The sequence below is a fragment of the Candidatus Rokuibacteriota bacterium genome (assembly GCA_030647435.1).
GTDB lineage: Bacteria > Methylomirabilota > Methylomirabilia > Rokubacteriales > CSP1-6 > AR37.
Genome location: JAUSJX010000167.1, coordinates 1 through 57,671 on the forward strand (window position 1 = coordinate 1; position 57,671 = coordinate 57,671).

The following is a 57,671-nucleotide window of genomic DNA, read 5'->3' on the forward strand; positions in this document are numbered from 1 at the left end:
CTCCGTCATCCCTGGCCTCCCAGCGCGGCGCGCACCTTCTCGCCGACCTTCATGATCTGCTCGCGCTGCCCCGGCACCAGCTTCCAGTCGAACCCCTTGCCGTCGTTCGTCCACCGCGGGATCAGGTGCAGGTGCAGATGCGGGACCGACTGGAACGCGGCGGCGCCGTTGGCCTGCAGCATGTTGAGCCCGTCGGGGCTGAGCGCTTTCCGCAGCGCCCCGGCGACCTTCTTCGCGGTGGCGACGGCGGCCTTGATGTCCTCCACCTCCGCGTCGTAGAGCGTCGCCGCATGCGCCTTGGTGACGACGAGGCAGTGCCCCCGGGTGAGCGGGTTGATGTCCATGAAGGCGAGCGTCCGCTCGTCGTCGTAGACCTTCGCGGACGGAATCTTCCCGTCCCGGATCATGCAGAAGACGCAGTCGGCCATGGCTAGACCTCCAGCGTCCAGCCGTGTGGATCCGGCGCAGTGCCGTACTGGATGCCGACGATGGCGTCGTAGAGCTTCTGGGTGGTCGGCCCGATCGTCCCGCCGCCGACGACCATGCGGTGGCCCTTGTAGGAGAGCTCGCCAACCGGCGAGATCACGGCCGCCGTGCCCGTCCCGAAGACCTCCTCGAGCGTGCCCGCCTTGTGGGCCGTCACAACCTCGTCGATGGAAATCTGGCGCTCGCTGACCTCGGCGCCCCAGTCGCGGAGCAGCGTGAGCGCCGAGTCGCGCGTCACGCCCGGCAGAATGGTCCCGCCGAGCGCGGGCGTGATCACCTCGCCGGCGATCTTGACCATGATGTTCATGGTCCCGACCTCGTCGATGTACTTGCGGTGCACGCCGTCCAGCCACAGGACCTGCGTGAAGCCCTCGTGCTTCGCCTCTTCGCCCGCCATAAGGCTCGCGGCGTAGTTGGCGCCGGTCTTGGCGCTGCCCAGACCGCCCTCGACGGCGCGCACGTGCTTCTCCTCGACGCGGATCTTCACCGGCGCCATGCCCTCGGGGTAGTAGGCGCCCACCGGCGAGAGGATGACGAAGTAGATGTACGACTTCGCCGGGCGCACCCCGAGGAAAGCCTCGCTCGCGATGATGGTCGGACGGACGTACAGCGAGGTGCCGACCGTCTTCGGCACCCAGTCGCGCTCGATCCCGACCAGGGTCACGAGCGAGCGAAGCGCCAGCTCCGGATCGAGAGGCGGGATGCACATCTGCGCCGCAGAATGGTTCATGCGCTGCACGTGCTTCTGCGGCCTGAAGAGCCGCACCTTGCCGTCCGCCCCGCGAAAGGCCTTGAGCCCGTCGAAGATCGCCTGGGCGTAGTGCAGCACCGCCGCGGCCGGATCGAGCGGGATCGGACCGTACGGCTCGATCCGCGGGTCGTACCACCCCTTTTTCTCCTGGAAGTCGGCGACGAACATGTGATCGGTAAAGAGGGTCCCAAAGCCCAGATCCGAGTCCTTCGGCTTGGGCTTGTGCGTCGTCGCTTTGACGATCCTGATCGCGTCGGACATGGTGCCGCCCCCCTAAAAGATGATCGGTTCCCGGTAGAGGCCAAAAACCTGGCGGTAGACGTCGGAGATCTCGCCGAGCGAGACGTAGTCTTTGACGGCGTCCACCAGCACGGGCATGACGTTCCGGCCGCCCCGACACGCGTCGGCCAGCTGCTTGAGGCGCTTCTCGACCCTGGCCGTGTCGCGCGAGGCCTTGGTGGCCCTGACGCTCTCGACCTGCTCGCGCTCGATGGCCTCGTCGAGCTTGAGGAACTCGACCGGCTTCTCGTCGGCCATGACGTACTTGTTGACGCCGACCACGACCTTCCGGCCGCGGTCGTCCATGATCTGGTACCGGTAGGCCGCGTCCGCGATCTCCCGCTGCGGATATCCCGAATCGATCGCCCGGACGATCCCTCCCATCTCGTCGATCTTCCGGATGTAGCCCATCGCCTGCTCTTCCATCTGGTCCGTCAGTCGCTCGAGAAAGTAGGCGCCGCCGAGCGGATCGATCGTGAGCGGCGCGCCCGTCTCCTCGGCGATGATCTGCTGGGTGCGCAGCGCCACGGTCACGGCCTCCTCGGTGGGCAGAGCCAGCACCTCGTCGAAGGAGTTGGTGTGCAGCGACTGCGCGCCTCCGAGGACCGCCGCCAGCGCCTGGATCGCAACGCGCGCGATGTTGTTGAGCGGCTGCTGGGCCGTGGCCGACACCCCGGCCGTCTGCGTGTGGGTCCGGAGCCGCATGGACTCGGCCTTCTTCGCCCCGAACCGCTCTCGCATCACCGTCGCCCAGATGCGGCGCGCCGCCCGCAGCTTTGCGATCTCTTCGAAGAAGTCGTTGTGGATGTCGAAGAAGAACGACAGGCGCGGCGCGAAGCTGTCCACGTCGAGCCCCCGCGCGACACACGCCTCCACGTACCCGAAGCCGTCGGCGAGCGTGAAGGCGAGCTCCTGGACGGCCGTCGAGCCCGCCTCGCGGATGTGGTAGCCCGAGATCGAGACCGGATTGAACTTCGGCACGTGCTGCGAGCAGAACTCGATCGTATCCACCACGATGCGCACCGCCGACTCCGGCGGCGAGATCCACTCCTTCTGCGCGATGAACTCCTTGAGCATGTCGTTCTGCATGGTGCCGCCGATCTGTTCCCACGACACGCCCTGCTTGTCGGCCAGCGCCAGGTACATGGCGAGGGCCACGGAGGCCGTGCAGTTGATGGTCATCGACGTCGTGACCCGGTCGAGCGGGATGTCGCGGAAGAGCTCTTCGAAATCGGCGAGCGTCGAGACCGAGACGCCCTCGCGCCCCACTTCGCCGCGGGCGCGCGCATGATCGGCGTCGTAGCCCATGAGGGCGGGCATGTCGAAGGCGGTGCTGAGGCCCGTCTGCCCCTGCTCGAGGAGGTACTTGAACCGGACGTTGGTGTCCTTGGGCCTCCCGAAGCCCGCGAACATCCGCATGGTCCAGAGCTTGCCGCGATACATGGACGGGTACGGCCCGCGAGTGTAGGGGAACTCGCCCGGGTACCCGAGCTTGTCCTCGTACCGCCAGCCCTGGAGGTCCTCCGGCGTGTAGAGCGGCTGGATGGGGATGCCGGAGAGCGACTCGTATGGCACAACCCTCTCCGGCGAGCCGTCGACGAACGGCCCGTAGGTCTCCTTCTCCCAGCGCTCCCTGCCCTCGGCCATCATCTCCTCCTTACTCAGTCCCGAAGTTCAACTGCCCGCCGCGCCCGAGAGCAGGTGTCGGGCGATGACGAGCTTTTGGATCTGCGAGGTGCCCTCGTAGATTTGGGTGACCTTCGCGTCCCGGAAGTGCCGCTCGACCTGGTACTCCTTGATGAAGCCGTAGCCGCCGTGGACCTGCACGGCGTCCGTCGTGACACGCATGGCCATCTCGGACGCGAAGAGCTTGGCCATCGCCGCTTGGGGCCCGAAGGGGTCACCCCTGTCCTTGAGGAACGCCGCGCGCAGCGTGAGCAGGCGCGCCGCCTCGATGGCCGTCGCCATGTCGGCCAGCATCCACTGGATCATCTGGTGCTGGCCGATCGGCACGCCGAAGCTCTTGCGCTCGCGCGCGTAGCCGAGCGCGGCCTCGTACGCCGCCGCGGCGATGCCGACGGCCTGCGCGGCGATGCCGATGCGGCCGCCGTCGATCGTCGTCATGGCGATCTTGAACCCCTGCCCCTCCTCGCCGAGCCGGCAGGACGCAGGCACGCGGCAGCCCTCGAAGAGAAGCTCGGCCGTGTCGGAGGCGCGGATGCCGAGCTTGTCCTCGGTCTTGACGACGGTGAAGCCCGGCGTGCCTTTCTCGACGAGGAAGGCGCTGATCCCGCGGGGGCCCTTGGCTCGGTCCGTCTGGGCGAAGACGAGGGCGGCGGCGGCCTCCTTCCCGTTGGTGACGAAGATCTTCCGGCCGTCCAGGACGTACGCGTCGCCGTCGCGGCGGGCGAGCGTGCTCTGGTTGGTGGCGTCGGAGCCCGCCTCAGGCTCGGTCAACGAGAAGCAGCCGAGCTTCTGCCCGGAGGCGAACGGGGCCAGGAAGCGACGCTTCTGATCCTCCGAGCCGAACTTGGCGACGGGGTCGCAGTAGAGCGAGTTGTTCACCGACATGATGACGCCGTGCGACGCACAGGCGCGCGAGACTTCTTCGAGCGCCACCGCGTAGGCGACGGTGTCGCCGCCGCTCCCGCCCCAGGCCTCGGCCACGGCGATGCCCATGAGGCCGAGCTCGCCCATGCGCCGCACGGTCTCCCGCGGAAAGCGCGCCTCGCGGTCGATGGCTGGGGCGATGGGGCGGACTTCCTTCTCGGCGAAGTTCCGGGCCACCGCCTGGATCATCTTCTGCTCGTCAGTGAGCTCTACGTCCACCCTGTACCCCGATCTCTGTTCGATCGCCCTCTTCTAACTCAGCACTCGACTCGCCGGGATTTCACCCAGCCCTCGCCTCGCGCCTGCGCCGCTCGGCTCGAACTGCCATGCCTGCGGCCCTCTGGCTACTTTCCCAGGAGCTTCTTGAATTCCTGCTCCAGCAAGGGCGCCACCTCGAAGAGGTCGCCCACGATGCCGTAGTCGGCGATCTTGAAGATCGGCGCCTCCGGGTCCTTGTTGATGGCGCAGATCACCTTGGACGTCCGCATCCCCGCCAGGTGCTGGATGGCGCCCGAGATGCCGAAGCCCAGGTAGAGCTTCGGCGAGATGGTGCGCCCCGTCTGGCCGATCTGGAAGCGGTGCGGCCGCCACCCGGCGTCCACCGCCGCGCGTGAGGCGCCGACGGCCGCGCCGATCGCCTTCGCGAGCGATTCCAGGATGACGAAGTTCTCCGGCCCCTTGAGCCCGCGACCGCCGGAGACCACGATCTCGGCCTCGGCCAGCTCCGGCAGCCCCGTGGAGGAGTCCTCGCGGCGCTCCACCAGGCTCATGACGGCGGCGGGCAGCGTGACCGCGGGCTTCTCCACCGAGGGCGCCGCCCCCGGCTGCGAACCGGCCGGCTTGAAGACGTTGGGCCTGAGCGTCGCGAGCCACGGCGTCTTCACCCACGTCATCTTCGAAAGCAGCTTGCCCGCGTAGACCGGCCGCGTCGCGATCAGCTTGCCGTCCTCGAGCGCCAGCGCCGTGGAATCGGCGGAGAGCCCCGCGCCGAGGCGGGCGGCCAGCCGCGCCATGACCTCGCGCTGCCGCGCCGTCACCGCGCCGAAGAAGACCTGAGGCGATTCCTTCCGGCAGAGCTCCGCCAGCACCGGGGCCCACACTTCCCCGCGGTACGGAGCGAACGCGGGATTCTCGAGGAGCAGGACGCGCTTCGCGCCCCACTGCCCGAGCTGCGCGATGCCGGCGTCGGTGGCCTTGTCCGTCAGCCACACCGCCTCGGCCTGAGCGCCCATCTGCGACGCGAGGCGCGATGCTTCGCCCAGCACCTCGGCCATGACCTTCTTCGGATTGCCCTGCCTGTCGTCCTCGACCAGAGACCAGAAAGAGCCCGCCATGAGATTCGTTTCTCCCGTTGAGTGTTCTAGATGGCCTTCGCGTCTTCGCGAAGGGCGCGGACGAGTTCCTTGGCGGCCTCGGCCGCCTCGCCGGGGATGATGCGCCCCGGGGGTCTCGGCGGCAGCGCCTCGAGCTTGATGACCGACAGCGCCGGCGCCTCGGCCGTCAGGCCGAGATCGGCCGCCTTGATGTCCTTGACCTCCTTCTTCTTGGCTCCCATGATGCCCTTCAACGTTGGATACCGCGGCTCGTTCAGGCCCTTCTGGGCCGACACCACGGCCGGCAGCGGCAGGTCGAACAGCTCGAGCCCCCCCTCGACCTGGCGGCCGACGCGGATGGCCTTGCCCGCCTCGTCCACCGACTCCTCCATGATCCAGGACGCGCAGGGCCAACCGAGCAGCTCGGCGACGGCCGCGCCCACCGCGCCCATGTCGTCGTCGATGGCCTGGCGCCCGAAGAGCGCCAATGCCGGCGCCTCCTGCTTGATCACGGCCGCGAGCGCGCGCGCCGTCATCAGCGTGTCGGCCTGCTCCCACACGGGATCGTTCAGGTGAATAGCGCGGTCGGCGCCCATGGCGAGGCACGAGCGCAGCGCCTCCTTGACGCGGTCGGGGCCGAGGGAAACGGCGACGACCTCGCCCTGCCCGCGCTTCTCCTTGATCCGAAGCCCCTCCTCGAGCGCGTACTCGTCATAGGGGGAGACGATCCAGGTGATGCCGGTCGTATCGATGGCCTTGGGGTCCGGCCCGATCTTGACCTGGGTCGCCGTGTCCGGCACCTGCTTGATCATCACGAGAATCTTCATGCCGTGGCACTCCTGTCATAGTGGAGTTGGCGCGTGATCCGGAAGCGGTCGCCGGGAATGAACACCCGGTCGTACACGATGGGCCGCGATTCGGCGTCGGTCGAGACGCGGTCGGAGCGGAAGCAGGGCACGCCGGGCGCGCAGCCGAGCTCGCGCGCCGCGCGGGCCGGCAGCGTCTCGGCGGAGACGGTCTCACGCGCGCCGGTGATCTCGATGCCGAGTTTAAAGGCCAGCACCTGGCGGAGCGGCGTGACCGCGAGGTCGGCCTTCGCCACCTCCTCGCCGAGCGCCGCGGGCAGGTGCGAGACCTGGAAGCTCGTGGGGTGTCCGTCCACCAGCCTCAACCGCTCGAGCACGAAGACGCGGGCGCCGGGTCCGAGCCCGAGCTCGCGCGCGGCCTGCCGGTCGGCCCGGGCGCGCTGGGTGCGGAGGAAGCGCGTGGCGACGTTCTCGCCGACCGCGGTGAGATCGCCGGCGAAGGCCCGGAAGTGGAGGATGTCGTAGTCGACGGACGGCGCCGCCACGAAGGTGCCGAGGCCGTGCCGCCGCCTGATCAGGCCGTCTCGTTCCAGCACCTCGAGCGCCTGGCGGAGGGTCATGAGGGTGACGCCGAAGTCCATCGCCAAGCGGCGCTGGTTGTCGAGCCGCTCGCCAGGGCCGAGCCGGCCCGAGCCGATCTTGTCGCGCAGGGCTTCCGCGATCTGGTGGTACCGGGGCACGCGGCTCCGCACGGCGCCTCCTTAAAAGTCGCGAGTGTTCTAGAACTCTGGCGGCCGCTCGGCTCCCACGTCGAGCTGCGGGACGGGATTCCAGTCAGGCCGGACGGGCAGTTACGGCGACCGGAAGAATTGTACCCGGGGGGCCGGACCCCGGTCAAGGGGCGCCCGAGAGGGCGCTATTCGTTGGCCAGGCGCTGCGAGAGGGCGACCAGGCCCGCCAGCTTGGCGGCGGCCGCTCCCGAATCTATCGACTGCGCGGCCAGCGCCACGCCTTCCTTGAAGTCGCGTGCCTTGCCGCCCACCACGAGGGCCGCCGCCGCGTTCATCAGCACGATGCCGCGGCGCGGCCCGGCTTCGCCCGCCAGCACCTGGCGGATGATCAGGGCGTTCTCCTCGCGATCGCCGCCGTGCAGGTCCTGGATGGACGCCCGCGGCAGCCCGAAGTCCTCGGGGCGCACGGTCGAGCTCCGGACCACGCCCTCGTGCACCTCGGAGATGTGGCTCGGGCCGGTGTTGGAGATCTCGTCGAGCCCGTCGGCGCCGTGGACGACGAAGGCTCTCACGGTGCCGAGCTCGGCCAGGACGCGGGCAAGCGGCTCCGTCAGCGCGTCCGAATAGACCCCGATGATCTGGGCGTTGGCGCCGGCGGGGTTGGTCAGCGGGCCCAGCATGTTGAAGACGGTGCGGATGCCCATCTCGCGGCGCGCCGCCATGACGTGCTTCATCGCGGTGTGCAGGAGCGGCGCGTAGAGGAAGCCGATCCCGACCTCGTCCACGCAGCGGCCGACCTTTGCCGGCGGGAGCTCGATGTTGATGCCGAGCGTCTCGACCACGTCGGCCGACCCGCAGAGCGAGGACACTGAGCGGTTGCCGTGCTTGGCGACCTTGAGCCCGGCCCCGGCCACGACAAAAGCGGTGGCGGTGGACACGTTGAACGTCCCGGATGCGTCTCCGCCCGTGCCCGCGGTGTCGATCAGCATCTCGCGGTCGGTGCCCGTCGCCCCCACGACCTCGCCCGCGCGCGTTCGGACCTTGACCGCCTTCTGGCGCATCACCTGGGCGAAGCCGATCAGCTCCTCCACCGTCTCGCCCTTCATCCGGAGCGCGGTGAGAAACGCGGCGATCTGGGCGTTCGTCGCCGCGCCCGACATGATCGCCTCCATGGCCGCCGCCGCCTCGATGCGCGAGAGATCCTTCCGGTCCACGAGGGCGCGCACCGCCTCGGTGATGATGGGGCTGGTCACGGCCGCTCGCCTCCCGGCTCCCCGCGCGGCCGGATCGCGGAGGCGGCATCGATCAGCTCGCCGATGTTGATCGGCTTGGCGAGCACCGAATGCACGCCGCTGGCCTGGAGCTCCTCCGGAGAGACCTCAACCGCGAAGCCGCTGACCAGGATCACGGGCAGGCCCGGCGCCGCGTCGCGCACGGCGCGGGCGAGCTCCCAGCCGGTCATGCCGGGCATGCTCAGATCGGTGAAGACCAGGTCGAGCGGCTCACTCCTCACTCGCGAGAGCCCCTCGGCGCCGCTGCGCGCGACGACGACCGTGTGCCCGGCCGAGCGGAGCACGTCGGCCAGCATGTCGCCCACGGCCTCCTCGTCGTCGACCACGAGGCAGCGCAGCGTCACCCCGGGCGGCACCGCGCCGAGGTCGGGAGCCTGCGGTTTGGGCGTGACGCCGACGGGGAAGAACAGGGTGAACGCCGTTCCCTGCCCCTCCTGGCTGTCGACGGTGATGGTCGCGCCGTGCCGCGAGAGGATGCCGTAGGTCATGGACAGCCCGAGGCCCGTCCCCTTGGGGCCCTTGGTCGTGAAGAACGGGTCGAAGATCTTGCCCCGCACGGCCTCGGGGATTCCGACACCCGTGTCGACGACGCGGAGCTCGATCGACTCGCCCCGGAGCGCGGTCGAGACCGTGAGCGTGCCGCCGCGCGGCATGGCGTCGACCGCGTTGAGGATCAGGTTGGTCATCACCTCCCGCAGCTCGGCCGGGTCGCCGATCGTCGCCGGCAGGTCGGGTGCGAGCTCGGTGGCGGCCTGGATGACGATCCCGCGCCGCGGCGGCTCGAGACGCCAGGAGGATTCGGTCAGCTCGATCGCCTCGCGGACGACCTGGTTGAGGTCCACCGCCACGGCCGGCTGGTCCCGCCGGATGCGCGTGAACTCCTGGAGACGCCGCACCGTCTTGGCCCCGTCCGCCGCCGAGCGCTCGATGATCTGCAGCCACTGGCGCGCGGTCGGGTCCTCGACGCGGTGCAGCAGCAGCTGCGCGCGCCCCAGGATGGCGGCGAGGAGGTTGTTGAAGTCGTGCGCGACGCCCGAGGCCATCTCGCCCAGCGCGCGGAGCTTCTCGCTGCGCACCAGCTGGTCCTGGGCCAGCGCGAGGTCCTCGTAAGCGCGGGTGCGGTCCTGGTAGAGCCGCGCGCTGCGAAGCGCCAGCGCCGCCAGGCCCGCGATGTTGGTGAGCACGCGCTCGTCGGCTTTGGAAAACGACCGGTCGCCGCTGCGCAGGGCCAGGACACCGACCACCTGGGAGCCGGCCAACATGGGCACGCCGATCCAGTGCGGCACGACGTGGTCGGCCTGCGCGGGCTCCATGCCGCGGCGGGCGCATTCCCCGAGGTAGTCGTCCGTCCGGATGGGCCGGCCCGAGGTCGCGACGCTGGCCATGAGGCCTATCCGCTCATGGATGGAGCGCCGCGGCAGCTCGACGTCGCGGACGCCGTCCTGCGTCCGCAGGAGCAGCACCATCTCCGCCGTGGCCTCGTCCACGACGGCCAGGACCATGTGGCGGGTGTCGAGAAGGCGCGCCACCTGGCGGTGGATGGCCTCGACCACGTCCTCCTGGCGCAGCTGGCCCGTGACGGTGCGGGAGAGGTCGTGGAGCACCGACAGCTCGGACAGCAGCGCCTCGCTCTCCTCGAGCCGGAGCCGCGTCTGGCGCGTGAGGTCGGCGTTCTCCAGGAACAGCCCGACCTGGGAGGCCACGCCCTCGATCAGGCGCACCTCCTGCGGCGGGAAGGAACGCCCCGCCTCCCACCAGACGAGGAACACCCCGCCAACAGGCTCGCCGCCGGCTAGGGCGGGCGCGAAGAGAACGGAGTGAGAGCCGATGCCCTCGAAGAGCTGCTGGTCCATGCGGGGATCGTTTTTCACGTCCGCCGACCAAGCCCCCCGCCCCTCGTGCCACAGCTGACTGAGAGCGGGCATGCGCTCGAGCACGAACGGGTGCGCGAGGAAGGATTCCACCAAGGCCTTGGGCACGTGCCAGCCCGCCGCCGGGACCAGCGCGCTCTTGTCGGCCGACTGGGTGTAGACGCCGACCATGTCGGCGCCGAGCGTGCGGCCGACCTCGGCGGCCACTCGGCGCAGGGCCTCCCCTGCGCCCTCAGGCTCCGAGAGCGCCCGACTGACGGCCAGGAGCGTCGTCGCCTCCCGCAGCCGCTCCTGGACGAGCCCGTACAGGCGCTGGTTCTCGAGCGCGAGCGCAACCTGGTTGCCGATGGCCATCCCGAGGTCCTGCTGCCACGGCTCAAACGGGGTGACGCGCTCCATGTAGTCGAGCGCCATCACGCCGATGACCTCGTCCTGCCGGATGAGCGGCACGACCATGTAGGACTTGATGTGGAACGCGTCGACCCACGCCCGCGGGATCAGGTCGGTGTCCGAGGCGTCGGCGACGATCACGGGCCGGCGCATCCCGATGGCCTGGGCGTGGATCGGGACCTCGCGCGGAAGGTCGTCCACCATGGTCTCGAAGGCGGCCCAGAGCGCCGGCTCCCTGCGCCCGTCCGCGAACTGCGACATGAGCGGTATGACGTGGTCGCCCTCCCAGCGCTCGATACTGCAGCGGTCCACGCCGCAGACCTGGGCGATCCGTTGCGCAACCTGTTTGAGCATGCGGCGCGGCTCGAGGGTCGAGTTGAGGATCTCGGCCACCTCGAGGAGCGAGCGCGTTTGCTCGAGGCGCTGGGTGGTCTGGGCGTACAGACCGGCGTTGCGGATGGCCACGGCGGCCTGGGCGACGAAGCTCTCGAGCAGCTCGCGCTCGTCGGGGCCGAGCCGAAGCGGCGCGCGCCCGCACAGCGCCAGGACGCCCAGGAGCTGGTCCTGCAACACGATGGGCACGCCGAGAAAGCTCGTCAGCCCGTGCTCCCGCCACCACGACTCAGCGAGCAGCCGGCCGTCGGCCACCGCATCCGGGATGGACAGGGCTTGGCGCTGCACCGCCACCACCCCGATGGGGCCCTGGCCGAAGGCCATGGTCCGAAGCGGGTACGTCGCTCCCATCGGCTCGTCCGAGAACGCCCGTACCCGCAGCGTCTCGCTCTCCGGCTCGGCGACCCACACGGAGACCACGGGCACGCCCATGAGGTCGGCGGCGGCCCGCGCGATGCCTCCCAGTACCTCGTCCGTGTCGAGCGAGGAGGAGACGAGCTGGCTCAGGCGGGCCAGGGAGCGCAGCCGCTCGGCCTGCTGCGCCGCCTCGCGGTAGAGCCGCGCGTGCTCGATGGCGACCGCGGCCTGCCCGGCGAAGGCCTCGGCGACCTCCTGGTCGCGGCGGCTGAAGGCCCGGCGCGCGCGGAACGTGAGCACCCCGATGATGCGCTCGCCCACGCGGAGCGGCAGCCCCATGTAGTGCGTGTAGCCCAGCCGGTGGTCGGCGGCCAGGTGCTCCGGAATGAGGCCGGGCAGGGCGTCCAGGTGACCGATGATCGGCCGCCCATCGGCGACGACCTTGCCGGACAGGCTCTCGCCCACCTTGATGCGGGGGCGGCGCATGGTCGAGGGCGCGGCGCCCGCCAGCCCCGCCACGACCAGCTCGTCGCCCTCGAGGAGCCGGAAGCCCGCGTTGTCCACGTCGAGCAGCCGCATGGCCTCCTCCGCCACGCCCGTGAGCAGCGTGTCCGTGGGCGCGAGCAGGCCGATCTTCTTGTTCACCTCGAGCAACGCTGAGAGAGACGCGCGGCCGCTCCGCTCGTCGGCGAAGAGCCTGGCGTTTTCGATGGCGACGGCCGCCTGGCCGCCCAGCGCGGTCATCACCTCGATCTCCGCCGCTGAGACCGGGTGCGGCTGCCACCAGTACACGGTCAGGCCCCCATAGGGCTCGCCCTTGATGAAGATGGGCACCGAGAGCACGCCCCGGTAGCCCTCGCGCTCGACCAGGATGCGCGTGTCCGTGGACAGCGGGATCGCGGGGTCGTTGAGGATGTCGGCCGTCCAGACGGGGCTCCGCTCGCGAAGGGCGCGGCCGGCGGTGCCTTCGCCCACGCGCACGCGCAGGCCGCGGAGGAACTCGCTCGAGACGCCCGTGGCCCGCGCGTAGGTCAACAGGCCGGTGTCAGGCTCGGCACGGAAGATCCCGACCGCCGCCGCGCCCGTGAGGCCCTGGCAGCGCTCGACGATGATGTCGAGGATCTGGTCGAGCTCGAGCGAAGACGCGAGGGCCCCACTGACCTCGAACAGCGCCCGATAGCGCGCCGCGCTCTGCTGGGCCTCGGTGAAGAGCTGGGCATTGTCGATGGCGATGGCGGCGTGGCTGGCGAATGAGAGCAGGAGGTCCATGTCGGCCGCCACGAAGGCATGTGGCGTGCGCGTGAAGACGTTCAGGACCCCCACCAGCCGCTCGCGCACGAGGAGCGGGATGACGGCCCCCGAGACGAAGCCCTCGGCCCTGAGCCACGGGAGATCCACGATTTCGGGCGACGCCTCGATCCGGTCGACGACGACAGGCTGGCGTGTGGCGGCGACCCGGCCCGTGACGCCTTCGCCGAAGGCGAGACTGCCGGGCCGCTCCGCCGGCAGGCGCCCGAGCAGGCCCGCCTCGGCGCAGAAGCGGAGCCGGTCTCCCTCGGCGACGGCGAGCCGCGCCGCGCCGTCGGCCACGAGCCCGCGCGCCGCGCCCACGACCGCGGCCAGCACGTCCTCGACCGAGCGGGCGGCAGTGAGGCTGTGCCCGATTCGGGCCAGCGTCTCGAGCCGCCGGCTCTGCTCCTCCATCTGCGCCAGGAGGAGCGCGCGCTCGACGACCTGGCCGATCTGGTGGGCGACGGCCTCGAGGACCTTGACCTCCTCGGGCAGGAACTCGCGCTGCTCCTGCGAGATCAGCGACATCACGCCCCAGGTCCGCCCCTTGACGGGGATGGGCATGGCGAGCTGCGTCCGGTGGGCGCGCACGGCCTGCAGCTGGGTCAGCCAGGGATCGGTGAGCGACGCCGGGTCGAGGTGGGTCACGATCAGCCGCCCCGCGCGGGCCGCCTCGCCCATATAGGAGCCCTCGACCGGCCTCACGCGGAGATGGGCCGCGAACTCGGGCGTGAGACCGCGCTGGGCGATCAGCGTCAGGGTGCCGTCGCCCGTGTCGAGCTGGTGCACGGTGCCCACGTCCATCTGCGCCAGCGCGCGGACGACATCGAGCATCTCCCCGGCGGTGGCGACGACGTCGGCCGAGCGGCCCATGCTGAGCGCCACGGCGTTGAGAGCCTCGAGCTCGCGGTTTCGCCGGGCCAGCTCCGGATCGGGATCGGACGGCTCCGGACCGAGCAGCGGTTCAATCGCCCGCCGGCGTGGCGCCCCGGGCTCGCGGTAGAGCAGGAGCGCCGCCGCGGCGCTGCCGAGCCCGCATATCCCCAGCCCCGTCAACCACCCCACGAGAGCGCGCCGGCGGCCTTCGCCGTCATCGGCGACGAGCAGCCAGAGCCGCCCCGGCCCTGAGACGGCGACCCGGCCGGCGGGGCGGACGAGGAAATCCCGTCCACCGTCGAGGCTGACCTTGCCGGCCACTGTCGCTCCGATCCAGTCCGCCGTCGGCGGACGCTGGAGAGACGAGACGAGCGGACGGCCATTGACGAGGAACAGCATGCCGGGCCGGGCAGAAGCTCCCGCGGCCAGCGGCGCCACGTTCTCGAGCCGGCGGGCGATGACCACGAAACCCGCGGGCCGGGTCTCCCCCGCGCTCCCCGCGGCCGGGCCGACCACGGGGACCGCCGCGACGACATAGGGATGGCTGTTGAGAACCGTCAGCCCAGGCGGCGATGCGCTGATGGCCGCGGGGTCGGGAATGGGCGTTGGCGGCAGTGCGGGCACCTGGAGGAGCGCGCTCCCCGCGACGTCGAGGACCGAGACGAAATCGGCAACCCGCTCGAGGGTGACGGCGGCGAGACGCGGCGAGACGCCTCGGGCCAAAGTCGCCCAGTCGCCCTTGGCGACGCCGTCCACAAGGGCCGGGTCTCGCGCGAGCAGCCGTGCCTCGCGGTGCAGCGCAGCCTGCGTGTCGGCCACGAGCATGGCCGCCGACTCCTGGGCGCGCGCCGCCGCCTGCTCTCGCGCGAGCGAGACATGGCGGAGGGCGACCGCGACGCCGCCCGCGCCCAGCGCGGAGAGCGCCAGTGCGCCGAGCGCGACTCCAAAGAGAAGATCCCGTGTCGAGGAGCGCATGAGGGGAGCCGGGCTTCCTCACACCCGGTCAGACCAGCATATGCAGAACGGCCCACGAGGGCAACTTTCGCGAAACTGCCCCGAGTCTATTGACCCGCAGGCCGCTGAGAAGGGTCCTGATGCGAGGCGGCGCCCGAACGCCGCACGCGAGGCGTACTCCTGTACGTCGAACGTGCGGCCGAGGGCGCCAACGAAGCAGATGGGCCCTTATCGGCGGCCTGGGTTAGAGGCCGAGGTAGGCCTGTTTGATGTGGGGGCTCGCGAGCAGGACCTCGCGCGCGCCTTCGAGCGCGATTCGCCCGTTCTCGAGGACATAGCCGCGGTGGCAGAGCTGGAGCGCGCGCAGGACGTTCTGCTCCACCAGCAGGATGGTCAAGCCTCCCCGGTTGATGCGCTCCAGATCGTCGAAGATCGTTCGCACCACGACGGGGGCCAGACCCAGGCTGGGCTCATCCAGCATCAGAAGACGCGGCTTCGCCATGAGCCCGCGGCCGATGGCGCACATCTGCTGCTCGCCGCCCGACAGCGTGCCCGCCACCTGCCTCTGCCGCTCGGAGAGCCGCGGGAAGAGATCGAAGACCCACGCGAGCGTCTCGGCCCGGCGCCGGCGCGCGTCGACCGACCTGGCGCCCAGCTCGAGGTTCTCTCTGACCGTCATCGTGGGGAAGAGCTGGCGGCCCTCGGGTACGTGCGCGATGCCGCGCGCGACGACGCCCGCGGGACCGAGACCGTCGAGGCGCTCGCCGGCGAACTCGATGCTCCCGCTGCGGAGCGGCAGCAGGCCGGAGACGGCCCGGAGCGTCGTCGTCTTCCCCGCCCCGTTGCCGCCGATGAGCGCCACCGTCTCGCCCTCACGCACCTCGAGCGAGACCTCGTGGACGGCCGTCATATCGCCGTACCCAACCTGGATCCCGTCAAGGCGCAGCAGGGTGGACATACTCCTCCCCGAGGTAGGCTTCGATGACCCGGCGGTCGGCGGCGACGGCTCGCGGCGGACCCTCGGCGATCTTCTCGCCGAACGAGAGCACCACGATGCGGTGCGAGAGCGACATGACGGCGCGCATGTTGTGCTCGATGAGCAGCACGGACACCCCGCCCGCGTTGATGGCGCCGACCAGCCGGACCATGGTGTCGATCTCGGTCGCATTGAGGCCGGCCATGACTTCGTCGAGTAAAAGCAGAGTTGGTTCCGTGGCGAGCGCGCGAGCCAGCTCGAGCCGCTTGCGGTCGGCGAGCGTCAGCCCCGCGGCGGGCTCGCGCAGCCGCGCGCCGAGCCCGACGCGCTCCACGACGGCCCGCGCCGCATCGAGGGCCTCCCCCATGGCGGGATGCCGGGAGAGCGCCGCGATCCTGACATTCTCGACGACGGAGAGCTGCGGGAACGGCCGGACGATCTGGAAGGTGCGCGCCAGCCCGAGCCGGCAGATCTCGTGGGGCTTGAGGCCGTGGAGGCGGCGGCCGCGGAAGCGAACCTCTCCCGAGTCGGACGCAAGGAAGCCCGAAAGCAGGTTGAAGACCGTGGTCTTCCCCGCCCCGTTGGGCCCGATCATCCCGAGCATCTCGCCCTGGGCCATGGACAGGTCGAGGCCGCCGACGGCCTGGAGACCCCCGAAGCGCTTGCTGAGTCCCGAGACCTCGAGCAGGGTCATGCCGACCGCCTCCGCGCGAGCCGCAGGAGCGCCGGGTACGCGCCCTGGGGCAGGAACAGCACCACGGCGATCAGCAGGAGGCCGTAGACGATCAGGTGCGCGCCGTTCCAGCCGCCCTGCGAGAAGTACGTGCGCGAAATCTCGGCGAGGGGGCTCAGGATGAACGAGCCGATGATGGGGCCCAGCACCGTGCCGGCGCCGCCCACGATGGGCCGGATGATGATCTCCACCGACAGCGGGATGCCGAAGACCGCGTTGGGCTGCAGCGAGAAGAGGTAGAAGGCGTAGAACGTCCCGCCCACGCCCGTGAGGAAGGACGACAGCACCATCGCCAGCATCTTGCAGCGGAAGGTGTCCACACCCAAGGCCTCGCAAGCGCCCTCGTCCTGGCGGATGGCCATGAGGTACGAGCCCAGGCGGTGGCGCTCGAGTGCCCACACGAGCGCCGTCGCTCCCAGCATGAGCGCGAGGGCGACGTAGTAGTAGACGCGGTTGTCCTGGAACTGGAACTGCCGCGGGTTGCCCGTGAACGTGATGTAGAGGCCGAGCGCACCGCCGACGGCGTCGACGTTCAACGCCACGACGCGGCAGATCTCGGCGAAGGCGACCGTCAGCAGGACGAAGTAGAAGCCGCGCAGGCCGAACCGGAAGCCCAGATAGCCGATGACCGCCCCGAGCGCCGCGGCCAGCACCCCGCCGATCCACATGCCGATCCAGGGCGTGAGCCCCGCGTGCATGGACAGGAGGGCCGCCGCGTAGCCGCCGACGCCGACGAAGGCCGCGTGCCCCGCGGATAGCTGCCCCGCGTAGCCGCCGACGATGTTCCAGGCCTGGCCGAGGTAGGCGTAGAAGAAGATGAAGATCAGCACGGTGACCACGTAGGAGCTGACGACCCACGGCAGCGCGACGAGGACTGCCACGGCCAGGAGCGCGGCAAGCTTCATGCGGGGGCTCAGGCCGTGGTCTTGCCGAAGAGGCCGGCCGGCCGGAAGAGCAGGATGGCGATCAGGAGCCCGAAGCTGACCAGCTCCTTCATCGAGGGGGAGAGGAACACGGCGCCCATGGATTCGGCGACCGAGACGAGGATGCCGCCGGCAAAGGCGCCCGGGAGGCTGCCCATGCCGCCGATGATGACGATGTTGAACGAGGTCACGGAGAGCCCAAGGCCGCTCGTCGGCTGGAAGGGCAAGATGGGCGACACCAGCGCCCCGGCGGCGCCCACGCAGGCGGCGCCGACGCCGAAGGCGGCGGCGTAGACACGCCGCACGTCCGCCCCGATGACCCGGGCGCCGTACGGGTTGTCGGCGGCGGCGCGCATGGTCCGGCCGAGGTCGGTGCGCGAGAGAAACAGCCACAGCGCAGCCGTGAGCGCCATCGCGACCCCGAAGGTCAGCAGGCGGGCCAGGTCGACGAAGATGGGGCCGAGCCACACGGTGGACTGGCTGAGCGGCGAGCGCACGCGCGTCGGATCGGGACCGAAGGCGACCAGCGCGGCGTTCTCGAGGACGAGGGCGACGCCGAGCATCAGGAGGATCTGCATCTCGTGCGGCGCGTCCACGATGCGGTCGACGAGTCCCCGCTGAACCGCGAACCCGAACAGGAAGAGCGCCGCGCCGCAGACGACGAAGCCCACGTAGGGGTCGATCCCAGCGCGGGAGGCGAGCAGCCAGGCGAGGTACATGCCCCAGACCATCATGTCGCCGTGGGCGAAGTTGACGACGCGCATCACCCCGAAGATCAGGGTGAGCCCGACGGCCATCAGGCTGTAGACACCGCCGAAGAGGAAGCCGCTGAGCAGGCCCTGTCCGATGAGGGTCGGATCCACCCTACTGCCCTCCCGGCCGGGGCCCGCCGGCGGTCAACGCTTGGGACGCGGGAAGACGAACTTCTGGAGCGCGGCCTCCTTGGGCCACACCGCGACGGGCTTCTGGTTGAGGATCTGCACCATGGTCGTGATCGCGTTGGGGTTGTCGCCGATCTCGTTGAAGACGACCGGGCCGGCATACTGCATCAGGCCGCCCGTGTAGTTCGTCTTCTTGATGGCCTCCACGATGGTGTCCGGATCGGCGGACTTCGCGCGCTCGAGGATGTCGGCGATGAGCATCATGCCGTCGTAGGAGTACCCGGAGTTCGTATCGAACGTCTTGCCGCCCGAGCGCTTCAGGTAGTCCTCCGCCACCTTCTGGGTGCGCGGGTTCTTGAAGTTTGCCCACGGCAGGCAGCTCATGACGTACTCCAGGTCTTCCTTCAAGGCGGCGAGCTGGCCGGCCTCGTAGAGACCGGGGCTCCCCGGCCCGACGATCCCCAGGATGTCGAGCCGCTGCTTGCGGATCTCGGGCAGCAGGAGCTGGGCGCTGGCCGGGCGCGTGATGGGCGCGATGACGTCGGGCTTGGCCGCCTTGGCGCGCGAGACCTCCGTCGAGAGATCCTGGGGTGGCTCCGGCCACGGGATCACGTCGACGATGTCCCAGGACGGCTTCGCCGCCGCGTGCGCGGCCTGGAAGCCCTTCGCGTTGTTCTGGCCGAACAGGTCGTTGGCGTACATCAGGACGACCCGCTTGGGCGAGACCCCGGCTTCCTTGAAGATCTCGCCGAAGTACTGGACGGCCTTCCGGCCGAAGGACGACCCGGTTGGAAAGTTGCGGTAGACGTACTGGACCTTCTGCTGCCCTTCCTTGACCGCCTTGGCCACATTCGCCGTGATCGGGTCGGCCGCGGCGATGTCGACCAGGAACGGTATGCGCCGCTGCTGCGTCACGGGGACCATGGCCGCCGTGCTGCCGGAGTCGAAGGAGCCCATCAACATCTGCGCGCCCTGGTTGATCACGCGCTCGGCCTCGGTCCGCCCCACGTCGGGTTTCGTCTGGGTGTCCCCGAGCACCAGCTCGAGCTTCATCCCGCCCAGCGCCTTGATCCCGCCGGCGGCGTTGATGGCGTCGGCGGCCATCTGGGCGCCCAGCCGGGAGGCCTGCCCCGGTTCGGCGAGCGGCCCCGTCACGGGATGGACGACGCCGACCTTGAAGGTGGGCGCCTGCGCCCGCAGCACCGCGGGAAAGCCCGCGAGCGCCGTCGCGCCCGCCGCGGCTCCCGCCGTCTTGAGGAAGGTCCTGCGATCCGTGCCTTTGCCTGTCCGGTGCTCTCGCATCACGACCCCCTTGTCAGAGCGTTCCTATGAGCTGTTGGGCGATGATCATACGCTGGATCTGGTTGGTGCCTTCGTAGATCTGGGTAATCTTGGCGTCGCGTATGTAGCGCTCGACCGGGAATTCCCGCGTGTAGCCGTAGCCGCCCAGGTTCTGGACGATGAAGATGGTCGAGGTCGCGGCGCAGGCCGAGGCGACCTCCTCTGACGCGAGACAAAAGGCGAGCGAGCCGACGGCCGTGCCGCCGTAGGCCTCGGGGATGTGCAGGCCCATGAGCCCCTGCTTGCCCAGGACCGCGAGCTGGTCGTGAGGGTACTCGCCGGTCTCGTCCACGCGGGCGGCCAGCGGCGCGATGCGCTCCCGGGCGATCTCTCGGGCGAGATCGCGGACGGCCCGCTGCTCGTCGCTGAGATAGAAGAGATTGTGCATGGGCGGCGTTGCCCGGTGGCGCCAGTCGGTTATTTCCGGCTGTAGTCGTAGAAGCCGCGCCCAGTCTTGCGCCCGAGCCTGCCCGCCATCACCATGCGCTTGAGGAGCGGCGGGGGCGCGTACCTGGGCTCGCGGAACTCCTCGAACATCACCTCGGCGACGAACATGGTCGTGTCCAGCCCGACCAGGTCCAGCAGGGTGAACGGCCCCATCGGGTATCCGCAGCCGAGCTTCATCGCCTGGTCGATGTCCTCGAGCGTGGCGAGGCCGCCCTCGTAGACGCGGATGGCGTCGAGGAGGTAGGGCACGAGCAGCCGGTTCACGATGAAGGCGGTCGAATCCTTGGTCTTGACCGGCACCTTGCCGACGGCCTGCACCCACTCGAAGGCGGCCGCAACCGTCGCGTCGTCGGTCAGGATGGACTGCACGACCTCCACGAGCTTCATGAGCGGCACCGGATTGAAGAAGTGCAGTCCCAGCACCTGCCCCGGGCGCTTCGTAGCGGCGGCCATCGCGGTGACGTTGCACGAGGAGGTGTTCGACGCCAGCAGCGCGTGAGGCCGGCAGATAGCGTCGAGCCTGGCGAAGGTCTCGTTCTTCAGCAGCTGGTTTTCGGTGATGGCCTCGATGACGAGGTCGCAGTCCTTGAGGTCTTCGAGCTGGGTCGAGCCCTTGAGACGCCCCAGCGTCTCGTCCTTGGCCCGCTCCTCCATCTTGGCCTTGGCGCAGAGCCCCTCGAGGCTTTTGCGCATCCCATCCAGCCCCTTGTCGAGGAAGGCCTGGTTGGCCTCGATCACCACGGTCGGAAAGCCGGCCTGCGCCGAAACCTGCGCGATGCCGGAACCCATGAGCCCGCAACCGATCACACCGACCTGCTTGATGGCCATACGCGAGCGACCTCCTCCGGGCGAGGTGCGGATTGCGACGCGAAGCGGCGGCGGGCTACTTGCGGCCGCGGCCGGGCAGCGACCGCAGGGCCATCATCTCGTGCTCGACATCGCCTGGCGGGCACGGGTTCCTGATGGTCATCGTGACCGACGCGGCGTCGGTGCCGTACCGGACCGAGCCGTCGGGCATCACCTGCGGCTGGTCGAAGCGCACGGGCTTGGCCTGGACCGCGTCGGGTCGGAGCATCTCCCGCATCACCGACTCGGGCTTCTCGACGGGCCGCGAGAGCATCTGGAGGATCATCGGCGCGTTGAGACCCTGGCGGACCTCCTCGGCGGCGGCGGGCGTGCTGATGCCCCCCGCCAATGCGGCCGACAGCAAGAGCACGATCACAATCCGCCTAGTCATGCAGCCCTCCGTCACGCCCGCCACTATCCATCACCCGCCCCATCATAGCCGGACCGACCTCGATCGTGGCAAGGAATCGTACTGCCGACCCCTTAGTCATATTGCCAACTCTTTAGTCATACTGCCAACTCCTTAATCATACTGAATGAGGGACTCGATGCGGTAGCCCTTCAGCCGCTCGCGCCCCTTGAGAAATCTCAGCTCGATCAGGAACTCGCAGGCGACCACGGCGCCTCCCAGCCGCTCGACCAGGCGCAGCGTCGCGGCCATCGTGCCGCCCGTCGCGAGGAGGTCGTCCACGGCCAGGACCGTCTGGCCCTTGGTGATGGCGTCCTCGTGGATGGCGAGCACATCCCGGCCGTACTCGAGCTCGTACTCTTCCTCGATCACCGCGGCGGGGAGCTTGCCCTTCTTGCGCACGGGCACGAAGCCCGCCCCGATCTCTCGCGCCAGCACGCCGCCGAAGATGAACCCGCGCGACTCTACACCGACCACGACGTCGACCGAGCCCTTCCGGTACTTCGCGGCCAGATGCTCGATCACTGCCGCCCACGCCGGCCCGTCCTTGAGCAGCGTGGTGATGTCTTTGAAGAGAACGCCCTCGGTGGGGAAGTCCTTGATATCGCGGATCTTTGCCCTCAGCGACGCCACGTCCATGACGGGGAAGGATGTTACCCGCCGCAAAGGAATGACGCAACACGAAAAAGCCGTCAGCGCATCAGTCGTGAGGCCAAATCGCCGAGGTCGGCGACGATCAGATCGGCATGGGTGGCGCCGGGCCGCCCGGCAGCAGCGTAGTGGACGCCGCGCATCCCGACGCCCTGCGCCCCCTGCACGTCGGCGACGGGATTGTCACCGACGTGGGCCGCTTCACCCGCCCCGATGCCGAGCTCCGCGAGGGTTCGCCGGAAGATCTCGGCGTCGGGCTTACGGTAGCCGACCTCGTCGGAGTAGGCGACGGCCGTGAAATGGCGCAGGAGATCGTGCCGCTCGAGGACCCGCCGCAGGATGACGCCCGGAGTCCGGCCGGTGTTGGAGATGATGCCGCGCGCGACACCCCGCGACGCGAGCTCGCGCACGGCCTCCGCCGCCCGCGGCGTGAGCTCTGGCGGCACGTGGAGCACCGGCTCGATGTAGCCGGCGAGCGCCTCCTCGAAAAGGGCGGGCGTCAGGACGTTGTGGTCGATTACGAGCCAAGGAGCTACGTGCTCGTCGTGCCGTCGGTAACCTAGAGATTATCAATAGAAAGCCGGCGGGTACGCCGCGGGCCGAAGGCGGTTGCGACTAAGCCGTCCCCGGCGCCCGAGTGGCGTTCACAATTCGACGGTTGGGAGCGGAGGATAGCCGTTCTAGCGCCGCGCCAGTGCCTCGCGGACTTTTCTCGCCAAGTCGTCTGGGGTGAACGGCTTGCGCAGAAGGAATCGAGCAGGCCCGCTTGCAGCAGCCGCGGCGATCATCTCGTCCGTGTACCCTGACATGTAAAGGACGCGCAGCCCGGGGCACGTAGTGGCCAGGCGTTGCGCCAGTTCGGATCCAGGCATCGCCGGCATCACCATGTCCGTCAGGAGCAGATCAATGGCTCCGTTCCGCCGTTCCCCGATGGTGAGTGCTTCGAGCGGATCGCCTGTCTCAAGGACCGTGTAGCCGCACGTCTTCAAGATCTCGGACGCGAGCCGCCGCACTTCCTCGTCGTCCTCGGCGAGCAGAACAGTCTCAGTCCCTCGCATCAGATCTCGCGGCGATACTTTCGGAGCTTCCGTGGCGTTAACCGGCTCCGTAATCCGAGGCAGGTAGGTCGTGAAGGTCGTCCCGCGGCCTAGTGCGCTATCGACTCCAATGTAGCCGTCACTTTGGTGCACGATGCCGTGTACGGTTGAGAGGCCAAGGCCGGTTCCTTTGCCCGGTTCTTTAGTGGTGAAGAACGGCTCAAAGATCCGTGCCAGGGTCAGCGAATCCATCCCGCACCCCGTATCCTGAACACTCAGGGTGACATACCGGCCTGGAGGCACATGGCCTTGCGCATGGAGAGCAGCCTCCTGCACGTCTCGGCGCGCGGTCTTGATTTTCACCATCCCGCCGTCCGACATCGCGTCCCGAGCATTCACGACTAAGTTCATGACTACTTGCTCGACTTGCCCGGGATCGGCCATGACGTGACCAAGGCCGCTGCCCGGCACGATCACGACCTCGATATGCTCCCCGATCAAGCGTTTCAGCATGGGCGCCACGCCGGCCACAAGCGCGTTGAGATCGAGCGGCTTCGGCTCCAGGACCTGCTTGCGGCTAAACGCGAGGAGCTGGCGGGTGAGACCGGCGGCCCGTTGGGTGGTCTTCTCGATCAGGTCGAGATCCCTGCGCGCCGGATCATCCGGGCGCAGCTTCCGGAGCAGGAGGCTGCTGCGGCCCCCGATGACAGTGAGCAGGTTGTTGAAGTCGTGGGCGATGCCGCCTGCCAGTTGGCCAAGGGCTTCTATCTTCTGGGCCTGTCGAAGCTGCGCCTCGAGCTGTTTGCGCTCGGTGATGTCCTGGAAACTCCACTCGGAGTGCAGCACACACCCGCCGGCGTCTCGCACCAGCCCAACACTGGCGGTCACCCAGGCCAGCGTCCCGTCCCCGCGCCGCCCGTGAATCTCAAAGTTGTGCACGGTATCCTGGCTCTCGAGGATCGCCGATAATCGACCCCAATCTTCCGTGTCCGTGAACAGCTCTCGCGAGTTGATCCGGAGAAACGACGCCACATCGGGATAGCCCCAGATGCGAGCCGCCGCCGGATTCGCGGCGAGGATGCGACCGTCCGGCAGCGACCGGACGAGCCCAACCGGGGCGCCCTCGAACAGGGCCTGGTAGCGGACCTCGGCAGCCCGCGCGGCGGCACGCTGCCGAGCGTGCTCCACCGCGCTCCGGGCCGCCGCCGGCATGCGAAGAAAGCGCTGCTGGTCCTTGAGCACATAATCGTCCAGCCCCTTGCGTAACGCCGCCACGGCGATCTCCTCAGTCAGGGTCCCCGTGCAGAGAATCACTGGGCAGTCCGGCCATCGGGCCTTTATGGTATCCAGCAGGGTGAACCCGTCCGTGAACCCCATGTTGTAGTCGGTGATAACGAGATCGTAGGGCTCAGCGTTCAGAGCACGCTCGAGCGCCTCGGCATCGCCGACTTCGCATACCTCCAACGGCTCGAACTCTTGCTCGAGGGCGCGGCGGATAAGCACACGATCATCCGAGCTGTCATCGATGAGCAGAATCCGGAACTGGTCGTCCATTAGCGTTTTATGCCCGGCCAATCTCCGGCTGTTCGTTCAGGATCAGCCAGTAGAGGTTCACGCTCTTGACCATCTCCAGCAGGGCCTCGAAGCCCACCGGCTTGGTCAGGTACGAGTTGACGCCAAGGTCATACGCGCGGTTGACATCGACACTCTCGCGTGAGGATGTCAGCACCACCACGGGCAACCGCTTGAGGGTGCCGTCTTGGCGGACCCATTTGAGCACTTCGAGCCCCGAGCGCCGCGGAAGCTTGAGATCCAGTAGCATGAGCACCGGCAGGGAAAATTGGCGCCGGTCGGAAAAGGGCGGGTCACCCTTGAGGTAGGCCACCGCCTCCTCGCCGTCCCGGACCAGCTGAACCGAATTCGCCAGGTTTGCCTTGCGGAAGGCTCGCTGGATCAGGAGCGCGTCATCCGGAGAATCCTCGACGAGCAGAATCGGGTAGGCGTTCGCGTGCATGATCAGGCCTCCGCGCTCTTGAGTTCCACCCAGAATCGGCTCCCCTGGCCGAGGGTCGATTCGACCCCCACTTGGCCGCCGAGGCGGGCTATCCCTTTCTGAACGATGGCCAAGCCGATCCCGGTTCCGGGATACTGCTCGACCCCGTGGAGCCGCTCGAACGCCCGGAAGATGCGTTCACGATGCTCCGCGATGATCCCGATCCCATTGTCCTCCACGCCGAGCCGAACCCAATCCCCGCGTAGCTCAGTCCAGATCCTAACGCGGGGTGGCGTGTCCGGGGCCACGAATTTCACGGCATTCGTGAGGAGATTCGCAAGGACCTGGCCGAAGACCGCTCGATGCGCCATCACCCGCGCCAGGGGCCGGTCGACGGTGATCTCGGCCCCGCGGTCCTTGAGCTCCGTCGCCAGCTGCCCACACACCTCATCGACCACCGTCTCGACATTGACCGGGTCGAGTCGCACCTCGGTTCGGCTCAGTCGGCTGTAGGCCAGGAGATCCTGAATCAGAGCGTCCATGCGGTGGCTCGCGGCCACGATGCGCTGCGCATAGTCCTGTCCGGTGGAATCCAGGCGCTCGCCGTAGTCCTCCAGCAGTGCTTCCGTGAACCCCTGCATGGCCCGGAGCGGCGCCCGGAGATCGTGCGAGATCGAATAGCTGAAGGTGTCCAGCTCCTGGTTCGCCGCTTCGAGCTCTTGCGTGCGCTCCTGCACCCGTTGCTCGAGCTCCATCGCCTGCCGTTTGACGCGCTCGTAGAGCCGAGACTGTGCGATCGCGATGGCAATTTGGGCCGCGACCTCGCTCGCGATGCTGACCTGCTCGGGCGAAAATGGCCCTGCGCCGCCGCCGAAGCTGAGCGCGCCGATGAGCTCCCCTCCGGCGATCATGGGCACCACCATGTACACGTGGACACCGCTGGCGAGCAGGGCCTCCGCCTCGGGGCTCCGCGGCAGGGCATCGACGTCGATCATCTGGAGCTCCCCGCGCCGCAGGGCGGCCACGTCACCCATCAGCGCGAGCGGGAACCGGACGCCAGGCCCGACATGGACGCGGCGGCGCCCGGCCGCCGCCAGCCACTCCACCTCGCCAGCCTCGAGGTCGAACAGGTTCACGATGGCGCGGGGGACCCCAAGCAGCTGACGTACCCGCCCGAGGGTCGCCTCGGCGATCACCGCCGGCGTCTCCGCGGCGAGCAGCCCGCGGTCGATCTCGTGGAGGATAGCGAGGCGCTCGGCCTGATGCCGGGTCGCGGCCTCCGCCTGCTGCCGCACGGCCGCCTCCTCGATGAGCTTCCGATTCATCGTCTCGACTTCGGCCGCCCGCTGTGCCAGGGCTTGGTGGGACTGCGCCACAGCGTCGGCCATCTGATTGAAGGCGCGCGCCAGTGTCGCCACTTCGTCCTGGCCGCTCACCGCGACCCGGGTCGACAGCTCGCCGGCCGCGATCCTCTTGCTCGCCTCGGCCAAGCGCAGCAGGGGGCGCGTGAGACGGCGAGCGAACCCCACGCCTACCGCGATGGCGCCCACGGTGCACCCGACGGCGATCCAGATCAGCACGGAACCGAGACGTGCCGCAGGGGCCTGAGCCGCGGCGGTGGACCTGATGACTACAACCCCCCAGTCGAACGGCTTGATCGGCACGTACGCACCAAGCATCTCGTCGCCGCGGCCGGGCCCGCGGAAGATCATCGTGCCCGCGCGTTTCGACAGCACCGCTTGGACCACTGGCTCGGCCCGCATGTCGCGGAGGGACTCCACTACAGCTCGCGAATCAGCGATGAGCCGGCCCTGGCTATCGACCAAATAGATGGCGCGCCCGTCGTCATGCGCCGCGACCGATACGAGACGGTTCATCGTCTGGAGGGAGAGCGCCCCGACCAATACGCCTGCCACGCGCCCATCGGCGTGGAGGACGGGCACGGCGGTCGCGACGACCGGCCGCTGGGTGGCTTTCGAGACGTAGACGCCCGAGAGGTACGGCTGTCGCGTTCGCATCGCCTCACGAAAGAAATCGCGGGAGGAAAAATCTTCGCCTACGGTCTCGGCGTGAGGCACCCGAGCCCGAATGATCCCCTGGGCATCCTGGACGAAGACATAGTCAAACTGCCGGAAGTGGCGGGCGACGTTCTCCAGGACCGTCCTGGCCTCGTGCCAGTTCCCGCTGGTGATCTCGTGACGCAGCTTCGGGCGCTCGGCGGCCTCCCGCATGATCGCCATGGCGTCAGCGACGTACTGCTCTACCGCGTAGGAGACCCCGAGCGCGACGGTGTGGTTGGTGGCCAGAGCGCGCTCACGGAGCGCCTCCGCGCTGCGCCAGACTGCGAGCCCGGCCATGAGGCCGATGCTCAGCAGGACAAGCAAGGCGACGCCCAGCGCAAGCTTGGCGGTCAGGCTCCGGACAGTCACGATCCCGTCACCCATCTCTGATAAGAGCTTGGCGCCGGCGGCCAAGGAGAGTCAACGTTTCTAGTGCCGCTGTGTAACTATTTGACATTACAGGCTGCTCACGAAACCAGGACCCTGCCCCGACCAGCCCGAATCCAGCCTTGCCGAAGGAATTATTCCATCTTGGTCATGACGCGGGCGCCCACTTCACGCGGCGGATCGGGACCCGGCTGGGCTGGTAGGGCTCGGGACCCGAATACCTTTGCGTTGGGCTCGGGCGAGGGCCTCTCTCATTGTTGCTGATGACCACGCAGGAGTTGGCGGGGAGACGCCCGGCCTTACACGCATCAAAGACGTAAGTCATGAGGGAACGCCACCTTTAGCTCGTTGTGGTTACCCTGCACGTCTGGCTGGCAGCGGGCGGCGCCTTCAGGAGGACTCGGGAGACGCCCGGCGACGCCGTCTCCAGGACGAGCCGGACCTGATCGGCGATCAGCGGATCGCGATGGCGGCCCCAGAAGCGCTCGACGAGCACGTGCTCGGAGCGGTCGTAGGCCTCCGCCACCTCAGCCTCGCCGATCCTGCTGCCGGCGCAGATTCTCCGGTGAGTCGCGGACGAGGGTTTCCCAGAAGTCGAACGTGACGGCCTTGATCATCCGCCTACTCGAACTTCGCCGGGCGCTTCTCGAGGAACGCCAGCGCGGCTTCGCGCCCCTCGCCCGTCGTGTAGTTCTGGGCGAACGCGTCGATGCCGATCCGGACGGCGGAGGCCAGGTCGGTGTTCCGCCAGCGGATCATCAGCTCCTTCTGGAGCCTGATGGCCGGCGGCGCGCACGCGAGGATCTTCTCGACGAGCGCGGCCGTGACCGCTTCCAGGTCCTCCGCCGGCGCCACACGGTTGACGAGTCCCCAGGCGAGAGCCTGGTCGGCGACGATACTGTCGCCCGTCAGGAGCATCTCGGCCGCGCGCCCGGGGCCGACGAGTGCGGGCAGGAGCGCCGCCTCGATCACCGAGGGCGCCCCCACCTTCACCTCCGGCAATCCCAGCTGGGCGCCGGCGGCGGCGACGCGGAGGTCGCAGGCCATCGCGAGCTCGAAGCCGGCGCCCAGGCACGGGCCGTTGACCATCGCGACGGTTGGGAAGGGCGCGTCGTGGACGGCGTGGATCGCCTCGTGCAGCGACGTGATGAGGGCCTTGGCCGTGGCGGGACTTAGGTCCCGGAGCACCTGCACCTGCATGCCGGCCGTGAACGCGCGCCCGGCGCCCGTCACGACGGCCGCGCGCACGCCTTCGTCCCGCGCGAGAGCCTCGAATGCCGCGCGCAGCTCGGCGATGAGCTCGGGGACGATCAGGTTGAGCGGCGGGCGGTCGAGCGTCACCCACGCGCAGCCCCTTTTCTTGTCGACGCGCACGAGCGAGGGCATAGGGGCTAGTAGCGGCGCATCGACGGATCGACGGCGCGGGCCCACGCGTCGAGGCCGCCCGCCAGGTTCCGGGCATTGGCGAAGCCGAGGCCGCGGAGGTACTCGGCGACGGCGGCGCTGCGCACGCCCTGGTGGCAGTAGACGATGATCTCGGTGGCCGGGTCGAGCTCGTCGGAGCGCAGCTCGATCTCCTCGATGGGGATGTGCAGGGCATTGTCGAGCCGGCAGAGGCGGGTCTCCCAGTCCTGGCGGACGTCGAGGAGCACGAGGGGTTCGCGCTGATCGAGCCGCTGCTTCAGCTCAACGGGCGTCAATTCGGGACTCATGGATGAAGGCCCTCCGGCTCCGACGATATCACGCCGCGGCCCCCTCGTCGGGGAGCAGGACGGACGTCTCGGGCGAAACCTCTACCCTGACCTGGTCGCCCAGCTTGAAGCTCCGCCCGACAAGGGCCGAGGTGATCATCTCGACCCTGATCGTGCCGCCGGGGATCGTCACGTCGTAGAGCTGGCGCGAGCCCTCGAAGACGTGGGCGGCCACCGTCCCCGGGATGCCGCCGGGCGCGAGCGCAGCCTCCTCGACGCGAAGCGCCTCAGGCCTCAGGCAGAGCAGCGCCCGGTCCCCCACCGACCAGGCGTGCGCCCCCGACGACACGGGCAGGCGCGCGCCGCCTCGGGTCTGGACGACCACGCCCATCTCGCGCAGCTCGATCACGCTCACCGGCACGAGGTTCGCGGCGCCGACGAACTCGGCCACGAACGCGTTCCGCGGCTTCCAGTAGATCTCTTCGGGCCGTCCCTCCTGCACGAGGGCGCCGTCGGAGAGCACCGCGATCCGGGTGGAGAGCGACAGCGCCTCGGCCTGGTCGTGGGTGACGTAGAGGGTCGTGATGCCGACGTCGCGGTGGAGTCTCGCCAGCTCGAGCCGCATCTGGGAGCGGAGCTGGGCGTCGAGGTTCGACAAAGGCTCGTCGAGGAGGAGGAGGCGAGGCTGGACGATCAGCGTGCGCGCGAGCGCCACGCGCTGCTGCTGGCCCCCGGAGAGCTGCGACGGCCGTCTCGTCTCGAAGCCCTCGAGCCCCACCTGCTGAAGCGCGGCCTTGACCTTGCGGTCGAGCTCGGCCCCGGAGACCCGGCGCTCGCGCAGCCCGAAGGCGACGTTCTCGAAGACGCTCATGTGCGGCCACAGCGCGTAGTGCTGGAAGACCATGCCCAGGTTGCGCTTCCACGGAGGCACGGAGTCGATCGGCTCGTCGTCCACGAAGATGCGCCCCTCGTCGGGCTGGGCGAAGCCCGCCAGCATGCGCAGGAGCGTGGTCTTGCCACAGCCCGACGGGCCCAGCAGGGTGTAGAACTCGCCGGGGCGTATGGAGATGGACACGTCTTTCACGGCCCACGCGGCGCCGTAACGCTTGCCCACCCCTTCCATGCGCACCTCGGACAGCCGGATCACCGTTTCGTCTTGCGTCACGTGCGTGCCTCCTTCGAAAAGCCCCCCGGCCCGGACAGACCCACGAGCAGCGGCACGACCAGGAGCCCCATGCCGGCCAGCACCAGGTAGACCGCGCCCGGAGGCATCCAGGCGAGGAGGGTCGTGGCGATGACCGGGCCCACGAAGGCGGCCGCGATCCGCGATGAGTTGACGATGCCGATGGCCGTCCCCGACGCGCGCTGCGCGATGGCCGCCACGGACAGCGGGAAGACCGGCGCGATGCAGAGCACCTGCAGGAAGCGGAGGACGCCGAAGCTCCAGACGCCGGGCGCGGCGGCCAGCGCCGCCAGCCCGAGCGACGAGGCCGCGAGGAACCACACGATGGTGCGCCGGTCGCCCACGATCTCGCCGACACGCGGGGCGAGCATCGCGCCGACCGCCGCGGCCGCCCCGGTGGCCAGGAGCAGAAACCCGCTCACCTCGAGCATGTCCGACGGAGCGACTCCCAGCGGCGGAAGGATCTGCGGCAGGATGGCCGTGAGAAAGAAGACCTGCGTCGAGCCCGCGAGGACCAGGAGGCAGACCGTCGCCACCTCCTTGACCGATGCCGTCGGCGGGCGCTCGTGTAGGGGCCGCTCCACCGGCCGGTACGGCACACCCCACGCGACCAGGGCCGAGCAGGCCCAGAGCATGAGGCCCGCCGCCACGAACGAAAACCGGAAGCCGATGCGGACGGCCACGAGCGCGCCCGCGGCCGGGCCGAGCACCTGCCCCAGCGTCATGCCGGACTGGATCGACGCGATACCACGCCGCACGTCGCGGCCGGAGCGCCCCACCATGATGAAGGCGAAGGTCGACACGGCGCCCATGAAGCCCAGCAGCATGCGCGAGAAGAACAGCTCCGGAAGGGTGCGGGCCATCGCCATGAGGAAGAAGCCCCCGCCCTGCAGGAGCTGGGTGAAGATGTACGACCGCTTCGGGTGGCGCTCGCCGAAGAAGCGCGCCGAGAACGGCGCCGTCACCACGGTCACGAGCGAGCTGACGCCGAGGATCCAGCCCGTCCAGCGGAGCGTCGCCGCCGCGTCCACCGTCGACATCTTCAGGATGTAGAAGGGCAGGCTGACGAACACGAACGACCAAGCGAAGGTGCCGAAGAACATCGAGAACGGCAGCACCCAGTCGCCCCGGAACGTTTGCTTAGCCATGCCCTACGCCCGGAAGAGCCCGGCGCCGCCGCGCGCGAGGCGCGTGGCGAGCCAGGTGCCGGCCGCGACGAGCGCGATGGCGACCACGCCGAGCGCGGCGCCGGGGCCGCGGCCCACGGCCGACTGCATGTAGAGATAAATGCCGTACGAGAGCGGCCCGAGCTCGACGTGCGGCACGAGAAGAATGGTCGATGAGAGATCCACCGCGGAGCTGACGAAGGCCAGGAGCCCGCCCGCGAGAAGCCCGCGCCCCATGAGCGGGAGCGTCACCTTGAGAAACGCGCGCGCGCGGCTGGCGCCCAGGTTCTGCGCCGCTTCTTCGAGCGAGACCGGCAGCTGCTGGAGCGCGGCGTAGGCGCCGCGCACCGTGTAGGGCAGCCGGCGCACGGCGTAGACGATGACGAGGATGAGCCAGGTCGAGGTCAGCGGCGCCCCCAGCCCCGGCACGCTCCAGCCGTGGAAGACGTGCAGGTACCCCACCGCCAGCACCACACCCGGCACCGCCAGCGGCATGGTGGCGATGGCATCCAGCCACTGCCGCCCGCGGGTCCGCCCGCGCAGCAGGAGCCAGGCGATGACGGTCCCCAGTCCCACGTCGAGCGCCGCCGCCAGCAGCGCGTAGCGCAACGTGTTCCAGATGAAGTGCGGCGCGCGGAAGAGGATCTCGTCGTAATTGCCCAGCGTATACACGGAGGGCAGCGGCGAGAGACTCCAGACCTTGGACACGGACAGGAGCGCGATGCCCACGTGCGGGAGAAGCGCCGGCCCCAGGAGCAGGATGGCAATCGCCCACACCGCGAGCGTCCCGGTCGCGCCGAGCGCCACGGCCGGCGTCTCGCCGCTCCGCCCGAGCGACGTGAAGTCACCGCGCCCCAGGAGCCCCTTCGAGATCCACAGCGCCGAGAGCGACAGCGCCACCAGCACGGCGCAGATGACATAGCCGTCCACGTCGGTCAACCCCACCGTCGTCACGCGCATGTAGGCCTGCGGCGCCAGCAGCTTGGTGTAGTTGAGCATGAGCGGAGTGCCGAGGTCGTCGATCACGCGGATGAATGTCAAGAGCGCTCCGGCCGCGTAGCCCGGCAGTGACAGCGGCAAGAGGACGCGACGAAAGAGCCGGAAGCCGGACGATCCCAGGTTCTGCGCCGCCTCTTCGAGCGACCGGTCGAGCGCCGAGAGCGCGGCCGCCGTGTTCAGCCAGATGAAGGGAAAGTAGTGGAGCGTCTGCACCATGATCACGCCCCAGAGCCCCTCCATGAACGGCACGGTCACGCCGAATCGCTCGAGGAGGAAGAGGTTGACCGTGCCGCTGCGCCCCAGGATCTGCTGGAACGCGACGGCCCCGACGAAGGGCGGGATGACGAGCGGCAGGAGTCCGAGCGTCGTCAGCAGCCCGCGCCCGGGGAAGCTGTAGCGGACCGTGAGCAGCGCCAGCGGCACCGCGATCAGGCTGCCCAGCGCCACCGCGAGCACGCCCGACACCAGCGTGTTAACGAGGGCCTCCCGGAAGAGCGGGCGCGCGAAGAAGGCGAGGAGCGGCGCCGCGGTCGGCCGGCCGTCCACCATGACCGCAACGGAAAGCACCTGGAGCAGCGGGTACACAATGCCCGCACCCAGCAGGAGGAGCAGGGACCACACCAGCGCGCTCTCGGCGCTCGGGCGCCGGGTCACGACATGCTGTTCGAGGTGAGACGTGGCCGAGCCGAAGGCGTGGCGGCTCGAGCTGAACGGCGAGGGCTCACCGCCAAGAGGCCAGCGCCTCCTGGCGTGTCGGGTGGATGCTCATGACCTTGATGAGGCGGGTCATCTCGAAGATGGCGCGAACGTCCTCCTGCAGGGTGCAGAGCCTGACGTCGCCCCCTGCGGCGCGCGCCTGCTTCATGGCGGCGACCAGGGCGCCCATGCCGGAGCTGTCGATGTAGCCGACGCCGCCCAAGTCCACCAGGAGGCGGGACTGCCCGCGGTCGATGAGACTCGCGAGCGTGCGCCTGACCGGGTCCACCGTGGCCATGTCGAGATCCCCGCGCGGCGCAACCACCGTCACCCCGTCCGCCTGCGTTACGTCGATGTCCATGGTCCTCCTTGAGTCACGGCTGGGGGTCACGGCTGGGCCCTCTTGGCGTCGGGTCCCCGGCCCTGGCGGTACTTGACCATGGTCCAGCGCGTGCCTCGCTCGCGGGCGACGTCGAACGAGAGGCTGTCGGCGATGGTCTTGACCAGGAAGAGCCCGTAGCCGCTGTCGGGCAAGGCGTCGAGATCGGGCGTCTCGTACCCGTCGGCGTCGAAGGGCTTGCCGAAGTCCTCGACCTCGATGACGAGCGAGTCGGCCGAGGAGCGGACCGAAACCTGGATGGGCTGGCCGCCCCGGCCTTCGTAGGCATGCTGGATGGAGTTCGCGCAGAGCTCGCCCACGGCCAGCAGGAGGTTGGACTGCTCCTGCTTCGGGACGCCGTGGTGGGCCAGCTCGTCGCGCAGCCACTTGCGCAGTCGCACGAGATGCTCGGCCTCGCTGGTCATGGAGAACGTGCTGCCGGCGGCCTTGGGCGTCACTTTGCTGTCACGCGGGCGGCAGGCGTACGGTTCGGGTCGAGCATCGCGCCGAACATGGTGCCGGTAAGAATAGCACGGAGACGGCGGGGCTTCTCAGGGCGCCTCCGGCCGGAGGCCGCATCGGGCACCAGGAAACCGTCACTGCGGCCGATCGAGCTCCTCGCGCACCTTGCGGGCGAGGGCGGCCGGGGTAAAGGGCTTCTGGAGAAGCGCGGTCCCCGGATCGAGCACGCCATGATGGACGATGGCGTTGTCCGTGTAGCCGGACATGTAGAGCACCTTGACGTCCGGTCGAAAGCGCTTGACTGCCTCTGCCAGAACGCGCCCGCTCATGTGGGGCATCACCACATCGGTGAGGAGGAGATGGATCGTGCCGTCCTGGCGCTCGGCGATGCGGAGCGCGTCCTCGACGTCCTGGCTTTCCAGCACCGTGTATCCGCTGCTCGCGAGGATGTCGCGCGTCAGGGCGCGAAGGTTGGCGTCGTCCTCGGCAAGCAGGACGACCTCGGTTCCTCGTCGCGCTGCCGCCTCTTCGGCCGCGACCGGAGCCGACTCGGAGGTCTCGGTTCTGGACAGGTAGACCCGTAAGGTCGTCCCGCTCCCCGGCTCGCTGTAGACGGTGATGTGGCCGCCGCTCTGCTTGACGATGCCGTAGGCCGTGGCGAGGCCGAGCCCCGTGCCCTTGCCGACCGCCTTCGTGGTGAAGAACGGCTCGAAGGCACGGGCGACGGTTGCCGCGTCCATCCCGACCCTGGTGTCGCTGATCGAGAGGACCTCGTACGGCCCCGGGGCCAGCTCGACCTGCTGCCGGGCGTAGGTCGGGTCCACGTCGACGTGGCGGGTTTCGAGCGTCAGCTGGCCACCCTCGGGCATCGCGTCCCGGGCGTTCACGGCCATGTTGAGAATCACTTGCTCGATCTGTCCAGGGTCTGCGGTGACATGGCCCAGTGCCGGGTCCAGGTCCATGATGACGTCCACGTCTTCCCCGAGCACGCGCTCGAGCAGTGTCCTCATCCCGGAGACGATCTCGTTGAGGTCGATCACCGCCGGCGCGAGAGTCTGCTTCCGGCTGAAGGCCAGGAGCTGACGCGTCAGGGCGGCGGCGCGGTCACCGGTTTGCTGGATGAGGAGCAGATCGCGCCGCATCGCGTGGCCTGCGGGGAGCTGGCTGAGCAGGAGGTACGAGCGCCCGCCGATCACCGTCAGGAGGTTGTTGAAGTCGTGGGCGATGCCGCCGGCCAGCCTCCCGATACCCTCCATCTTGACGGCCTGGCGCAGCTGCTCTTCGAGCTGCTTGCGCTCGGTGATGTCCACGAAGATCGCCATGCTGCCCGCCCGCTCACCCTGAGGGTCGAAGATGAATGCGCTCGACCTCAGGACGTCCACGAGACTGCCGTCCTTCCGGCGCCGCTGCGTCTCGTAGATGACATCCTCGCCGGTGAGGCTCCGGACCCGGCCGTCCTCGAACTCGGCGCGTCTGTCCTCGGGAACCGTGGGAAGCGGCCGGCCGAGCACCTCCTCCGCGCTCCAGCCGAACAGCCGGGTGGCCGCGTTGTTCCACAGCGTGACGCGCCCGTCCCGATCCAGGGCGACGATGGCCAGCACGGACGCGTCGATGAGCGTCCGGAGCGTCTGGCTCGTGTCCCGGAGCGTCCCCTCGACGCGCTTCCGCTCCGTGATATCCCGCGACACCCCGATGACTCCCGTGAGGGATCCGCTCGAATCGCGCACCGTGGTGAGCTTCGACTCCGTCCAGACGGTTGTTCCATCCTTGCACAACATCTCGAATTCCAGCATCCGGGACCGCGCCGGATCGCCGCGTCCGCTGCGCTCGATTTCCATCTCTTCCCGGAACACGCGCATGGCGAGATCGCGGGAGCCCGGCGCCAGCTGGTCGATCATGGGCCGCGCGATCACTTCGTCCGGTGTGAAGCCCCGGAGCTGCTGCACGGAGGGACTGACGTAGACCGCATTCATCCCCAGGTCGTAGAGCCCGATCACGTCGCTGATATTCTCGGCGAGAAGCCGGTACCGCTCCTCGGAGCGCCGGAGCGCGCCGTCGGCCCGCCGCCGCAATGTGCGGTCCTGCTTGACGGCGATGAAATACGCCGGATTGCCGCCGGCGTCCCGGACCGGGGTGATGGTCTGCTCTTCGACGTAGACCGAGCCGTCCTTGCGGCGATTGGTCATCTCGCCGGTCCAGCCCTTGCCCGAGGCAATCGTGGACCAGAGCTCTCGATAGAAGGCCGGTGGATGCTCGCCCGATTTGAGCAGGCGCGGGGTCTGGCCGATCGCCTCAGCGGAGGAGTACCCGGTCATCCGGGTAAACGCGGCATTGACCCAGAGAATGGTCCCCTGGGCATCGGTGATGACCACACCGTTGGCTACTGCTTCGAGGGCGGCTTGGGGAATCCCTTCCGGAAGGGGCGTCATCGTCCTGAATTTCGCAGCGTCACAGGACCTTACCTTCCTTCACGGGTCGGCGACGGGCTCGATCCAGTGGCGCGAGTGGAGAGCCACCCGCAGTTAATCTACCGTAGCGAGAATCGGTCGGCGGGTCAAGATTTGGATGGGCCCGCCGGGGGCTTCACTCGTGCGCCTCCCAGCGGTCGGAGAGGCCGGCTACCCGAGAACGCAGAAGCCCTGTGACTCGACCCCGAGCGGCACGTTGAACTTGCTGCGGAAATTCTCGAGCGCGACGACCGCGGTCAGCTCGACGATCTGCGCCTCGTCGAAGTGGGACCGGAGCCGCGCGAAGAGCTCGTCGCTGGCGCGCTGGCCCGTGATGGTCATGGCCTCCGCGTACTCGAGCGCCGCGCGCTCCATCTCCGAGAAGCGGCGGCTCTCCCGCCACGCCGGCACCTCGCGGATCTTGTCCTCGTCCGCCCCCGCCTGCATCCCCCTGGATGCGTTGATGTCGATTCAGAAGGGGCAGCCGTTGATCAGCGCGACACGGAGGTAGACGAGCGGCACGAGGAAAGCCGGCAGCCGCCCCGACTTCTCGATGGAGGCCGAGAGCTGCTTGGCCGCCTTCAGGATGGGCGGGCAGTGGGCGAAGACCTTCGTGGTGTTGAAGAGACCGCCGAAGAGCTCGCGCTCCTTGGCGAAGATGTCCTTGAGGATGGGATCGCCGCCGTCGTCTTCTATCTCGCGCACTCTCGGCATGGTGTCTACCTCATTCGCGCGGCCTGGTCCGCGCGGTCTATGGCCTTGGCGTAGTTGCGCTTGGCGGCCGAGTCCCACTCGGTCTCGAGCCGCGACTTCACGTCGGGCTTGTCCTTGAAGGCCGCGTTGAACGCCTTGTCCGCCGCCTGCTTGCCGTCCAGCGGCACGGTGCCGGCGAGCCTCCGCGCTTCAGCGAGCTCGGCCGCTCCCAGGTCGAGGCGCCGTCCCGGCTCCCGCACCTTCGGCGCGGTGGCCTCGGCGGCGTAGATCGCGCCCCAGGCCGCCTTGAGCTCGGCGTGGCGGAACGTGATGATCTGGTCGAAGAGGGCATTGACGATATTGCGCCTCCCGGAGGACAGCTTGTCGTCGAACTCGATCCCTCCGAGCTTCATCGTGAACGGGTTGGGATAGCCCTTGGGCGCGCGGCTGTAGAGCGCGGGCACCACGGGCAGCCTGCCGATCTCGGTCGAGAAGAGCTTCATCTGCCCTTCGTCGGACAGGAGGTACTCGACGAAGGCGCGCGCATTGTCGGGGTTGGGCCCGTTCCGGACCACCGCCACGGAGGCAGGCACGACCGCCGTCAGCGAGGGATACGCGAAGCCGATCGGCTGCCCCGAGGCGATGGCCGAGAGCCCGAAGAAGTCGATGACCACCCCGATGCCGAGCTGGCCCGAGATGACGGCCTCGGGCACCCCGAAGCTCCGCTCGGCGATCGCGCCCATGTTACCGCCCATCTGCATCAGCAGCGCCCAGCCCTTCTCCCAGCCGTAGGCCTGCAGGATCACCTCGACCGTCAGGTGCGTGGTGCCGCTCCGCGACGGCGCAGAGATCGAGAGGTGCCCGTGGTAGCGCGGGTCGCTTAGGTCGGTCCACTCCTTGGGCGCCGGCAGCTTGTGGAGCGCCAGGTAGCGCGTGTTCCACATGAGGCCGTAGCCCGAGACGGCGAAGCCCCAGTACTGCCCGTCAGAGTCGTGGAGCGGGAAGCCGCCGACCTTGGCCGGCATGCGTGCGAGCGTCTCCTTCGGCAGGACGAGCTTGTCGAGGAGACCGTCGGCCTTGAGCGTCTGGAAGGCGTCCACCGCCGAGACCCAGAAGATGTCGGCCTCCGGCCGGGCTCGGGTCTCGCGGAGATAGGTCACGCCCTGGTTGGTCTGCTGCTGCTTGACGATCACCTTGACGCCGGGATGCTTCTGCTCGAAGGCCTGCTTGTAGGCCTCGAAGAGCTCCTTGGGGAAGGAGGTCAGCACCACGACCTCCTTGGTTGCCGCGGCGGCGGCGGGATCAGCGGCGCCCAGTGCGGCAGCCGCGAGCAGGACGGCGACAAGCCGTCTCATGGCCGCTTGAGAATGAAGGCCGTCATGTCGTCGCGCATCCGGCCCGCCCCGTCCGCCAGCACCTCCGCGGTCAGAGCGTCGACCTGCGCCTGGGCGCCCAGATCCCGCGAGCGGTCCAGCGCCCGCAGCACGCGCTCGAGACCCGGGCGCTTGCCGTCGGCGCCGTGCGCCTCCGTCACGCCGTCCGTGAGGAAGACCAGACTGTCGCCCGACTCGAGGTCGACCTCGGCCTCCTCGAACGCCGCCTCCTCGAAGACGCCCAGGATCATGCCGCCCACGCTCACCGTCTTGGGCGCGGCGCCCGCGCGCACGAGGATGGGCTCGGGGTGGCCGGCCGACGCCAGCGCGACGCGCCCCTCGCGGCCGGGGAAGAGCACGGCCAGCACGATCGTCACGAACATCGAGGGTGGCATGTCGCGGCAGAGCGAGGCGTTGAGCCGCGCCAGCACCTCGGCGGGCTCGGCGAGCCCCCGCGCGATCTCGCGCAGGAGCGTCCGCACCATGACCATGAGCAGCGCGGCCGGGATGCCCTTGCCCGACACGTCGCCCACCGCGACCGCGATACGCTCGCCCATGGGCAGGATGTCGAAGAAATCGCCGCCGACCATCGTGGACGGACGCAGCACCGCGCCCGCCTCCAGCCCCGCCAGCGTCGGCGGCACGGGCGGCGTCAAGCGGACCTGGATGTCCCGCGCGGCCTCGAGGTCGCGCGTCAGCTGCGCGACGCCCTCCGTCGAGGACCACTCGCCGAGCACCCCGAGGAGCGGGGCGGTCAGCCGCGCGAGCGCCGTGCGTTTGAGCAGCGACTGCACGCGCACGAGCATCTCCGACGGCTCGAAGGGTTTGGCGACGTAGTCGTCGGCGCCGCGGTCGAAGCCGCGGATCTTGTCGGCGAGCTGCGCCTTGGCCGAGAGCATGATGACCGGCAGGTGGACGGTAGGCCCGTGCTCGCGGATGCGCTTGAGGGTCTCGAGCCCGTCCGCGCGCGGCATCATGACGTCGAGGATGACGAGGTCCGGCGGCTCGCGGCGAATGGCTTCGATGGCCTCGACGCCGTCGCCGGCCGTCTGCACCTCGAACCCCGCGCGGCGCAATGTCACGCTCAGCACGGTGCTGATGTCCGCCTCGTCGTCCACCACGAGGATCCGCGGGCGGCTCACCGGCCGACGCTCCGGTCCAGGCGCAGGTTGGCCCGGATGACGCCCAGGAGATCCGCCCGCGAAAACGGCTTGGACAGGTGCACCGTCGGCCCGAGCGCCCGCGTGTCGTCATCGCCCAGCTCCATGGCGGAGAGGATCACCACCGGGATCTCCCGAGTCCGCGCGTTCTCGCGCAGCAGCCGGATCGCCTCGAAACCGTCGAGGTCGGGCAGCATGAGGTCCATGGTGATCAGGTCGGGCTGCCGCTCCCGCGCGACCTCGACGGCCTCGAGCGCCCGGCCCGCCTCGAGGACGCGAAACCCCTCGAGCTCGAGCTGGTCACGCAGCAGCGTCCGGATGTCGTGCTCGTCGTCGACCACGAGAATCAGCGGGCCCTGCCCGGGGCCCGGCTCGGCGCCGTCGGTTCCGTCCACGCCCTCGCCGGCGGGCAGCGGCACGGTGACGGTGAACGTGGCGCCCTGCCCCAGCTGGCTCTCGACGCTGATCGAGCCGCCGTGCTCCTCGACGATCCCGCGGCAGATGGCGAGCCCCAGGCCCGTGCCGCCGACGGAGCGGACGTTGCTCCCGTCGAGCTGCTGGAACTTCTTGAAGAGCTTGCCCATGTCCTCCGCCGCGATGCCGCGGCCTTGGTCGGTGACGCGGACTACGAGCTGCCTGCCTGCGCGGGTCGCCGTCACGGTCACGGTCGACCCGGGAGGCGAGAACTTGATGGCGTTCGACAGGAGGTTGGTCACCACCTGCACCATCCGGTCCACGTCCACCCGCACCGGCGGCAGGTCGCCGGCCACCTCGGTCTCGATGGCGATGCTGCGGGACTCGGCGAAGGCCACGATGCCGTCGACGGCGGCGGAGACGAACTCCTCCACGCGGTGCATGCCCAGCTCGAGCTGGATGCGTCCCGCCTCGATCTTGGAGATGTCGAGAATGTTGGTGATGAGGCGGATCAGCCGGTCCGTGTTCTTCACCGAGATGTCGACCAGCTGGCGCTGGGTCGCGTCGAGCTGGAGCGCCGGGTCGGACAGGAGGAGGTGCAGCGACCCCTTGATCGACGTGAGCGGCGTCCGCAGCTCGTGCGAGACGGTCGAGACGAACTCGGTCTTCATCCGGTCGATCTCGCGCTGGCGGGTGACGTCGTTGAGCGTGAAGGTCACGCCGACGGTCTCGCCCAGGAGGTCGCGCATCGGCGCCGCCCGCCAGCCGAGTGTGCGGGGCTCGGGCGCCCGCAGCTCGAGGTCGCCCGCGGCGGCCGCCGGCCGGCCGCTGTCGACCATGGCCAGCAGCGCCTGTCCGTCCCCCTCCTCCCAGGCCACGGCGGGACCGAGCACCTCGACGAGATGCTGGAAGGGGCGTCCGACCACCTCGTCCGGGACGATGCCGAGCAACTCGCCGCCTTGCCGGTTAAAACCGACGATTCTTCCGCCGAGGTCCACCACGAGGAAGCCGTCCGAGGTCGACGCGAAAACCTGCTCCAGCTGGGTCTTCTTGTTCTCGGCCTCCTCGAAGAGCGCGGTGTTGTCGAGCGCCATGGCGAGCTGGTCGGCGTAGGCGGCGAGGAGCCGCGTCTCCGCCTCGTAGAGCGAGCGGTGCCCCGAAAAGAGCAGGGCCAGCCCGCCGAGCACGCGGCTGCGTCCGCGGACGGGGAAGGCGGCGAGCCCGCGGGGCCCGGCCTCGAGCACGCCCGCCGGGATCAGGTCCGGGCGGGACATCGTGTCGGGCACTAGCAGGGGAGCCTCGCGCTTACCAAGCGGCTCGGCCAGCGCGCGCATGGCGTCTTCAGGCATCGCGCCCCAGCGGATCACCGTCCCCTGCCCCGAGCCGCCCTCGCCGAAGAGGATGACCGCGGCGCCCACAGCGCTGAAGGTCTGCCCCAGCCCCTGCAGGGCGTCGGGCAGCAGGCGCCGCGCGTCGAGCGTGCGGTGCAGCGTGCGCGCGGCGTCGTTCAAGAGCGCGGCGGCGGCCAGGTTGTACTGCGTGACCGTGTACAGGCGCGCGTTCTCGATGGCGACCGCGGCCTGCGCGGCCATGCTGGACAGCACGTGGACGTCGCGCTCGGTGAACCGGTGCCGCACCCGCGTCCCGCCCAGGAGCACGCCGTAGACTTCGTCGCGGATGATAATCGGCACGGCGATGTTCGCCCGCGGGCCGTCGGCGGCCTCGAGCGCCGCGACGGTCTCGGCCCGGTAGTGAAGCGACGGGTCCGTCTTCCAGTCCTGCGTCCAGACGGCGCGGCGCTCGGCATAGGCGCGGCCGCTCACGCCCTCGCCCGCCCGGAGCGTCTCGTCGCGCGTCATGGTCTCGGGCAGGTTGCGGCCGCGGACCAGGGCGAGCCCGTCGCGCGCCGTGTCCCAGCGGTAGAAGCCGGCCGCGTCGAGCTCCACCGCGGCGAGCGCGCTCTCGGTGATGATGTCGAGCACCTGCTCGAGGTCGAGCGTGGAGGACAGCCGCCGCGTCACCTCGACGAGGAGGGTCGCGTCGCGCTCGCGCCGCTGGGTCTCGGCCCAGAGGCCGGCGTTGGACACGAGGCTCTGGAGCTGCTGGCAGAAGAGCTCGAGCTGCGCCACGCCGCGCCTCGTGACGGTGCGGCGGCTGCGCGTGTTGTCGGCCAGCACCACGCCGATGGTGAGCTCCTGGAACCGCAGCGGCACGGCGGCGAAGCGATTCGCCCGCAGCAGCGGGTGCGCCTGGAGCGCCGGGTCGAGCGGCGGCAGCGCGCTTAGGTCGGCGTCGGAGAGGATGAGCGCGGTTTCGCCCGAGCGCCAGGCGCGCTCGATCGCCCCGCCGCCCGCGATGGGCACGGCGCTGCGGGCGGCGGCCTCCTCCTCGGTGCTGGCCGCAACCTCGAGCGCTGTTCCGTCGCTGTCGGGCAACAGGACGCTGATACGGTCGAAGTGGAGGGCCTCCTGGGCGCCGCGGACGAAGGTGTCCACCCGCTGCTGGAGGTCCATCGAGCGCATCATGCTCACGGTCAGCGTGTAGAGCTCCTCGCTGACCCGGCGGCGGTCCTGGATGTCCTGGAAGAGCCGCGCCTTGGTCAGGGCCACGGCCGCGTGCTCGGCGAAGGCCTCCATGACCTTGGTCTCGCCCGGCGTGAGAGCCCGTCCGGAACCCGTGAAGAGGCACACGACGCCCACCGCCTGGCCCGCGACCAGCAGCGGCAGCACCGCCGCCGAAACCATGCCTGCCTCGACGAGACCCAGCGGGATCGAGGGGTCGGATCCTTCGGCCGCGCGCGCCGCCAGGTCCTCGACGATGATCGAGCGGCCCGAAGCCGCCACCTCGCCCACGAGCCCCTGCCCCAGCGCGAGCTCGGGCCGGGCCGGGTCGCCGTCGCGCTCGTCGGCCGAGCCGGCGCTCAGGCGCACCCGCTCGCCCTCCACCGTCCAGAGCCTGCAGGCCCCGCCCGGAAAGAGCGTGAGCGCCACGTCCACGACGGCCGGCAGGATGGCCTCGGGGTCGACCGAGGCCGTCAACCCGCGGCTGAGTCCCGTCAGCGTCTCCAGGCGCCGGGCGTAGAGCGAAGATTCGGCGTAGAGGCGCATGTTCCGAAGCGCGACGGCGGCCTGGGCGATGAAGCTCTCGAGCAGCTCCCGCTCGTCGGCACCCAGCCGGAACGCCGAACGCCCACACAGGGCCAGCACGGCCAGGAGCGAGCCGTCGAGCAGCACCGGCACGCCGAGGAAGCTCTTGAGGTCGCGGCCCTGCCACCACGCGCGCGCGGCGAAGCGCGCGTCGGCGAAGACGTCGGCCACCTCGAGGATGCGCCGCTCGGCGGCGACCCAGCCGACGCTGCCCTCGCCGAAGCCGAGGGAGGTGAAGGGCAGGTCGGTACCGGGGCGCTCGTCGGAGACGGCCCGCAGCGTGACACGCTGCGCCGCCTCGTCGGCCACCCAGAACGACACGAAGGACGCCCCCGTCAGCTCGGCCGCCGCCCGGGCGACGGCGCCCAGCACCTCGCGCTCGTCGAGGGACGAGGAGACGACGTGGTTGACGCGCGACAGCGCGCGCAGGCGCGCGGCCCGGCCCTCGAGCGCCTCGCGCAGGCGCGCGTTGCTCAGGAGGACACCCGCCTGCTCGCCGATGGCCGCGAGCGGCGCCAGCTCGGCCGCCTCGAAACTGCGCCGACGCTCCCACCACACGAGGCAGAAGGCGCCGGAGACCTGGCCGTCGAACAGGAGCGGGATCAGGACCGCCGATTGGTGCGGGACGCGCCGGAAGGGCGCGCCCGCGAAGCGCGGGTCGTTGGGGACGTCGTCGCTCCAGACGACGTGCCCCTGGCCGAACGCCTCGTGCAGCCCTTCGATATCGGCCGGGGTGAGCGTGCTCGCGGCGAGCGCCTCGACGGCGTGCTTCGGCACGCTGTGCGCGACGATGGGGCGGAGCTCGCCGGTGCGCGCGTCGAGGAGGTGGGCCGAGGCGGTGTCGGCTCCCGTCAGCCGGGCGAGCTCGTGGCAGATGAGCCGGAGGCCCTCGGGCAGGTCGGTGGCCGAGCCGACGACACGCGCAACCCCCAGGAGCCCGGTCGTCTCGCGCAGCCGGGCTTCGAGCGCCTCCCGGGCCCCGGCGGATGCCTGGGCGTCTAAGGGTCCCGGAGGGCCTGGGGCTGCCGGAGGGCCTGGGGCTGCCGGAGGGCCTGGGGCTGCCGGAGGGCCTGGGGCTGCCGGAGGGCCTGGGGCTGCCGGAGGGCCTGGGGCTGCCGCGTGCGTGGGACGGGCTCTTTCTTTACTCATCGCGGCTACGGGTCAGTATACAAGGACGGAACCCGGCAGAACGACAGGGAATTCCTCCGTTCGATGAGCTTGGTTACGGCTTGACTCCGCGGGCCGCGTAGTAGTTGAGGGTGAAGGCGAACTGCCCCGATGCGGCAAGGCGCTCGATGGCAGCCATCCAGCGGGCCGCCGCGCCGGCGCTCGCGAGGCCGAGGCGCACCGCGTTCTGAGCGCGGCGCGTGAGCATCGCGTGCGTGTACGGCTCGAGCGTCGTGTCCTCGTAGACGTCCACGAAGAGCCGCACGCGCCCGAGGCCGAGCCGCACCAGCCTGCCGAAGAGCGTGCGCCCGGACCAGGGATCCGGGTACATGCGGGCGACCACGCCGTCCATGATGCGCGCGGTCAGCGCGCGGTCGGGATGGTCGAGCGTCAGCGAGCCGAAGTCCTGGTCCTGGACGGCGAGGAGGCCGCCCGGGCGCGTGACGCGCAGCATGTCGCGGAGGATGGCCTCAGAATCCTGGACGTGGAGGAGAACGGTCACGGCGAAGACGCGGTCGAAGCGCCCCGCCGCGAAGCGCAGCCGTGCGCCATCTCCGACCTCGTGGACGGGCCGCCCTCCTCGCCCCAGGTGGCGCGCGATGCGCCGCGCCGCCTCGGTCATGACGCGACTCGGGTCAACGCCGATCACCCGCCCGCGCGGGCCGACCAGCGCCGCGGCGTCCCGGGCGACGATGCCCGTGCCCGATCCGACCTCGAGCACCCGCTGGCCGCGCGCGACCTTCGCGAAGCGGAGGAACCGGCGGCGCAGCCCGGCCTGGGCCGGCGTGCGCCCGCGCTCCTCCAGGTGCTCGACGAAGCTCTGCGGCTGCCGCTGCCGGTCTATCGCGCGATAGGGGTCAAGCTTCCCCTTCACGCGAAGTACTCGGGCAGGAGCTCGGTGAAGAGCGCGAGGAGGCCGCCCTGGTCGTCGGGCGGCGCCACGCGACCCGCCGCGCCCCGCACCGTCTCCGGCGCCTGGGGCATGGCGACGCCGAGCCCTGCCGCCCGGATCATCTCGAGGTCGTTCTCCTGGTCGCCGACCGCGACGACCTGCTCGAGCGGCACGCCCAAATGCGAGGCCAGAAAGCGGAGCGCGGCGCCCTTCGAGGCGGCGGGCGGGATCAACTCGAGATAGTCTCGCCGGGTCATAACGAGCCGCGCGGCATCGCCCACGACGGCCTCGACGTCCGCCCGGACCGTCGGCAGGCTCTGGGGGTGTCCGATGAGCAGGCTCTTGACGGAGCCTCCCAGGCGCAGAAAATCGCCGGGCGCGTCGATGACCTCGAGAGGCACGGCCTGCTGCTCGGAGTACGCGCGGACCTGGAAGCTCTCGGCGAGACAGTACAGCCGGTCGTCGCGGTAGAAGAGCGGGTCCACGGGGGCGTGGGCGAAAACGTCGTGGGCCTGCCAGAGGATCCCCCGCGGCAGCGTCAGGGCCATCAGATCGCGCCCGGCCTCGTGGTCCCGCACCAGCGCCCCGTTGTAGAAGATCATGGGCGCCGTGATACCGAGCTCGTCCCGGTAACGGTCCACGCCGGGCGGCATGCGTCCGGTGGCGATGGACACGATGAGCCCCCGCTCCATGGCGCGCCGGAGCCCCGCCACCAGCGCTTCGTCGAGGTCCGGCGGGCGATCGAGCAGGGTTCCGTCGAGATCGCAGAGGAGCAGGCGGTAGGACACGCGCGTCAGGAGCGGCCGCGGACGGTCAGATGGGGCGCTCGCCCTTCGCGAAGCGGGCCGCGCAGTCGGCGCTGCAGAAGTGCAGCGCCTCCCCGCCGCTTTCCCGCCGGAGGGCCCGCGAGCGCAGCACGTACGTGCCGCAGAACGGATCCTTGACGAGCTGGTCCGGGCGGTCCCCGCCGCCGGGCAGTCGCGGCCGCCAGCCTCGCAGCATCGGCGCCAGGATGATGAAGCAGAGGAAGAGGCCGGCCAGGAGAAGGAGGCCGCGCATGGCGCTAGTCCTGGTCGGGGCGTATCGAGAGTGAGCGGAGGAAGTCGCGGTCCTGCTCCGTCAGCTCGAAGCCCGTGGGCGTCTGCGCGCCGCGACCGCGCGCGAAAAAGATCCCGGTCTCGGCACCGCGCTTGAGGATCTCGGCAACGGCGTCGCGCGCGGCCTCCGTGGCCTTGAGCGAGACAAGGACGGCCCGCACGAGCTTGCCCATCAGGCGGTCCACGTGCGCGTCGGGCGACATGCCCCGTACGATAGCACAGGTATAATCCGGCCTCAGGGGGCTTCCCCCAAGGGGGTAATCCATGGTCCAGGCGTGGCACTTCCTCGGCTCGACGACCCTACAGGCCCTCGGCAAGCTGACGCTGCGCGAGGATGTGTGGCGGCTGCCGACGGGCGGTGAGCGGCGCTACCCGGTACTGCACGTGGGCATGTGCGTGGGCATCGTCCCCTTCGTGGACCCCGGGCACGTGCTCCTGGTCCGCCAGTTCCGTCATCTGGCGCGCGCGGACTCCTGGGAGCTGCCGGGCGGCGGGGGACAGCCCGGCGAGGATCCGGAAGCCGCGGCGCAGCGGGAGCTCAGGGAAGAAGGCGGTTACCGGGCGGGGCGGCTGACCTTCCTCACCCGCTTCTTCCCCTCGAACGCCTACCTCGACGAGACGGCCTACTGCTACCTCGGCGAGGACCTCGCCCCAGACCTGCTGGCCTCGGACGACGACGAGTTCTTCGAGCGGCGCGTGGTGCCGTTTCGCGAGGCGGTCGCCATGGCGCTCGACGACCGCATCACGGAGTCCGTGTCGAAGGTCGCGCTCCTCGCCGCCGCGCTCACGCGCTCGCCACCGGCCCTGATTTCTCCCTGATTTCCCTTGGCGCGGCAGTGATGCTAGGCTCGTTTCCATGAGCCGACTGGCGCGTCTGGCCACGCTCTCGCTGGCCGCCTTCCTTCTCGCCGGGGCCGCCCTGCCCGCCCAGGCACAGGACAAGAGCCGCGCCCGCCCCAAGCCCGCGACCCCCAAGCCCGCGGCCGGCGATGAGAAGAGCGCGGGCATCGACGAGGCGCTTCGTCTCTCCGGCCTGCGGAACCACCTGACGGGGGTCCGGCTGCGGATGAAACAGATCCTCGAGAACGACAATCCCAACCTCGACCCCGACGTGCGGCAGTGGCTCTGGCAGACTCTCGACGTCTCGTTCTCGCCGGAGGCCTACACCAAGCCCGTCAAGCAGGCGCTCCTCGACAACCACGACGCCGACGCCCTGACCCGCGTCCTGATCTGGTACCGGTCGGCCAACGGCAAGAAGGTGGTGAAGCTGGAACAGAGCGGCGTGGAGCCCGGCCAGAGCCAGGCCAGGAAGAAGTACCTCGCCACGCTCGAAGACAAGCAGCCGTCGGAGGAGCGGCTCGTGGCCGTCTTCCGGATCGACGAGGCCTCGCGGGCGTCGGAAGGGACGTTCGGCGCCATCAAGGCCGTCGTCAACGGCTGGAACAGTGGGATCGAACAGGTCATGTCGGAGCAGGGACGGCAGCGCGCGGCGCAGGGGGAGATCGCGCGGGACGTCTTCCGCGCCCAGATGCGAGACACGGTCAGCGAGGACGTACTCCGGGAGATGATGTACACCTACCGCGACGCGACCGACGCGGAGCTCCGGGCGTATGCCGAGTTCCTCGAGTCGGACGCCGGCAAGTGGTTCTTCAACACGGCCTACAAGGGCCAGCAGGCCTTTCTGGAGAAAACCGTGGACAAGGTCGCCGAGGAGTACGTCAGCACCATCTACGTGAAGAAGACCACCCGGCCGCCGTCCAGGGCAGCGGCCGACAAGGCACCCGAGCCTGCCGCGCCCAAGGCGGCTCCGGCAGCGCCGGCCAAGAAGTAGCGCGCCGCAGAGCTAACCAGGCCCTGCCAGGTCAGCCAGCCCCGCAGGGTCAGTAGGTCGCGCGGCCTCCAGAGAGGTCGTGCACCGCGCCCGTGGTGAACGAGCAGTCGTCTGAGGCGAGCCATGCCGCGAGCGCCGCCACCTCCTCGGGCCGCCCCACCCTCCCCATCGGGATCTTCGAGACCAGCAGGTCCACCGTGCTCTTCTCCATCTGCTTGAGCAGCTCGGTGCCAATGACCGCCGGGGCGATGGCGTGCACGAGGATCCCCCGCGTGCACACCTCCTTGGCGAGCGCCTTGGTCAACCCGATCACCCCGGCCTTCGCCGCCGAGTATGGAACGAGGGTGGCGTTGCCCTCCTTCCCAGCGATGGACGCGATATTAATGATGCGCCCGCTCCCCTGCCGGAGCATGACCTTGACCGCGGCCCGGCAGCAGAGGAAGACGCTCGTCAGGTCCGCGTCGATCACGCGGCGCCAGTCTTCGTCGGACAGCTCCCAGATCGGGAAGGACCGCCCGGTGATCCCGGCGTTGTTCACGAGGATGTCGAGCCTGCCCCACTCCTGGACGACCCGGCTCACGGCGGACTCGACCTCGGATGCCTTGGTCACGTCGGCGCCGAGCGCGATGGCGCCTCCGCCGATCTTCTTCGCCGCAGCGTCCGCGGACGCCGCGTCGAGGTCGAGCAGGGCGACGCGGGCGCCGTCGGCCGTGAGGCGGGAGGCGATGGCGAGCCCGATCCCGCGGGCGGCGCCGGTGACGAGAGCGGTCTTCTGGTCGAGTGGCACGTGGCTACTCCTTCGGGTGAAGGGTGACGAGCACTTCCTCGCCGAGCATGTCGATGATCTTTACCGCGATCATCTTACCCACGGGAGCAGGGAGCTCGTATCGGCCTGCTACCAGGTCGGTTTTCTTCTCCGGCACGTCCGAGAGCCCGATGCGGAAGACCTTGCCGTCGTAGTCGGCGTCAATTAGCACGCAGTCCACCATGGCCCGCCAGTCGTCGATCTTCGGCTTGAGCAGGCCGGCCTCCGCCTGGAGCCGCTCAACGACAGTCGGCGAAATGAAGTCCTCGATCTCGACCAGGGCCCCATCCTTCTTGCGGGAGACCTTCACGCGTGCCTTGGCCGGCTGGTGCTGGAAGAACTTGCCGTACTTCGGATCCGTCCGAAGCTCGATGACCTCGATCCGGTTGACCGCGTCCTTTCCGCGGCGCAACCGATTCCAGTCGTCGATCCACGCATCAGCGGCCGGCTCCTTGCCCAGGCACACGAGGAGGACTCCGCGCTCCTCTTGAGGCCGCGCGTCCAGTTCCCGCTTCAACTGTTCGAGGTCCAGCAAGGTGAGCGGATGGCTGAACGATACGACCTTCACCAGGCTCTTCCCGCGCACGCCGTCAAAGTACGCGTCAGTCCGCGTACGCGTCACCCCGATGTGCTCGCACGCGAGCTGGGTCGCCTCTTCATGGTGAACCGCCAAGTCATAGTCATTGACACGGAACACCGCGAACGAGAGCTGGGCAGGCGTCGCGGTCGCTTCAGGCCCATCCACGCTCGGCAGGCTCTCTTGCTTAGCCTTCCCACCTGCACCCATCTCCTCTTGAAGGATGCCTTGCAGTCGCTTACTCGTGATCTGTATCGCTCCTTTATTGATGTCGCACCCGATCCAGCGCCGCCCCCGCTTCTGCGCGACCGCCGCAGTCGTCCCCGACCCCATGAAGCAATCAAGGACAATATCGCCCGGCTTGGACGTGGCTCGCAAAATCCGATCCAAGAGAGCCACAGGCTTCTGAGTGGGGAAGTCCAATCTCTCGGAAGCGGGAGCGCCGAGGCCAGCAAGGCTCTTTATGTCCGTCCAGATGGAGGCCGCGGGAATACCAGGATATTCCTTTTGGTACCTCTTGAGCTTCGGAACACCGCCACCGGGCGGAAGGTATATGCGTCCGTCTCTATCGAGCTCAGCCAGCTTCTCCTTCACCGTGAACCACACGCGGCCAGCGGGAGGTCTGTGCCCTCTAAACTCATAATCGAGGTTGGGCCGTGGCCCTGGGGCGGTGAGATCGCCCGTCCAGTATGACCCTCTTCCGTCACCATCGTCTCTTGTGAAGTACCGGTTGATGAAGTCCTCTGGATACGGCGAGTACTGGGTCTCAAACGTCACTCGACCGGGATCTTTAGCGCAGAAGAATAGCGTGTCATGGACGTGGCCGAAGTACGTGCTGTCCGGGTGAGCACTGATTCGCTGCCAGATGATCTCGTTGATAATCGATTCAGCACCAAATGTCTCCTCCAGCAGCAAGCGGAGCTGGTGGCTTCGATTCCAATCGCAGTGGAGCCACAACGCCCCATCCTCGGCCAATAGCTCCCTGAGTAACGACAGTCGCTCGTACATGAATTGAAGATAGTTGTCGTTGGCCCAGATGTCCGTGTACTGGAGCTGTTCGCCGAGGGTGTAGCCTTCACCGGCAAGCTTGACGGTGCCCTTGGGACCGCGGAGGTTTACCTTGCGGACGTAGTCAGCGCCGGAATCGAACGGGGGGTCTATGTAGATGAGGTTGACCCTGCCGCGGAAGCCATTGGCCAGAAGATGCGCCAGCACCTCCTTGTTGTCGCCGTGGAAGAGGAGGCCGCCGCGCGGGTAGGCCTCTGGCCAGTCCTTCCAGAGGTTGCCGCCGCGCTTGGCCGCATCGCCTGCGGGATCGAAGGTCTCCACGTGCTGGGCGGGGAATGCCACCACGTGGCGAAGCGGCCGCTTGCCCACCCATGTGAGCATCGGCCGCCCCTTGGCCGCCGCGATGTTGACTTCCTTCCTCGGCGGAGGGGCAGCGGAAGGCGCCGGGGCTTCGAATTTTTGCCCCGCCGCCTTGGCACGGCCCCTTGGCTTCTTCACTCTGGCCATATGGGTCGCGTTCTAGCTCACCCGAGGTCCCGCGTCGAGATAGGGCTGAAGCAGGTCGCGCACGTAGTCTCGCACACGCGCGCCCAGTGTCAGGTCTCGTCGCGCTTGGTCCCGATCCACTGGAGGCCCAAACGTGGGATACCTCGTATCCACGGCATGACGGTTCAGCTGCTCGGCATCGCCCAATTCCTGCGAGATGCCCGCGGCAATCGGCTCAGCCAAACGGAGAAGCTCTCCGAGGTCGTGCATCTTGGGAAACTCAATCTGATGTCTGATCAGCAGAGCCTTCAATGCCTTCTCCGCCGCCTGCTGGGCATGGAAGCTCGCCGTCTCATAGGAGCGCATCACGCGCTCAACGATCGCTTCGCCCGCCTCGATGTCGTTGTCCGCGCCCTCCAGCCATTGCCTCACATAGTCAAAGCGCATCTGATCAGGCGTCTTCGTGGAGCACCACCCCTTCCTTCCAGGCCGGGTAGGCAAGGCCGCCGATGACGGTCTTACCCGCCTCGAACTCCTCTTCCGACATGACCCACGGCTCCACAGGAATCCCCGTGCCCCGGAAGACCCGCCACAACTCCAGGCGGTATGCCTGCATCTGATCTGCCGTCTGGCCGCGAGTGACGACGAGGATGTCGAAATCGCTGTCGGGATGTGCGTCCCCTCGTGCCCGCGAGCCGAACAGAATGATTGCCCGCGGCCGGGCGCCATCCACCCGCAAGATGATGTCTCTAGCCTGCTGGGCCTTGGCCAGATCGGCAGCGTAAGCGCGCTCCGGCTCCCGGACCATCCGGCGAACGTCCACCATCTGATCGTAGGTCACCGCCTGACTGACGAAGAGCAGTTCGTACCTGAGCCGGTCCGGACTCAACCCTTCAAGCCGCCTGAGCGCCGCCGACTTCCGCCCTTCCGTGGTCAGGGGCTCCTCACCCCTCCCGGCTCGACCCTCGTCCTCTCGAGTGGCAGCTTCGAACCGCCTGTCCTTGATCTCGACGATCAGCACCCGGCCCGTGCCGGCTTTGCCGCCGGCTCTGGGCCGCTTGCGGATCACGAAGTCCGGCGTGTAGCGGTGCCAGCGATTGTCTTCGCCACGGTACTCGACGTAGAAGTCGGTCTTCGCCGGATCGGTGAGGCCCCCGGTGAAGTAGATATCCTCGACCTCTGCCGGCTGCACGTTGATCTGCTTGAGGAGATCGACGAAGAACTCGCGCTCCGGCGCCGAATCGAAGTTGTAGGGGTCGTAGTGGAAGCCAAAGCCGGCGGGGTTCTCGTGCGCCATCTTCTGAGCCCCAAGGAGGAGGTGCTCCTTGTCCTTGGGATAGTGGATCTCGGCGGTATACGCCTCGACGCCGTCCGCCTCGATGGTCCGCGTGAATCCCTCCGGCCTGACCAGGGCCAGCGCCCACTCGAAGGTTTCTTCCCGCATCTCGTACGCGCGCGTCTGCTCGCCGATCTGCTCGGCCAGCGAGGCGAGATGGTTTGCCGGGATATCCTGGTCCACGTACAGACGGGACAACTCGTCCAGGACGATCCAGACGTCGAGCCGGAACTGGGCGGCCAGCGCGGTCGCAGCTTCATAGCGATCCATCGTTTCCAGCATGGACTCGATCTGGACTGTCTCGCCCAGTTGCTCGAGCACGGTCTTGAAGCCGGGCCGTTCGGCGATACCCAGTACGGCCCGGCTCAGTCGGGCGGCCGCATCATCCTTGGGGCGTTCGAGATGGACGCTCCCACCCCGCTCCGGCGCAGGCACAACAGTCCGGCTCAGCCGCGTCAGCACCAATGGAGGTACATGCCGCTTGCGCAGTACGAGCCGCGCCGAGCCGGTCTCGCGGGTGGAGCGATCCAGATCGGCGATGCTCTCACCATAGGTCTCGGTGAGCTGGTGCTCGAGGATGGCGCGGTTGTCCATGGAGAGATAGATCCGCGCCTTCTTGCTATTGCCCGGCACCTGTCGCAGGCAGCGCGTTGCAGCCTGGAGCACGAAGTTATTGCTGCTCTTGAGCTTCCGCGCCAAGGCGCACGCGAAGAGGCTCGGACAGTTCCACCCTTCCGTGCCCTTGTTGACGAGGAGGATTACCCGATGGGGCGACTCGGGATCATTGAGCCGGTTGAAGGCGTCCACCTCCTCCTTCGGCGAGTCGACGGTGTTCCGCAGGCACACGGTGGGCGCCTGCCCGGCCTTGACCAGCGCGGCCTCGACCGCCGGGCGGAGCGCTTCGAGGTCATTGGTCTGCGGAAAGTAGAGGGCCAGCTTGGCCGGCGCGCCATTTGGAAGCCTGGTGTCGCCATAGGTCGCAAAGAAGTCGGCGACCACATGGCTGACGTAGGCCTCGGCGCTGCCCTCGAAGTCGAACGCGTGGATGTTCCCGGAGACGTCTTTCAGGATATTGTCCCGGATGCCCTGCGACAGCCCATACCAGATGACAACATCGCGCAGAGGCTGGCGCTGGAAGTATGGCGTGCCCGTGGTATTGATGACGGCGACCACATTCGTCGCCCCCGCCAGGTAGTCTACGGTCTTCCGCACCTTCTTCAGCTCGGTCGCCAGCGACTGCCCGTAGGTGTGGTGCGCCTCATCCGAGAAGACACCCAGATGCGGTAGCGAGGCGATGGCCTGAAGGCGGAGATTCGCGACTTCAGCGCGGGCCTCGTCCTCCTTGCCGAAGGAGAACAGGTTCCCCAGGTCGCTCTTCCGGATGGTCTCCTTCTGGATGCGGATCTTCTCGGTGTTCGTGACCACGAGGTTGAAGAGGCTGCCGCGCACGACAGGGATGTCCTTCTCTCCGTCGCGCGTGAAAGTAAGCTTCACGGAGGCCGCGAAGGGCTTGTAGAGACGGGGCGGCAGGATCTTGTCGTACGGCACCGCCGCCAGCTCTCGAAGAGACTCGATGATGGTCTTGCCAGGAGCGAAGACGAGCGCGTTCTGGACAAAGGGTCCGTCGGGGTACTCGAGCGCCATGGCGAACTCAGTCGAGCAGATGGCACCGATCAGAATGGTCTTCCCTGCCCCCATGGCGAGCGCGAGGATGTAGCTCGGATACCCCAAGGCGAGCGTCTCACGCACGCTCTCGAGCCGCTCCGCCTTGACGAACGCGTCGTCGGTGCGGATTCGCTCCCAGAGCGTGTCGAGTGACTTGCCGACCAAGCTCTTGGTGATCTCCGGCCGGTCGAGCCCCAGGCCCGCAAGGAGATCCCCGGGATCAGGAAGGAGACGTCGGTACAGATCGAAGATATGGGACGTGCCTTCGACCAACCTAAGGTACCAGTAGGTCTCGAGCGCCCGGAGCTGCGGCTTCCGGAGAAACTTCAGGCCGCCAGCTTCGGGGTCTGCGGCCCACTCGAAGACTTCGGCAATGGCGGGGTACTGCTCTGACGGGTAGCCATCCTGCCGCCATCGGTCGACTCTCTGGCCGAGGACGTCATAAAGGTGGGTCATCTGCTTCGGATTCTACCCGGATTCACTGCCTGGCCGGCCAAGAATCCGTCGCTACGACCCCTCTCCCGTGGCAAGGCCACCGCGGGTCCACGCCTGCGTGCGGGCCGTGATGCCGCGCATGGCGAGCCAGTACACGCTCCGCACGGCGAGGCCTGTCGCGATGATCAGCACCGACATGGCGGCGGCCTGTGCGGTGTCGCCCGCGTCGTCCATGAGCAGCACGGCGACGGCCGCCAGCTCCGTGCCGGGCGCGATGATGAACACCACGGCCGAGAGCGTCACCATCGCGTTCAGGAAGAAGTACATGCTGATGGCCACGATCGAGGGCAGCGCGATCGGCACGGTCACCCGCCAGAAGGTCCGGTAGAAGGGCACGCCCAGCGAGGAGCCGACGTTCTCGAACTCGGCGTCCATCTGCTTCAGCGCCGTGGTAGCCGTGAGGAAACCGACGGTGAAGTAGTGGACGACGTTCGAGATGATCAGGATGGCCAGCGTGCCGTACAGCGCGTTGAGCGGGCTGCCGGGCGCGTTGAAGGTAAAGATGTAGGCCAGGCCCAGAACCATGCCCGGCACCGAGACGGGCAGGACGGAGAGGAGGTAGAGGGGGCCGCTGGCCGCCGTGCGGCACTTCTCGACGACGTAGCCCCCGACGAAGGCCAGCGCGGTGCCGGCCACGGCCGTCAGCGCCGCCACGCGGATGCTGTTCCAAAGCGAGCGGTAGCCGCCCGCCGTGTCGAAGTCGTAGTGCTTGAGCGTCAGCCCGAAGTTATACGGCCACCGATGCACCAGCGAGGAGACCAGGATGACCAGGTAGATCGCCGAGATGAAGCCGGCGATGAGGGCGCAGTAGGCCAGCAGGCTCCGGTCCGCCAGCGGACGCCGCTCGGGCACGAGCGGCTTCGAGGAGGAGGTCACCAGCGCGTATTGGCGCCGCTGGACGAGACGGTCCACGATAAAAGCCAGCACGGCCGGCACCAGCAGCACGACGGACACGGTCGCGCCCATGGTGAAGTTCTGCTGGCCGGAGACCTGGTTGTAGATCTCGGTCGCCATCACCGAGAACTTCCCGCCGATGGCCTTGGGGGCGCCGAAATCCGTGATGGCGAGCGTGAAGACCACGAAGCACGCGCTCACCATGCCGTACTTGACCCCGGGGAGCGTCACCGTCAGGAAGGTCTTGAGCGGGCCCGCGCCCAGCGTCCGCGCCGCGTCGTAGAGGCGCGCGTCGGTCGCGGCGAGGGCCGCTATAAGAATGAGCAGCGCGTGAGGGAAGCAGTAGAAGACCTCGGCCAGGATGATCCCCTTGGCGCCGTAGATGCCGACGTTCAGCCCCGTCGTGCGCGTGATGATGCCGTTGTTGCCGAAGACGTAGATGAGCGCGAAGGCCTGGACCAGGGACGGCGCGAAGAGCGGCAGCATGGCGACGACGCGGAAGAGACCCTTCGCGGGCATCTGCGTCCGCGTCAGCGCGTAGGCGTAGCCGAAGGCCAGCGCCACCGTCAGCACCATGGCGGCGGCCGACACGAAGAGGCTGTTCGTGATCGAGGCGGCGATGGCGGGCGTCGAGAAGTACCGGATGTAGTTCGCGGAGCCGATGAAGTGCCCGCCGTTGTCGAGCAGGCTCCGCCAGAGCACCTGCCCGAGCGGGTAGAGCAGGAAGAGATAGAGCACGGCGGTGAAGACCGCGACGAGCGCCCACCGGATGGCGTCCTCCCCGCTCAGCCGGTGGCGGACAACGCGGTCCGGGATCTCCGCGGCGGCCGAGGCCCGGACGCTCACGCCGCGGGGCCCGGGGCGGGAAAGGCGCGAAGAGCGTCCGGGGCGAGCGCGATCGGCAGGTCGGCGCCCTCGCCCACGCCGAGCTCGGCGAAGGCCGTTGCCGCCACGTCGCACTCGAGCGCCGTCCGGCCGTCGCCGCCTTCTTCCACAACCGGGGCCAGCCCGAGGCGCGTAAAAGCGCCCAGGAACTGGACCGCCGTGATGCGGGCCGTGAGGCGATTGTCGCCGTGCAGCGCCGCGGGACCGACCGTGATCTCCTCGGGCCTGATCGCGAGCGTCAGCGCGCCGCCCGGCGTGGCGTCGAAGCCCGGCTGGTGGCGGAGCTCGACCGCGCCGACACGCGCCCACCCGCTGCGCGCGCCCGCGACGGCTGAGAGGAAGTTCATCTGGCCGACAAAGCGCGCGACGAAGGGCGTCCTGGGCCGCCGGTACACCTCGGTCGGCGCGCCCACCTGCTCGACCGCGCCTGCGTTCATGACGACGATGCGGTCGGCCATGGCGAGGGCCTCTTCCTGGTCGTGCGTGACCATGACGGTCGTGACGCCGAGCCGCCGCTGGAGCCCGCGGATCTCGTGGCGGAGCGACTGGCGCACCCGCGCGTCGAGCGCCGAGAGGGGTTCGTCGAGGAGCAGGAGGGCTGGAGAAGGCGCGAGAGCGCGGGCGAGCGCGACACGCTGCTGCTCGCCGCCCGACAGCTGGGCCGGGTACTTGTCCTTGTGGCGGGCAAGGCTCACCAGCGCCAACAGCTCGTCCACCCGGCGCGCGATGGCGGCGGCGCCCGTGCGCCGGGTCTCGAGACCGTAGGCGACGTTCCGTCCGACCGTCAGGTTGGGGAAAAGGGCGTAGGACTGGAAGACGATGCCGTAATTGCGCAGGGCCGGAGGCAGGGCCGACACGTCGCGGCCGGACATCCGCACGGTGCCCGCGTTCTGGCGCTCGAGCCCCGCGATGATCCGCAGCAGCGTGGTCTTGCCGCAGCCGGAGGGGCCGAGGAAGCAGACGAACTCGCCGGCGCTGACTGACAGCGTGATGTCGCGCAGGGCGACGTAGGCGCCGAACTTCTTGGCGATGCCTTCGAGCGCGACGGCGGCCGGAGCCTGGGTAGACGCGCTCACGTTCGGGCGGCCTCGGCCACGACTCGCAGGACGGCGAGCCCGTAGCGCTCGGCCTTTTGGCGGCCGATGCCGTACGCCATCCCCAGCTCGTCGGGGGTGCGCGGGCGCAGACGCGCGATGTCCCGCAGCGTGCGGTCGGAGGCGACCATGAAGGGCGCGATGGACGCCTCGCGCGCCACGGTCAGGCGCCACGCGCGGAGCGCCTGGAAGAGGGCCTGCCCGGCGGCGTCGAGCTCGTCTACTTCAGCCACCCGCGTCGGCCCCGCCCGCCTCGGAGACCGCGGGCCGGGGAGGACGGCAGGCGTAGCGGCGGCAGCGGGAAGCAGGAGCCGCGCGGGCCGGTCCCCCTTCATCACCGCGCGCCCCTCTTCAGTCAGCATGACTACTGGCCGGTCGGCGCCGGCGAAGCTGACCCAGCCTGCGGTGACACAGCGGCGCAGGAGCCGCGTGAGCCACTCTCGCGGTTTCTCGCGGAGGTTACCGAAGCTGGGCGTGGCCACGAGGCCGGCCCGGCTGAGCCGCGGGTCCGGATCGCCGTGGATCAGGTCCACCACCGTCTGGAGGC

Annotated in this window: 50 protein-coding genes (1 of these 50 running past the window's edge); 3 read left to right on the forward strand and 47 right to left on the reverse strand. The window is 69.1% G+C overall.

Annotation, left to right across the window (positions count from 1 at the left end; translation table 11 throughout):
• Positions 1-5: 5 nt before the first annotated feature.
• The 36 genes from Q7W02_28055 to Q7W02_28230 form a co-directional block, all read right to left on the reverse strand.
• On the reverse strand, positions 6-428 hold the full coding sequence (locus Q7W02_28055) for an HIT family protein (GenBank protein MDO8479980.1): 423 nt from the start codon (positions 426-428) through the stop codon (positions 6-8).
• 2 nt (positions 429-430) lie between these two features.
• On the reverse strand, positions 431-1,498 hold the full coding sequence (locus Q7W02_28060; protein MDO8479981.1) for a branched-chain amino acid aminotransferase: 1,068 nt from the start codon (positions 1,496-1,498) through the stop codon (positions 431-433).
• Positions 1,499-1,510: 12 nt separating this feature from the next.
• Positions 1,511-3,163, reverse strand: a complete 1,653-nt coding sequence (locus tag Q7W02_28065; protein ID MDO8479982.1) for a methylmalonyl-CoA mutase family protein — start codon at positions 3,161-3,163, stop codon at positions 1,511-1,513.
• A 27-nt stretch (positions 3,164-3,190) separates the two neighbouring features.
• The gene (locus tag Q7W02_28070) at positions 3,191-4,345 is read right to left on the reverse strand and encodes an acyl-CoA dehydrogenase family protein (GenBank protein ID MDO8479983.1); all 1,155 of its coding nucleotides are present in this window, start codon (positions 4,343-4,345) and stop codon (positions 3,191-3,193) included.
• 125 nt (positions 4,346-4,470) lie between these two features.
• Positions 4,471-5,460: an electron transfer flavoprotein subunit alpha/FixB family protein gene (locus Q7W02_28075; GenBank protein ID MDO8479984.1), complete on the reverse strand. Its 990-nt coding sequence runs from the start codon at positions 5,458-5,460 to the stop codon at positions 4,471-4,473.
• Between the two features lie 26 nt (positions 5,461-5,486).
• Positions 5,487-6,266 carry an electron transfer flavoprotein subunit beta/FixA family protein gene (locus tag Q7W02_28080; GenBank protein MDO8479985.1) on the reverse strand — a complete coding sequence of 260 codons (780 nt, stop codon included), beginning with the start codon at positions 6,264-6,266 and terminating at the stop codon, positions 5,487-5,489.
• Positions 6,263-6,997 carry a GntR family transcriptional regulator gene (locus Q7W02_28085; protein MDO8479986.1) on the reverse strand — a complete coding sequence of 245 codons (735 nt, stop codon included), beginning with the start codon at positions 6,995-6,997 and terminating at the stop codon, positions 6,263-6,265. The genes Q7W02_28080 and Q7W02_28085 overlap by 4 nt, the downstream gene beginning before the upstream one ends.
• A 164-nt stretch (positions 6,998-7,161) precedes the next feature.
• Positions 7,162-8,217 carry an anthranilate phosphoribosyltransferase gene (gene trpD / locus Q7W02_28090; GenBank protein ID MDO8479987.1) on the reverse strand — a complete coding sequence of 352 codons (1,056 nt, stop codon included), beginning with the start codon at positions 8,215-8,217 and terminating at the stop codon, positions 7,162-7,164.
• 8 nt (positions 8,218-8,225) lie between these two features.
• Positions 8,226-14,420: a GAF domain-containing protein gene (locus Q7W02_28095; GenBank protein ID MDO8479988.1), complete on the reverse strand. Its 6,195-nt coding sequence runs from the start codon at positions 14,418-14,420 to the stop codon at positions 8,226-8,228.
• A gap of 223 nt (positions 14,421-14,643) precedes the next feature.
• Positions 14,644-15,357 carry an ABC transporter ATP-binding protein gene (locus Q7W02_28100; protein ID MDO8479989.1) on the reverse strand — a complete coding sequence of 238 codons (714 nt, stop codon included), beginning with the start codon at positions 15,355-15,357 and terminating at the stop codon, positions 14,644-14,646.
• Complete coding sequence (locus Q7W02_28105) at positions 15,335-16,069, reverse strand: ABC transporter ATP-binding protein (protein ID MDO8479990.1); 735 nt, start codon at positions 16,067-16,069, stop codon at positions 15,335-15,337. The genes Q7W02_28100 and Q7W02_28105 overlap by 23 nt, the downstream gene beginning before the upstream one ends.
• Positions 16,066-17,013: a branched-chain amino acid ABC transporter permease gene (locus tag Q7W02_28110; protein ID MDO8479991.1), complete on the reverse strand. Its 948-nt coding sequence runs from the start codon at positions 17,011-17,013 to the stop codon at positions 16,066-16,068. Before Q7W02_28110 ends, Q7W02_28105 begins: the two co-directional genes overlap by 4 nt.
• A gap of 8 nt (positions 17,014-17,021) precedes the next feature.
• Positions 17,022-17,894 (reverse strand): branched-chain amino acid ABC transporter permease, encoded by an 873-nt coding sequence (locus tag Q7W02_28115; protein ID MDO8479992.1) that lies wholly within the window; start codon positions 17,892-17,894, stop codon positions 17,022-17,024.
• Positions 17,895-17,927: 33 nt separating this feature from the next.
• Positions 17,928-19,214, reverse strand: coding sequence for an ABC transporter substrate-binding protein (locus Q7W02_28120; GenBank protein MDO8479993.1), 1,287 nt, complete (start codon positions 19,212-19,214; stop codon positions 17,928-17,930).
• Positions 19,215-19,227: 13 nt separating this feature from the next.
• Positions 19,228-19,641, reverse strand: coding sequence for an acyl-CoA dehydrogenase family protein (locus Q7W02_28125; GenBank protein ID MDO8479994.1), 414 nt, complete (start codon positions 19,639-19,641; stop codon positions 19,228-19,230).
• 29 nt (positions 19,642-19,670) lie between these two features.
• Complete coding sequence (locus tag Q7W02_28130; GenBank protein MDO8479995.1) at positions 19,671-20,528, reverse strand: 3-hydroxybutyryl-CoA dehydrogenase; 858 nt, start codon at positions 20,526-20,528, stop codon at positions 19,671-19,673.
• 55 nt (positions 20,529-20,583) lie between these two features.
• The gene (locus tag Q7W02_28135; protein ID MDO8479996.1) at positions 20,584-20,937 is read right to left on the reverse strand and encodes a hypothetical protein; all 354 of its coding nucleotides are present in this window, start codon (positions 20,935-20,937) and stop codon (positions 20,584-20,586) included.
• A 132-nt stretch (positions 20,938-21,069) separates the two neighbouring features.
• Positions 21,070-21,594, reverse strand: coding sequence for an adenine phosphoribosyltransferase (locus Q7W02_28140; GenBank protein ID MDO8479997.1), 525 nt, complete (start codon positions 21,592-21,594; stop codon positions 21,070-21,072).
• Between the two features lie 53 nt (positions 21,595-21,647).
• Entirely contained in the window at positions 21,648-22,052 is a 405-nt protein-coding gene (locus tag Q7W02_28145) for an HAD-IA family hydrolase (GenBank protein MDO8479998.1), read from the reverse strand.
• Between the two features lie 234 nt (positions 22,053-22,286).
• Positions 22,287-24,197 (reverse strand): response regulator, encoded by a 1,911-nt coding sequence (locus Q7W02_28150; protein MDO8479999.1) that lies wholly within the window; start codon positions 24,195-24,197, stop codon positions 22,287-22,289.
• 7 nt (positions 24,198-24,204) lie between these two features.
• Positions 24,205-24,657, reverse strand: coding sequence for a response regulator (locus Q7W02_28155; protein MDO8480000.1), 453 nt, complete (start codon positions 24,655-24,657; stop codon positions 24,205-24,207).
• Positions 24,658-24,659: 2 nt separating this feature from the next.
• The gene (locus tag Q7W02_28160) at positions 24,660-27,065 is read right to left on the reverse strand and encodes a cache domain-containing protein (GenBank protein MDO8480001.1); all 2,406 of its coding nucleotides are present in this window, start codon (positions 27,063-27,065) and stop codon (positions 24,660-24,662) included.
• 358 nt (positions 27,066-27,423) lie between these two features.
• The gene (locus Q7W02_28165; protein ID MDO8480002.1) at positions 27,424-27,609 is read right to left on the reverse strand and encodes a hypothetical protein; all 186 of its coding nucleotides are present in this window, start codon (positions 27,607-27,609) and stop codon (positions 27,424-27,426) included.
• Positions 27,610-27,704: 95 nt separating this feature from the next.
• Positions 27,705-28,469 (reverse strand): enoyl-CoA hydratase-related protein, encoded by a 765-nt coding sequence (locus tag Q7W02_28170; protein MDO8480003.1) that lies wholly within the window; start codon positions 28,467-28,469, stop codon positions 27,705-27,707.
• A gap of 5 nt (positions 28,470-28,474) precedes the next feature.
• On the reverse strand, positions 28,475-28,795 hold the full coding sequence (locus Q7W02_28175) for a rhodanese-like domain-containing protein (GenBank protein MDO8480004.1): 321 nt from the start codon (positions 28,793-28,795) through the stop codon (positions 28,475-28,477).
• A 28-nt stretch (positions 28,796-28,823) separates the two neighbouring features.
• Positions 28,824-29,939: an ABC transporter ATP-binding protein gene (locus Q7W02_28180; protein ID MDO8480005.1), complete on the reverse strand. Its 1,116-nt coding sequence runs from the start codon at positions 29,937-29,939 to the stop codon at positions 28,824-28,826.
• Entirely contained in the window at positions 29,936-31,105 is a 1,170-nt protein-coding gene (locus Q7W02_28185) for an MFS transporter (protein ID MDO8480006.1), read from the reverse strand. The genes Q7W02_28180 and Q7W02_28185 overlap by 4 nt, the downstream gene beginning before the upstream one ends.
• 3 nt (positions 31,106-31,108) lie before the next feature.
• On the reverse strand, positions 31,109-32,776 hold the full coding sequence (locus tag Q7W02_28190; protein ID MDO8480007.1) for an iron ABC transporter permease: 1,668 nt from the start codon (positions 32,774-32,776) through the stop codon (positions 31,109-31,111).
• Between the two features lie 67 nt (positions 32,777-32,843).
• Entirely contained in the window at positions 32,844-33,179 is a 336-nt protein-coding gene (locus Q7W02_28195) for an STAS domain-containing protein (GenBank protein MDO8480008.1), read from the reverse strand.
• Positions 33,180-33,205: 26 nt separating this feature from the next.
• On the reverse strand, positions 33,206-33,655 hold the full coding sequence (locus Q7W02_28200; GenBank protein MDO8480009.1) for an ATP-binding protein: 450 nt from the start codon (positions 33,653-33,655) through the stop codon (positions 33,206-33,208).
• A gap of 138 nt (positions 33,656-33,793) precedes the next feature.
• The gene (locus Q7W02_28205; GenBank protein MDO8480010.1) at positions 33,794-36,088 is read right to left on the reverse strand and encodes a PAS domain S-box protein; all 2,295 of its coding nucleotides are present in this window, start codon (positions 36,086-36,088) and stop codon (positions 33,794-33,796) included.
• A 189-nt stretch (positions 36,089-36,277) separates the two neighbouring features.
• A complete protein-coding gene (locus tag Q7W02_28210) occupies positions 36,278-36,553 on the reverse strand; it encodes a hypothetical protein (GenBank protein ID MDO8480011.1) in 276 nt (91 codons plus the stop codon).
• A gap of 24 nt (positions 36,554-36,577) precedes the next feature.
• Positions 36,578-36,820, reverse strand: a complete 243-nt coding sequence (locus tag Q7W02_28215; protein MDO8480012.1) for a hypothetical protein — start codon at positions 36,818-36,820, stop codon at positions 36,578-36,580.
• A 5-nt stretch (positions 36,821-36,825) separates the two neighbouring features.
• Complete coding sequence (locus Q7W02_28220) at positions 36,826-38,154, reverse strand: extracellular solute-binding protein (GenBank protein MDO8480013.1); 1,329 nt, start codon at positions 38,152-38,154, stop codon at positions 36,826-36,828.
• Positions 38,151-39,314 (reverse strand): SpoIIE family protein phosphatase, encoded by a 1,164-nt coding sequence (locus Q7W02_28225; protein MDO8480014.1) that lies wholly within the window; start codon positions 39,312-39,314, stop codon positions 38,151-38,153. The genes Q7W02_28220 and Q7W02_28225 overlap by 4 nt, the downstream gene beginning before the upstream one ends.
• Positions 39,311-43,768 carry a GAF domain-containing protein gene (locus tag Q7W02_28230; protein MDO8480015.1) on the reverse strand — a complete coding sequence of 1,486 codons (4,458 nt, stop codon included), beginning with the start codon at positions 43,766-43,768 and terminating at the stop codon, positions 39,311-39,313. The genes Q7W02_28225 and Q7W02_28230 overlap by 4 nt, the downstream gene beginning before the upstream one ends.
• On the opposite strand from Q7W02_28230, the gene Q7W02_28235 reads away from it, so the two are divergent.
• Entirely contained in the window at positions 43,658-43,894 is a 237-nt protein-coding gene (locus Q7W02_28235; GenBank protein MDO8480016.1) for a hypothetical protein, read from the forward strand. The two genes, Q7W02_28230 and Q7W02_28235, sit on opposite strands and share 111 nt — an antisense overlap.
• 220 nt (positions 43,895-44,114) lie before the next feature.
• On the opposite strand, the gene Q7W02_28240 is transcribed toward Q7W02_28235, so the two are convergent.
• Genes Q7W02_28240 through Q7W02_28255 form a run of 4 tightly spaced genes read right to left on the reverse strand, consistent with a single transcriptional unit; the run spans position 44,115 to position 46,251 of the window.
• Positions 44,115-44,933, reverse strand: coding sequence for a methyltransferase domain-containing protein (locus Q7W02_28240; protein MDO8480017.1), 819 nt, complete (start codon positions 44,931-44,933; stop codon positions 44,115-44,117).
• Complete coding sequence (locus tag Q7W02_28245) at positions 44,930-45,739, reverse strand: HAD family hydrolase (GenBank protein MDO8480018.1); 810 nt, start codon at positions 45,737-45,739, stop codon at positions 44,930-44,932. Before Q7W02_28245 ends, Q7W02_28240 begins: the two co-directional genes overlap by 4 nt.
• A gap of 25 nt (positions 45,740-45,764) precedes the next feature.
• Positions 45,765-46,010 (reverse strand): hypothetical protein, encoded by a 246-nt coding sequence (locus Q7W02_28250; protein ID MDO8480019.1) that lies wholly within the window; start codon positions 46,008-46,010, stop codon positions 45,765-45,767.
• Between the two features lie 4 nt (positions 46,011-46,014).
• Entirely contained in the window at positions 46,015-46,251 is a 237-nt protein-coding gene (locus tag Q7W02_28255) for a hypothetical protein (GenBank protein MDO8480020.1), read from the reverse strand.
• A 61-nt stretch (positions 46,252-46,312) separates the two neighbouring features.
• Here Q7W02_28255 and Q7W02_28260 point away from each other — a divergent pair, with 61 nt between their 5' ends.
• Positions 46,313-46,867 (forward strand): NUDIX hydrolase, encoded by a 555-nt coding sequence (locus Q7W02_28260; GenBank protein ID MDO8480021.1) that lies wholly within the window; start codon positions 46,313-46,315, stop codon positions 46,865-46,867.
• Between the two features lie 37 nt (positions 46,868-46,904).
• On the forward strand, positions 46,905-47,879 hold the full coding sequence (locus Q7W02_28265) for a hypothetical protein (protein ID MDO8480022.1): 975 nt from the start codon (positions 46,905-46,907) through the stop codon (positions 47,877-47,879).
• Positions 47,880-47,928: 49 nt separating this feature from the next.
• On the opposite strand, the gene Q7W02_28270 is transcribed toward Q7W02_28265, so the two are convergent.
• The 7 genes in view from Q7W02_28270 to Q7W02_28300 are tightly spaced (at most 51 nt apart) and all read right to left on the reverse strand, a layout consistent with a single transcriptional unit that may run on beyond the window.
• Complete coding sequence (locus Q7W02_28270) at positions 47,929-48,666, reverse strand: SDR family NAD(P)-dependent oxidoreductase (protein ID MDO8480023.1); 738 nt, start codon at positions 48,664-48,666, stop codon at positions 47,929-47,931.
• A gap of 4 nt (positions 48,667-48,670) precedes the next feature.
• Complete coding sequence (locus Q7W02_28275) at positions 48,671-50,776, reverse strand: site-specific DNA-methyltransferase (protein MDO8480024.1); 2,106 nt, start codon at positions 50,774-50,776, stop codon at positions 48,671-48,673.
• Between the two features lie 12 nt (positions 50,777-50,788).
• On the reverse strand, positions 50,789-51,202 hold the full coding sequence (locus tag Q7W02_28280) for a HEPN domain-containing protein (GenBank protein ID MDO8480025.1): 414 nt from the start codon (positions 51,200-51,202) through the stop codon (positions 50,789-50,791).
• Between the two features lie 4 nt (positions 51,203-51,206).
• The gene (locus Q7W02_28285; protein ID MDO8480026.1) at positions 51,207-54,212 is read right to left on the reverse strand and encodes a nucleotidyltransferase domain-containing protein; all 3,006 of its coding nucleotides are present in this window, start codon (positions 54,210-54,212) and stop codon (positions 51,207-51,209) included.
• Positions 54,213-54,263: 51 nt separating this feature from the next.
• Positions 54,264-55,991, reverse strand: a complete 1,728-nt coding sequence (locus Q7W02_28290; protein MDO8480027.1) for a putative 2-aminoethylphosphonate ABC transporter permease subunit — start codon at positions 55,989-55,991, stop codon at positions 54,264-54,266.
• Positions 55,988-57,106, reverse strand: a complete 1,119-nt coding sequence (locus Q7W02_28295; protein MDO8480028.1) for a putative 2-aminoethylphosphonate ABC transporter ATP-binding protein — start codon at positions 57,104-57,106, stop codon at positions 55,988-55,990. Before Q7W02_28295 ends, Q7W02_28290 begins: the two co-directional genes overlap by 4 nt.
• Positions 57,103-57,671: the 3' end of a RecQ family ATP-dependent DNA helicase gene (locus Q7W02_28300; protein ID MDO8480029.1), read on the reverse strand. 1,372 nt of this gene lie beyond the right edge of the window; only the last 569 of its 1,941 coding nucleotides appear in the window; the start codon falls outside the window, past its right edge; its stop codon occupies positions 57,103-57,105. The genes Q7W02_28295 and Q7W02_28300 overlap by 4 nt, the downstream gene beginning before the upstream one ends.

Excerpts from the sequence above, each read along its gene's own strand:
- Q7W02_28260 (MDO8480021.1), top strand. The coding sequence starts at position 46,313 with ATGGTCCAGGCGTGGCACTTCCTCGGCTCGACGACCCTACAGGCCCTC.
- Q7W02_28125 (MDO8479994.1), bottom strand. The coding sequence starts at position 19,641 with ATGCACAATCTCTTCTATCTCAGCGACGAGCAGCGGGCCGTCCGCGAT.
- Q7W02_28075 (MDO8479984.1), bottom strand. The coding sequence starts at position 5,460 with ATGGCGGGCTCTTTCTGGTCTCTGGTCGAGGACGACAGGCAGGGCAAT.
- Q7W02_28065 (MDO8479982.1), bottom strand. The coding sequence starts at position 3,163 with ATGGCCGAGGGCAGGGAGCGCTGGGAGAAGGAGACCTACGGGCCGTTC.
- Q7W02_28255 (MDO8480020.1), bottom strand. The coding sequence starts at position 46,251 with ATGTCGCCCGACGCGCACGTGGACCGCCTGATGGGCAAGCTCGTGCGG.
- Q7W02_28100 (MDO8479989.1), bottom strand. The coding sequence starts at position 15,357 with ATGTCCACCCTGCTGCGCCTTGACGGGATCCAGGTTGGGTACGGCGAT.
- Q7W02_28155 (MDO8480000.1), bottom strand. The coding sequence starts at position 24,657 with ATGCACGCGAACGCCTACCCGATTCTGCTCGTCGAGGATTCTCCGGAT.
- Q7W02_28205 (MDO8480010.1), bottom strand. The coding sequence starts at position 36,088 with ATGACGCCCCTTCCGGAAGGGATTCCCCAAGCCGCCCTCGAAGCAGTA.
- Q7W02_28175 (MDO8480004.1), bottom strand. The coding sequence starts at position 28,795 with ATGAGTCCCGAATTGACGCCCGTTGAGCTGAAGCAGCGGCTCGATCAG.
- Q7W02_28055 (MDO8479980.1), bottom strand. The coding sequence starts at position 428 with ATGGCCGACTGCGTCTTCTGCATGATCCGGGACGGGAAGATTCCGTCC.
- Q7W02_28120 (MDO8479993.1), bottom strand. The coding sequence starts at position 19,214 with ATGCGAGAGCACCGGACAGGCAAAGGCACGGATCGCAGGACCTTCCTC.
- Q7W02_28095 (MDO8479988.1), bottom strand. The coding sequence starts at position 14,420 with ATGCGCTCCTCGACACGGGATCTTCTCTTTGGAGTCGCGCTCGGCGCA.
- Q7W02_28265 (MDO8480022.1), top strand. The coding sequence starts at position 46,905 with ATGAGCCGACTGGCGCGTCTGGCCACGCTCTCGCTGGCCGCCTTCCTT.
- Q7W02_28135 (MDO8479996.1), bottom strand. The coding sequence starts at position 20,937 with ATGACTAGGCGGATTGTGATCGTGCTCTTGCTGTCGGCCGCATTGGCG.
- Q7W02_28250 (MDO8480019.1), bottom strand. The coding sequence starts at position 46,010 with ATGCGCGGCCTCCTTCTCCTGGCCGGCCTCTTCCTCTGCTTCATCATC.
- Q7W02_28275 (MDO8480024.1), bottom strand. The coding sequence starts at position 50,776 with ATGGCCAGAGTGAAGAAGCCAAGGGGCCGTGCCAAGGCGGCGGGGCAA.
- Q7W02_28110 (MDO8479991.1), bottom strand. The coding sequence starts at position 17,013 with ATGAAGCTTGCCGCGCTCCTGGCCGTGGCAGTCCTCGTCGCGCTGCCG.
- Q7W02_28285 (MDO8480026.1), bottom strand. The coding sequence starts at position 54,212 with ATGACCCACCTTTATGACGTCCTCGGCCAGAGAGTCGACCGATGGCGG.
- Q7W02_28220 (MDO8480013.1), bottom strand. The coding sequence starts at position 38,154 with ATGAGACGGCTTGTCGCCGTCCTGCTCGCGGCTGCCGCACTGGGCGCC.
- Q7W02_28210 (MDO8480011.1), bottom strand. The coding sequence starts at position 36,553 with ATGCAGGCGGGGGCGGACGAGGACAAGATCCGCGAGGTGCCGGCGTGG.
- Q7W02_28170 (MDO8480003.1), bottom strand. The coding sequence starts at position 28,469 with ATGCCCTCGCTCGTGCGCGTCGACAAGAAAAGGGGCTGCGCGTGGGTG.
- Q7W02_28150 (MDO8479999.1), bottom strand. The coding sequence starts at position 24,197 with ATGGACGACCAGTTCCGGATTCTGCTCATCGATGACAGCTCGGATGAT.
- Q7W02_28105 (MDO8479990.1), bottom strand. The coding sequence starts at position 16,069 with ATGACCCTGCTCGAGGTCTCGGGACTCAGCAAGCGCTTCGGGGGTCTC.
- Q7W02_28140 (MDO8479997.1), bottom strand. The coding sequence starts at position 21,594 with ATGGACGTGGCGTCGCTGAGGGCAAAGATCCGCGATATCAAGGACTTC.
- Q7W02_28130 (MDO8479995.1), bottom strand. The coding sequence starts at position 20,528 with ATGGCCATCAAGCAGGTCGGTGTGATCGGTTGCGGGCTCATGGGTTCC.
- Q7W02_28215 (MDO8480012.1), bottom strand. The coding sequence starts at position 36,820 with ATGCCGAGAGTGCGCGAGATAGAAGACGACGGCGGCGATCCCATCCTC.
- Q7W02_28280 (MDO8480025.1), bottom strand. The coding sequence starts at position 51,202 with ATGCGCTTTGACTATGTGAGGCAATGGCTGGAGGGCGCGGACAACGAC.
- Q7W02_28080 (MDO8479985.1), bottom strand. The coding sequence starts at position 6,266 with ATGAAGATTCTCGTGATGATCAAGCAGGTGCCGGACACGGCGACCCAG.
- Q7W02_28060 (MDO8479981.1), bottom strand. The coding sequence starts at position 1,498 with ATGTCCGACGCGATCAGGATCGTCAAAGCGACGACGCACAAGCCCAAG.
- Q7W02_28195 (MDO8480008.1), bottom strand. The coding sequence starts at position 33,179 with ATGGACATCGACGTAACGCAGGCGGACGGGGTGACGGTGGTTGCGCCG.
- Q7W02_28185 (MDO8480006.1), bottom strand. The coding sequence starts at position 31,105 with ATGGCTAAGCAAACGTTCCGGGGCGACTGGGTGCTGCCGTTCTCGATG.